The 53,636-nt window shown below is 72.3% G+C and carries 44 protein-coding genes (1 of these 44 running past the window's edge); 22 read left to right on the forward strand and 22 right to left on the reverse strand.

Annotation, left to right across the window (positions count from 1 at the left end; all coding sequences use genetic code 11):
- From CLV63_RS26330 to CLV63_RS26360, 7 genes are all read left to right on the forward strand, one after another.
- Positions 1-146, forward strand: partial view of an SWIM zinc finger family protein gene (locus tag CLV63_RS26330; RefSeq protein ID WP_106585912.1) — the 3' end only. 1,171 nt of this gene lie to the left of the window's left edge; only the last 146 of its 1,317 coding nucleotides appear in the window; its start codon lies beyond the left edge, outside the window; its stop codon occupies positions 144-146.
- A gap of 354 nt (positions 147-500) precedes the next feature.
- On the forward strand, positions 501-2,021 hold the full coding sequence (locus tag CLV63_RS26335; protein ID WP_106585913.1) for a DUF5691 domain-containing protein: 1,521 nt from the start codon (positions 501-503) through the stop codon (positions 2,019-2,021).
- The gene (locus tag CLV63_RS26340; RefSeq protein WP_106585914.1) at positions 2,018-3,133 is read left to right on the forward strand and encodes an ATP-binding protein; all 1,116 of its coding nucleotides are present in this window, start codon (positions 2,018-2,020) and stop codon (positions 3,131-3,133) included. Before CLV63_RS26335 ends, CLV63_RS26340 begins: the two co-directional genes overlap by 4 nt.
- On the forward strand, positions 3,130-5,382 hold the full coding sequence (locus CLV63_RS26345) for a DUF5682 family protein (RefSeq protein WP_106585915.1): 2,253 nt from the start codon (positions 3,130-3,132) through the stop codon (positions 5,380-5,382). Before CLV63_RS26340 ends, CLV63_RS26345 begins: the two co-directional genes overlap by 4 nt.
- Before the next feature lie 85 nt (positions 5,383-5,467).
- Positions 5,468-6,685 carry a VWA domain-containing protein gene (locus tag CLV63_RS26350; RefSeq protein WP_106585960.1) on the forward strand — a complete coding sequence of 406 codons (1,218 nt, stop codon included), beginning with the start codon at positions 5,468-5,470 and terminating at the stop codon, positions 6,683-6,685.
- Positions 6,686-6,778: 93 nt separating this feature from the next.
- Positions 6,779-7,399 carry a peptidylprolyl isomerase gene (locus CLV63_RS26355; RefSeq protein ID WP_106585916.1) on the forward strand — a complete coding sequence of 207 codons (621 nt, stop codon included), beginning with the start codon at positions 6,779-6,781 and terminating at the stop codon, positions 7,397-7,399.
- A gap of 36 nt (positions 7,400-7,435) precedes the next feature.
- The gene (locus tag CLV63_RS26360; RefSeq protein WP_106585917.1) at positions 7,436-8,221 is read left to right on the forward strand and encodes an SDR family oxidoreductase; all 786 of its coding nucleotides are present in this window, start codon (positions 7,436-7,438) and stop codon (positions 8,219-8,221) included.
- Positions 8,222-8,346: 125 nt separating this feature from the next.
- Here the strand turns inward: CLV63_RS26360 and CLV63_RS26365 are convergent, their stop codons facing one another.
- Positions 8,347-9,309 (reverse strand): hypothetical protein, encoded by a 963-nt coding sequence (locus CLV63_RS26365; RefSeq protein ID WP_106585918.1) that lies wholly within the window; start codon positions 9,307-9,309, stop codon positions 8,347-8,349.
- A gap of 154 nt (positions 9,310-9,463) precedes the next feature.
- Here CLV63_RS26365 and CLV63_RS26370 point away from each other — a divergent pair, with 154 nt between their 5' ends.
- On the forward strand, positions 9,464-10,129 hold the full coding sequence (locus CLV63_RS26370; RefSeq protein WP_106585919.1) for an AIM24 family protein: 666 nt from the start codon (positions 9,464-9,466) through the stop codon (positions 10,127-10,129).
- Positions 10,130-10,165: 36 nt separating this feature from the next.
- Here CLV63_RS26370 and CLV63_RS26375 read toward each other — a convergent pair whose 3' ends face one another.
- Positions 10,166-10,660, reverse strand: a complete 495-nt coding sequence (locus tag CLV63_RS26375; RefSeq protein WP_106585920.1) for an Lrp/AsnC family transcriptional regulator — start codon at positions 10,658-10,660, stop codon at positions 10,166-10,168.
- A 125-nt stretch (positions 10,661-10,785) separates the two neighbouring features.
- On the opposite strand from CLV63_RS26375, the gene CLV63_RS26380 reads away from it, so the two are divergent.
- On the forward strand, positions 10,786-11,454 hold the full coding sequence (locus CLV63_RS26380) for a LysE family translocator (RefSeq protein ID WP_106585921.1): 669 nt from the start codon (positions 10,786-10,788) through the stop codon (positions 11,452-11,454).
- Positions 11,455-11,514: 60 nt separating this feature from the next.
- Here the strand turns inward: CLV63_RS26380 and CLV63_RS26385 are convergent, their stop codons facing one another.
- From CLV63_RS26385 to CLV63_RS26410, 6 genes are all read right to left on the reverse strand, one after another.
- Positions 11,515-12,537, reverse strand: a complete 1,023-nt coding sequence (locus CLV63_RS26385; protein WP_281260765.1) for an alpha/beta hydrolase — start codon at positions 12,535-12,537, stop codon at positions 11,515-11,517.
- Between the two features lie 203 nt (positions 12,538-12,740).
- Positions 12,741-15,581 carry an AfsR/SARP family transcriptional regulator gene (locus tag CLV63_RS26390; RefSeq protein WP_170134324.1) on the reverse strand — a complete coding sequence of 947 codons (2,841 nt, stop codon included), beginning with the start codon at positions 15,579-15,581 and terminating at the stop codon, positions 12,741-12,743.
- 703 nt (positions 15,582-16,284) lie between these two features.
- Positions 16,285-17,529 (reverse strand): ABC transporter permease, encoded by a 1,245-nt coding sequence (locus CLV63_RS26395; protein WP_106585923.1) that lies wholly within the window; start codon positions 17,527-17,529, stop codon positions 16,285-16,287.
- The gene (locus CLV63_RS26400) at positions 17,526-18,272 is read right to left on the reverse strand and encodes an ABC transporter ATP-binding protein (protein ID WP_106585924.1); all 747 of its coding nucleotides are present in this window, start codon (positions 18,270-18,272) and stop codon (positions 17,526-17,528) included. Before CLV63_RS26400 ends, CLV63_RS26395 begins: the two co-directional genes overlap by 4 nt.
- Entirely contained in the window at positions 18,269-19,423 is a 1,155-nt protein-coding gene (locus CLV63_RS26405) for an efflux RND transporter periplasmic adaptor subunit (protein WP_245929068.1), read from the reverse strand. The genes CLV63_RS26400 and CLV63_RS26405 overlap by 4 nt, the downstream gene beginning before the upstream one ends.
- A complete protein-coding gene (locus CLV63_RS26410) occupies positions 19,420-19,950 on the reverse strand; it encodes a hypothetical protein (protein ID WP_106585925.1) in 531 nt (176 codons plus the stop codon). Before CLV63_RS26410 ends, CLV63_RS26405 begins: the two co-directional genes overlap by 4 nt.
- Before the next feature lie 208 nt (positions 19,951-20,158).
- Between CLV63_RS26410 and CLV63_RS26415 the strand changes: the two genes are divergently transcribed.
- Both CLV63_RS26415 and CLV63_RS26420 read left to right on the forward strand, forming a co-directional pair.
- Positions 20,159-20,815, forward strand: coding sequence for a response regulator transcription factor (locus CLV63_RS26415; RefSeq protein WP_106585926.1), 657 nt, complete (start codon positions 20,159-20,161; stop codon positions 20,813-20,815).
- A gap of 1 nt (position 20,816) precedes the next feature.
- Positions 20,817-22,079, forward strand: a complete 1,263-nt coding sequence (locus tag CLV63_RS26420) for a HAMP domain-containing sensor histidine kinase (RefSeq protein ID WP_106585927.1) — start codon at positions 20,817-20,819, stop codon at positions 22,077-22,079.
- Between the two features lie 51 nt (positions 22,080-22,130).
- On the opposite strand, the gene CLV63_RS26425 is transcribed toward CLV63_RS26420, so the two are convergent.
- The 3 genes from CLV63_RS26425 to CLV63_RS26435 all read right to left on the reverse strand — a co-directional run bounded on the left by CLV63_RS26425 (position 22,131) and on the right by CLV63_RS26435 (position 27,032).
- Positions 22,131-23,753 carry a hypothetical protein gene (locus tag CLV63_RS26425; protein WP_146165665.1) on the reverse strand — a complete coding sequence of 541 codons (1,623 nt, stop codon included), beginning with the start codon at positions 23,751-23,753 and terminating at the stop codon, positions 22,131-22,133.
- A gap of 204 nt (positions 23,754-23,957) precedes the next feature.
- Positions 23,958-25,613 carry a glycine/sarcosine N-methyltransferase gene (locus CLV63_RS26430; RefSeq protein ID WP_245929069.1) on the reverse strand — a complete coding sequence of 552 codons (1,656 nt, stop codon included), beginning with the start codon at positions 25,611-25,613 and terminating at the stop codon, positions 23,958-23,960.
- Positions 25,614-26,030: 417 nt separating this feature from the next.
- Positions 26,031-27,032 carry an LCP family protein gene (locus CLV63_RS26435; protein ID WP_106585930.1) on the reverse strand — a complete coding sequence of 334 codons (1,002 nt, stop codon included), beginning with the start codon at positions 27,030-27,032 and terminating at the stop codon, positions 26,031-26,033.
- A 489-nt stretch (positions 27,033-27,521) separates the two neighbouring features.
- Between CLV63_RS26435 and CLV63_RS26445 the strand changes: the two genes are divergently transcribed.
- The 3 genes from CLV63_RS26445 to CLV63_RS26455 all read left to right on the forward strand — a co-directional run bounded on the left by CLV63_RS26445 (position 27,522) and on the right by CLV63_RS26455 (position 35,514).
- Complete coding sequence (locus tag CLV63_RS26445; protein WP_106585931.1) at positions 27,522-28,151, forward strand: hypothetical protein; 630 nt, start codon at positions 27,522-27,524, stop codon at positions 28,149-28,151.
- A gap of 105 nt (positions 28,152-28,256) precedes the next feature.
- Entirely contained in the window at positions 28,257-30,359 is a 2,103-nt protein-coding gene (locus CLV63_RS26450) for an SPFH domain-containing protein (RefSeq protein ID WP_106585932.1), read from the forward strand.
- A gap of 7 nt (positions 30,360-30,366) precedes the next feature.
- A complete protein-coding gene (locus tag CLV63_RS26455; protein ID WP_106585933.1) occupies positions 30,367-35,514 on the forward strand; it encodes a DNA repair ATPase in 5,148 nt (1,715 codons plus the stop codon).
- A gap of 219 nt (positions 35,515-35,733) precedes the next feature.
- Here the strand turns inward: CLV63_RS26455 and CLV63_RS33760 are convergent, their stop codons facing one another.
- The 7 genes from CLV63_RS33760 to CLV63_RS26485 form a co-directional block, all read right to left on the reverse strand.
- Positions 35,734-35,880, reverse strand: coding sequence for a hypothetical protein (locus CLV63_RS33760; protein ID WP_170134325.1), 147 nt, complete (start codon positions 35,878-35,880; stop codon positions 35,734-35,736).
- The gene (locus tag CLV63_RS26460) at positions 35,877-36,227 is read right to left on the reverse strand and encodes a hypothetical protein (protein ID WP_106585934.1); all 351 of its coding nucleotides are present in this window, start codon (positions 36,225-36,227) and stop codon (positions 35,877-35,879) included. Before CLV63_RS26460 ends, CLV63_RS33760 begins: the two co-directional genes overlap by 4 nt.
- 185 nt (positions 36,228-36,412) lie before the next feature.
- Entirely contained in the window at positions 36,413-37,051 is a 639-nt protein-coding gene (locus CLV63_RS35070; protein WP_106585935.1) for an LPXTG cell wall anchor domain-containing protein, read from the reverse strand.
- Positions 37,052-37,077: 26 nt separating this feature from the next.
- Positions 37,078-38,472: a hypothetical protein gene (locus tag CLV63_RS26470; protein ID WP_106585936.1), complete on the reverse strand. Its 1,395-nt coding sequence runs from the start codon at positions 38,470-38,472 to the stop codon at positions 37,078-37,080.
- Positions 38,473-39,087: 615 nt separating this feature from the next.
- A complete protein-coding gene (locus CLV63_RS26475; protein ID WP_106585937.1) occupies positions 39,088-39,894 on the reverse strand; it encodes an SDR family NAD(P)-dependent oxidoreductase in 807 nt (268 codons plus the stop codon).
- 255 nt (positions 39,895-40,149) lie between these two features.
- Positions 40,150-42,303: a transglycosylase domain-containing protein gene (locus tag CLV63_RS26480; RefSeq protein WP_170134326.1), complete on the reverse strand. Its 2,154-nt coding sequence runs from the start codon at positions 42,301-42,303 to the stop codon at positions 40,150-40,152.
- Between the two features lie 390 nt (positions 42,304-42,693).
- On the reverse strand, positions 42,694-44,841 hold the full coding sequence (locus CLV63_RS26485) for a glycerophosphotransferase (protein ID WP_146165666.1): 2,148 nt from the start codon (positions 44,839-44,841) through the stop codon (positions 42,694-42,696).
- Between the two features lie 357 nt (positions 44,842-45,198).
- Here CLV63_RS26485 and CLV63_RS33770 point away from each other — a divergent pair, with 357 nt between their 5' ends.
- The 4 genes from CLV63_RS33770 (at position 45,199) to CLV63_RS26500 (ending at position 48,429) form a co-directional block, all read left to right on the forward strand.
- Positions 45,199-45,357: a hypothetical protein gene (locus CLV63_RS33770; RefSeq protein ID WP_170134327.1), complete on the forward strand. Its 159-nt coding sequence runs from the start codon at positions 45,199-45,201 to the stop codon at positions 45,355-45,357.
- A gap of 87 nt (positions 45,358-45,444) precedes the next feature.
- Positions 45,445-45,666 carry a hypothetical protein gene (locus tag CLV63_RS26490; RefSeq protein WP_106585940.1) on the forward strand — a complete coding sequence of 74 codons (222 nt, stop codon included), beginning with the start codon at positions 45,445-45,447 and terminating at the stop codon, positions 45,664-45,666.
- A gap of 23 nt (positions 45,667-45,689) precedes the next feature.
- The gene (locus CLV63_RS26495; protein ID WP_245929070.1) at positions 45,690-46,232 is read left to right on the forward strand and encodes a DUF6879 family protein; all 543 of its coding nucleotides are present in this window, start codon (positions 45,690-45,692) and stop codon (positions 46,230-46,232) included.
- A 19-nt stretch (positions 46,233-46,251) separates the two neighbouring features.
- The gene (locus CLV63_RS26500) at positions 46,252-48,429 is read left to right on the forward strand and encodes an ATP-binding protein (protein ID WP_106585942.1); all 2,178 of its coding nucleotides are present in this window, start codon (positions 46,252-46,254) and stop codon (positions 48,427-48,429) included.
- Between the two features lie 46 nt (positions 48,430-48,475).
- Here the strand turns inward: CLV63_RS26500 and CLV63_RS26505 are convergent, their stop codons facing one another.
- Positions 48,476-48,673 carry a ferredoxin gene (locus CLV63_RS26505; RefSeq protein ID WP_106585943.1) on the reverse strand — a complete coding sequence of 66 codons (198 nt, stop codon included), beginning with the start codon at positions 48,671-48,673 and terminating at the stop codon, positions 48,476-48,478.
- A gap of 7 nt (positions 48,674-48,680) precedes the next feature.
- Positions 48,681-49,889 carry a cytochrome P450 gene (locus CLV63_RS26510; RefSeq protein ID WP_106585944.1) on the reverse strand — a complete coding sequence of 403 codons (1,209 nt, stop codon included), beginning with the start codon at positions 49,887-49,889 and terminating at the stop codon, positions 48,681-48,683.
- Between the two features lie 104 nt (positions 49,890-49,993).
- On the opposite strand from CLV63_RS26510, the gene CLV63_RS34730 reads away from it, so the two are divergent.
- Both CLV63_RS34730 and CLV63_RS26520 read left to right on the forward strand, forming a co-directional pair.
- Positions 49,994-50,656 (forward strand): TetR/AcrR family transcriptional regulator, encoded by a 663-nt coding sequence (locus CLV63_RS34730; protein WP_106585945.1) that lies wholly within the window; start codon positions 49,994-49,996, stop codon positions 50,654-50,656.
- Between the two features lie 124 nt (positions 50,657-50,780).
- Positions 50,781-51,317, forward strand: coding sequence for a GNAT family N-acetyltransferase (locus CLV63_RS26520; protein WP_106585946.1), 537 nt, complete (start codon positions 50,781-50,783; stop codon positions 51,315-51,317).
- A 65-nt stretch (positions 51,318-51,382) separates the two neighbouring features.
- Here the strand turns inward: CLV63_RS26520 and CLV63_RS26525 are convergent, their stop codons facing one another.
- Both CLV63_RS26525 and CLV63_RS26530 read right to left on the reverse strand, forming a co-directional pair.
- Positions 51,383-51,571, reverse strand: coding sequence for a DUF397 domain-containing protein (locus CLV63_RS26525; RefSeq protein WP_106585947.1), 189 nt, complete (start codon positions 51,569-51,571; stop codon positions 51,383-51,385).
- Positions 51,558-52,379: a helix-turn-helix domain-containing protein gene (locus CLV63_RS26530; RefSeq protein ID WP_106585948.1), complete on the reverse strand. Its 822-nt coding sequence runs from the start codon at positions 52,377-52,379 to the stop codon at positions 51,558-51,560. The genes CLV63_RS26525 and CLV63_RS26530 overlap by 14 nt, the downstream gene beginning before the upstream one ends.
- 342 nt (positions 52,380-52,721) lie before the next feature.
- Here CLV63_RS26530 and CLV63_RS26535 point away from each other — a divergent pair, with 342 nt between their 5' ends.
- Both CLV63_RS26535 and CLV63_RS26540 read left to right on the forward strand, forming a co-directional pair.
- The gene (locus CLV63_RS26535) at positions 52,722-53,177 is read left to right on the forward strand and encodes an ATP-binding protein (RefSeq protein WP_170134328.1); all 456 of its coding nucleotides are present in this window, start codon (positions 52,722-52,724) and stop codon (positions 53,175-53,177) included.
- On the forward strand, positions 53,165-53,455 hold the full coding sequence (locus CLV63_RS26540; protein WP_106585950.1) for a hypothetical protein: 291 nt from the start codon (positions 53,165-53,167) through the stop codon (positions 53,453-53,455). The genes CLV63_RS26535 and CLV63_RS26540 overlap by 13 nt, the downstream gene beginning before the upstream one ends.
- The last annotated feature ends 181 nt before the right edge of the window (positions 53,456-53,636 follow it).

Here is a 53,636-nt window from a genome sequence, read left to right on the forward strand (position 1 = left end):
TCCCGCTGCTGCCCGACTCCGTTCCGCCGTGGCGCCTCGCCGCCGTCACCGGCGGGGCACAGTCCACCCTCGCCGCCGAGCTCACCCCCGACGGCCTTCGCCCTCTGACCGTGTGGGACTCCGAGGGCCGCGCGGCGACCCTGTGAACCCGCCGCGCCCGCCCGTCCCCGTTCCCCCGGGTCCGCCGCCGGGCCCGACCACCGATCTCCCTGGAGGGGCAATGCCCAGCGCCGTCCGCCCGCAGCAGCACGACCCGGCCGCGGCCCATGAACCCGGCACGCACCGCGCCGCCGACCCCGCGCACCGCCTCCGGTGCCGCCTCTGCCTGATCCCGGGCCGCCCCCGCCGCACCGCTCCGGTTCCCGCCGCGCAACCCGGTCGGCCCGCCACCCGCTGACCCCGGCCCCCGGCCTGCCCGCACACGCAGCGGCCCGTGCGGCGGCCGCACGCCTCCCGTCCCCGGATCACCAGCCCCGATCCAGCGAAGGGCCTCCTTCCCCATGAACCAGACCACCCCCGCTTCCGCATGGGCGGACCTCGTGTCCACGGCGCTCGTCGGCACCGCACGGCGGGCCGTACCCGAGCCCGCCGGGCTGCCCTCTGTACCGGGCGCCGATCCCGCCCGCACCCTGCTCGACCGCGCGGCGCAGGCGACCCTTCAGCGCCGGGCCGGCCTCGTCCCCCGCCGTGTCGCCCCGATCGACCCGGCGCCCGGCGAGTCGGCGCCCGTCGTGGGTGCCGCCGCGGCCCGGCGGCTGGCCACCATGCTCGGCGGCACCGGCGTCGATCTGCTGCCCGAGTGGCTGGCGCTGGCCGCCGACACCGGTCACCGGGTGCCGCCCGAGTCCCTGCCCGACCTGCTGGCGCGCGCCGAGCGCCACGCCGAACTCCGCGCGCCGCTGGCGCGGGTCGCCGGGGTCCGCGGCGCGTGGCTGGCCCGGCTGAACCCGGACTGGGCGTTCCTCCGCACCGGCTCCGCACCCTTCGACGCGGCGCGATGGGACCACGGCACCGCCGCGCAGCGCCGCGCGCACCTGGCGGTGCTGCGCGCACACGACCCCGCCGCCGCACGCGAACTCCTCGACGCGGCGTGGCCCACGGAGCGCGCCGGACAGCGCCGCCGACTGCTGGAGGTCATGACCGACGGCCTGTCCGCCGACGACGAACCGCTCCTCGCCCGCGCCGCGGGCGACCGCAGCGCGAACGTCCGCGCCGAGGCGCTCGGCCTGCTCGCCCGGCTCCCCGGTTCGCGGCACGGCGCCGCGGTGGCCGAGCAGGCGCGGCTGCTGGTCCGGCCCGGCGACGGCGCCCCGTTGGACGTCGGGCGGCCCGAACCGGCGCCCGAAACCGCGCCCCTTCTCGACATCACGGCGGGCGGCGACTCCTCCGGCTCCCCTGTGTCCGCGGACCGGCGGCGGCGCGACCTGTACTGGGCGGTCGTCGTGCAGACCCCGCTGCCGGTCTGGCCCGGCCACCTGGGGCTCGACCCCGGGGCCATCGGCGAAGCCGCGCGCACCGCCGGAATGGGGGACCTGCTCGACGCCCTGGCCGTCGCGGCGGTCCTCCAGCGCGACCCCGTCTGGGCCCGCGCCCTCATCGGCCCGGTCGCCCGGCGGCACGGTTTCGACGAGGACAACGGCATCGACCCCCGCGCCCTGCTCCGCAACGGCCGGGGCGGCAGCACCGACCTCGCCGCGGCGCTGCTGAACGTGCTCCCCGAGGGGGAGCGGTGCGCGGCGGTGCAACGGTGGGCCCTCGCCGCCGGTGCCGTGCCGCCGGGATGGCTGCTCCGCCGCCCGTGGACCGACGAGTTCAGCGTGTTCGTCGTCGACGCTCTCCGCGGCGCCCGCCCCCGCAACGGGACCACCGCCTGGTACACCGCCACCCTGCTCTGCGACGCCGCCGCCCGGTTCATGCCCCCCGAGTTCCACGATCGGCTGCCGTGCGACGAGGGCGAGCACTTCGCCGTCCTCGCCGACCGCCTCCGCCTCCGTTCCACCATGCACAAGGAGCTGCTGTGACCGCCACCGCCCCCGCACCCACTCCGGCCGCCGAGGCCCTGCGCCCGCACGCGGAGCAGAGCCACGCCGCCGAACTCGCTGCGCTCGCCGCCGCCGACGACCGCCCGCGCCCGCCCGGCTGGAAGCTGTCGCCGTGGGCGGTGACCGAGTACATCCAGGGCACCACCCTGCCCGACGGCACGGAGATCACCCCGAAGTACATCGGGGCCCGGTCGGTCGTGGAGGTCGCCGTGGCCACGCTCGCCACCGACCGCGCGCTGCTGCTGCTCGGCGTCCCCGGTACCGCGAAGACCTGGCTGTCGGAGCACCTGGCCGCCGCCATCTCCGGCGACTCCACGCTGCTCGTGCAGGGCACGGCCGGCACGGCGGAGGAGGCCATCCGGTACGGCTGGAACTACGCCCGGCTGCTCGCCGAGGGCCCGTCGGAGGCGGCGATGGTGCCGAGCCCGGTCATGACCGCCATGGCCGACGGCCGCCTGGCCCGCGTCGAGGAGCTCACCCGGATCCCCTCCGACGTCCAGGACGCCCTCATCACGGTGCTGTCGGAGAAGACCCTGCCGGTGCCCGAACTCGCCATGGAGGTGCAGGCGCAGCGCGGGTTCAACATCATCGCCACGGCGAACGACCGCGACCGCGGCGTCAACGACCTGTCCAGCGCGCTGCGCCGCCGCTTCAACACCGTGGTGCTCCCGGTCCCGCAGACCGCCGATGACGAGGTCGACATCGTCACCCGCAGGGTCGCCCAACTCGGCAGCTCCCTCGAACTACCCGAGGTGCCGACCGGCCTCGCCGAGATCCGCCGCATCGTCACCGTGTTCCGGGAGCTGCGCAGCGGCACCACCGAGGACGGCCGGACCAAGGTGAAGTCGCCGAGCGGGACCCTGAGCACCGCCGAGGCGATCTCGGTGGTGACCAACGGCATCGCGCTCGCAGCCTACTTCGGCGACGGCACGCTGCGGCCGTTCGACGTCGCCGCCGGCATCCGCGGCGCCGTCGTGCAGGACCCCGTGTCCGACGAGGTCGTCTGGCGCGAGTACCTGGAGACCGTCGTGCGCGAGCGCGACGGCTGGGACGACCTCTACCGCGCCTGCCGCGAAACGGAGCGCCGATGACCCTGGTCGACCCCGAACGCGTCCACGTCCTGGGGATACGGCACCACGGCCCCGGCTCGGCACGGGCGGTGCGCGCCGCTCTCGACACCATCCGGCCCGAAACCGTGCTCATCGAGGGCCCGCCCGAAGCCGACGCGCTCACCGGCCTCGCCCCCGACCTCGAACCCCCGGTCGCGCTGCTCGCCTACCGGGCCGACTCCCCGGCGCAGGCGGCGTTCTGGCCGTTCGCGGCGTTCTCCCCCGAGTGGCAGGCGCTGCGCTGGGCCGCCGACAACGGTGCCGAGGCCGACTTCTGCGACCTCCCCGCGGCGCACACCCTCGCCGAGGAGGAACCGGCTGACAGCGGCCCCACCACCGGCCCCGAGGACGAGGACGACCCCGAGCGGCGCACGCGCGTCGACCCGCTCGGCGTGCTCGCCGAGGCCGCCGGGTTCGACGACCCCGAGCGGTGGTGGGAGGACGTCGTGGAGCAGCGCGACGGCGCGGGCCCGTCGCCCTTCCCCGCCATCCTCGACGCCATGAGCGCGGTGCGCGGCGAACTGGCGCCCGAACCCTGGGACGACCGCGAGGCCAGGCGCGAGGCGCACATGCGCCAGACCCTGCGCCGCGCCATGCGCGCCGGGAGCGGCCGCATCGCCGTGGTGTGCGGCGCGTGGCACGCGCCCGCGCTGCGCGACCTCCCACCGGCCGGGCACGACACCGCCCTGCTCAAGGGCCTGCCCAAGGTCAAGACCGCCACCACGTGGATCCCGTGGAGCCACGGGCGGCTCGCCGCGGGCAGCGGGTACCGGGCGGGGGTGCGCTCGCCCGGCTGGTACCACCACCTGTTCACGGCGCCCGACCGGCCGGTCGAGCGCTGGCTCACCGAGGCGGCGCGCCGCTTGCGCGGCGAGGACCAGCCGGTTTCGTCGGCGCACGTCATCGAGGCGGTGCGGCTCACAACGAGCCTCGCCGTGCTGCGCGGCCGCCCGCTGGCGGGGCTCGCCGAGGTGGCCGAGGCGACCACCGCCGTCCTGTGCGAGGGCTCGGAGTCGCGCGCCGCCCTGGTCCACCGGTCCATGGCCATCGGTGAACGCCTGGGGGCGGTGCCCGAGAGCACGCCCATGGTCCCGTTGCAGCGCGACCTCACCGCGCAGCAGCGCTCCCTGCGGCTCAAACCCGAGGCGCTGCGCCGCGACCTCGTCCTCGACCTGCGCAAGGACCTCGACCGCCGGCGCAGCGTCCTGCTGCACCGGCTCGCGCTGCTCGGCGTCGACTGGGGGACGCCGGAAAGCGAGGACAACCGTTCGCGCGGCACCTTCCGCGAGACGTGGTCGCTGTGCTGGGAGCCCGGCCTCGACATCACCCTCATCGAGGCGAGCGCGTGGGGCACGACGGTCGACGGCGCCGCGACCGCCCGCGCCGCCGACCGCGCGGCGCACGCCCCTCTGCCCGGCCTGACCGCCCTCACCGAGCAGTGCCTGCTCGCTGAGCTCCACGACGCCGTCCCGGCGGTGCTCGACCGCGTCGCGGCGCGCGCCGCCGAAGGCGCCGACATCGCGCACCTCATGGCGGCGCTGCCGCCGCTCGCCCGCTCCTCCCGTTACGGCAGCGTGCGGCGGCTGGACTCCGACGCGCTGCGGCGGGTGGCGGTGGAGCTGCTGCGCAGGGTCTGCGCGGGGCTCGCGCCCGCGGTCGGCGCACTGGGCGACGACGCCGCGGCCGCCATGGTCGCCGCGGTCGACGGGGTGCACACCGCTGCCGTGCAGCTGGGCGGCGCGGCCGAGGCCGAATGGCTCGACACACTCGAACGGCTCGCCGAGCGCGGCTCCGTCCCCGGGAAACTGGCGGGCCGCGTCCACCGGCTGCTGCGCGACACCGGCCGCCTCTCGGCGCCGACCCTGGCGCTGCGCCTGAGCCGCGCGACGTCGGCGGCCGTGCCGCCCGGCCGGTCCGCGGCGTGGATCGAGGGGTTCCTGTCGGGCAGCGGCCTGCTGCTGGTCCACGACACCGACCTCCTCACCCTGATCGACCGCTGGCTGTCCGGGCTGGCCCCGCAGGCGTTCACCGACGTCCTTCCGCTGCTGCGCCGCTCCTTCGGCGCCTTCCCGCAGCCCGAGCGCCGCGCCATCGGCGAGCAGGCGGCCCGCCTCGGCGACGGTGCGGCGCCGGAGCGGCCCGCCGAGCCCATCGACGCCGAGCGCGCGGCACCGGCCCTCGCCGCGGCCGCCGCCCTGCTCGGAGTGGGCGGACCGGCGGCACCGGGGTGACCCGGCGCCCGGCCGGCCCGCGGCGCCCCGCCGCACCGGCCCCCTTCAGACGTCACCCGGCACCGCGCAGCAGGAGGAGCACACGATGACGACGGCGACGCACGACATCCCCGCAGCGGCGGCCCCCGAGGAGCGGCTGCGCCGGTGGCGGCTGGTCCTCGGCGCCGCCGCCGAGGCGGACTGCGCGGGCCTGGCCGGTGCCGACGCCGGCATGGACGCCGCCCTCGCCGCCCTCTACGACAACGGCGGGGGCGGGGGCGCCGACGACACCGGCGGGCCGCGCAGCGCCGGGCTGGGCGCGTCGGCGCCCAGGGTCGCCCGCTGGCTCGGCGACATCCGCACGTACTTCCCGTCGAGCGTGGTGCGGGTGATGCAGGCCGACGCGGTCGAGCGCCTCGGCCTGGACCGGCTGCTCCTCGAACCGGAGATGCTCGACGCCGTCGAACCCGACGTCCACCTCGTCGGCACCCTGCTGTCGCTGAACCAGGTCATGCCGCAGCGGGCCCGCGAGTCGGCGCGGGCCGTCGTCCGCGCGGTGGTCCGGGACCTGGAGCGGCGCCTCGCCCAGCGCACCCGCTCGGTGGTGCGCGGCGCGCTCGACCGGTCGGCGCGCACCCACCGCCCGCGCCGGGCCGCCGACATCGACTGGAACGGCACCATCCGCCGCAACCTCCAGCACTACCTGCCCGAGCACGGCACGATCGTGCCGCAGAACCTGGTCGGGTACGGGCGGCGCACGCACGGTGTGCAGCGGCACGTCACGCTCGCCATCGACCAGAGCGGGTCCATGGCCGAGTCGGTGGTGTACGCGAGCGTGTTCGGCGCCGTCCTCGGCTCGATGCGCACCCTGCGGACGTCGCTCGTCGTCTTCGACACCGCAGTCGTCGACCTCACCGAGGAGCTGAGCGACCCGGTGGAGGTGCTGTTCGGCACCCAACTGGGCGGCGGGACCGACATCAACCGCGCCATCGCCTACTGCCAGGGCCTCATCACCCGCCCGGCCGACTCCGTGTTCGTCCTGATCAGCGACTTGTACGAGGGCGGGATCCGCGACGAGATGCTGCAACGGGTCGCGGCCATGACAGCGGCCGGCGTGCAGGTGGTGGTGCTCCTGGCGCTGTCGGACGAGGGGGCGCCGTCCTACGACCGCGACAATGCAGCGGCGCTGGCCGCGATGGGCGTCCCGGCGTTCGCGTGCACGCCCGACGCGTTCCCCGAGCTGATGGCCGCGGCGATCCAGGGCCATTCGATGACCGCGTGGGCCGAGCGGCGGCAGGACCACGGCGCCGACGGCGACCGGTAGCGCCACCGTCGGGGACCCCCCGTGCGGCACCGCTACCCTGGCCCTTCAGGACGCCCGCCCCGACCGCGCGGCACAACACCAGGAGACGCCTCGATGAACCGCTTCACCACGACCGTGCTGTCAGGACTGCTCGGCGCCGCCCTGCTCACGGCGACATCGTGCGGTGGCGGGGCGTCCGACGACGCGGCGGCGGAGTCCGAAGGCGTCACCGGGGCCACCCTGAAGACCAGCGAGGGCGACATCAAGGTCACCCTGTTCCCGGACACGGCGCCCGAGACCGTTGCGAACTTCGCAGGGCTGGCAGAGGGTGGCAAGGCCGAGAACCCGAAGACCGGGGCGAAGCGGTTCTACGACGACACCCTGTTCCACCGCGTCATCCCCGGCTTCATGGTGCAGGGCGGCGACCCGCTCGGCAACGGGACGGGCGGCCCCGGCTACACCTTCGAGGACGAGATCGACCCCGACCTCTCCTTCGACGAGCCCGGCAAGCTGGCCATGGCCAACTCCGGCAAGCACACCAACGGCTCGCAGTTCTTCGTGACCACCGCCCCGGCGCCGCACATCGACGGGAAGCACACCATCTTCGGCGAGGTCGCCGACAAGAAGAGCCAGCAGGTCGCCGACGCCATCTCCAAGGTCGAGACCGGCCCGGACGACCGCCCGGCCGAGGACGTCGTCCTGGAGTCGATCACCATCAACCGAGCGGACGGCTGACGCCGCGCACTCCGCGCACCGCCGAGGAGGCCGAGAATGGGTTCGGACAACGGAACGGTCGCCGTCGTCACGGGCGGTGCGCGGGGGATCGGGCGCGGCATCGCCCTCGTCCTCGGTGCGACCGGGGCGACGGTCTACGTCACCGACCGCGAGAGCAGGGCGCACACGGTGCAGGACCTGCCCGGGACCGTTGAGGACACCGCCGAACAGGTCACGGACCGGGGCGGGCGCGGGATCGCCGTCCCGCTCGACCACACGGACGACCGCGCCGTCGCCGCGCTGTTCGCCCGGGTGCGCGCGGAGCACGGCGGCCTGGACCTCCTCGTCGCGAACGCCACCGCGGGGAACGCGCTGCCGTTCCACTCCGGCGCGTTCTGGACCCTGCCGCTCGCGCACTGGCACAACATGATCGACTGCGGTGTGCGCGGCCACCTGGTCGCGGCGCACTGCGCGGCGCCGCTGCTCATCGAGCACGGGCGCGGGCTCCTGGTCCTCACCGGGTACGACGACCCCGGGGCCGAGGTGATCGGCGGGCACGTCTTCTACGACCTGGCGATGACCGCCACCAGCCGGCTCGCGCGCACGCTCGCCCACGACCTGCGGCCGCACGGGGTCACGGCGCTCGCCGTCTCCCCCGGGATCACCCGCACGGAGGCGATCGCGGCGGCGGTCCCGGACATGCCGCCGGGCACCGACTCCGTGGAGTTCGCCGGCCGCGCCGTCAGGGCGCTGCTGGCCGACCCGGACGTCGCCCGCCACGCGGGCCGCACGATCGCGGTGGCCGACCTCGCCGCCGAGTACGGGTTCACCGACATCGAGTGACCGCCGTGCCCCGTCGGCGCCACGGGAGGGACCCGCCGCGGCGCCAGAGGTCCGGGGCCCCGGGGGCGGCCCCGCGGTACGGCGGCGGGCCCGGCGCGCTGGGGGAACGGCGGGTCGCAGGCGCCTCAGCGGTAGGCGGCGGCGACCGTGTGGAACGCCTCCTTCGGCGTCCGCCGTTCCGGGTCGTCCGACGGCACCTTGACGATCCCGAACCCGGCCATGTCGAGGTCGTGGGCCGGGATCTCGTGATGCGGGAAGTCCGGCATGGCGTAGGTGAAGACGAAGCAGCCGTGTACGCCGCTCGACTCGTACAGGTCGATCAGCTCGCCCACGTACCGCGCCTGGGTGCGCTCGTCGCGCACATGCCCCGGTGTGACCCGGGGCGGATCGGCGAACCAGTTCACGATGCGGAAGGCGCCGGGGCCCGCCTTCTCGGCGCCGAAGTAGGAGCCGCAGCCGAACTCGGTGACCGCAACGGGCTTGCCCGCGCCGCGCACCAGCGCCCGCACGCGGCCCGCGTACTCGGCCGTGTCGGTGCCGAGGCGGTACAGGTTGACGCCGACGATGTCGAAGCCGGACCAGTCGACGTCCTCCCAGAACGCCGCGCCGTAGGTGACGGGGCCGCGGAAGGACGCGCGGGCCGTGGCACAGGCGGCGGCGAGCAGGGCGTTGAGCCTGCGGGTGATCCGCCGGTCGAAGAGGCGCCGCCAGCGCAGGATGACCTGGAGCCGGAGGAAGGTGGCCGGCCCGGGGACGATGCCCGGTGCGAAGAGCGAGAACTCGCAGCCGACGACGAGCGTGACCCGCCCCGGGTACACGACCCGCAGCTCCTCCGCTGCGGCGGCCATAGCGCCGATGTGGGCCAGCGTCTCCTTGTGCGGCCGATCGTCCGTGTGCGACTGGAGCCAGACGTCGAGCCCGATCTCCAGGGCGTGGCGCGCGGCCCCGATCAGCCCCTCCTCCGCCGTGCCCCTCAGCATCACGGTGGTGCAGTGCAGGTCGTCGCGGATGGTGCGCAGATCGCGCCGCACGGCGTCGGCCGGGATCCCCTCGGTGGTGTAGGAGACACCCTTGATCGCCAGGGCCATGGCGCCGTCCTCTCCGCGTCCGCCGCAACCGTCCGAACTGCGGACAACGTACCGGAAATGACCTGAACCGGCCGATGACGCCCGTCCGCGGCGGGTGCCGGCGGTGTGCGGCACCCGCTACTAATGGAGGACCACAGCCGTAGAGAGGGCGGACATGCGCAGTCAACTATTCGAGCAGGCGCAGGAGAACAAGCAGCCGGGGATGAGTCTGCAAAACACGAAGATGCTCCGGATGAGCTTCAACGGGGAGTTCTTCGCGCGCCAGGGCTCGATGGTGGCCTACCAGGGCGACGTTGACTTCGCCTACCAGGGCGCGGGCGGGCTCGGGAAGCTGTTCAAGAAGGCCGTGACCGGCGAGGGCCTGCCGCTGATGAAGGTCACCGGCCGCGGCGACGTCTTCCTCGCGCGCGACGCCTGGGACGTGCACGTCGTCGACCTCGAAGGCGACTCCGTCACCGTCAACGGCGAGAACGTCCTCGCGTTCGAGTCGGGCCTGGAGTGGGACATCAAGCGCGTCGAGGGCGCCGGGATGGCCTCGGGCGGGCTGTTCAACACCGTGTTCACCGGGACGGGGCGGCTCGCGATCGCCTGCCACGGCACGCCCGTCGTCCTCAACGTCGACCAGCCGACCTTCGTCGACACCGACTCCGCGGTCGCATGGTCGTCCTCCCTGCGCACCGGCGTGCGCCGCACGGTAAAGGCCGGCGCGCTCATCGGCAGGGGCAGCGGCGAAGCCGCCCAGTTGGCGTTCGAGGGCCAGGGCTTCGTACTGGTCCAGGCTTCGGAAGGCCCCCAGATCCCGGTCCAGTCCAACTCCTAGCCCCTCCCGGCCGTGATGCCGTTACGGCGGCGGCACTCACGGCACGGGTTGGCCGGCCGGGGCGGGCGGTAGCAGCGGGCCGCCGTCCCAGCCTTGGAAGACCAGCATGGTCTGCACCCGGGTCACCTCCGAGCGGGCCGTGAGCTCGTCCAGCACGAGGCGCTGCAACGCGGCCACGCCCTCGGCCGCCACCAGCGCGAGGAAGTCGTCCGGCCCGCTCAGGTGGTACACGGCGCGGGTCTCGGGCTGGGCGAGGATGTGCGCGACCAGCGGCTCGACCAGCGGGCGCCGGTGCGGCTGCACCTGGATGGCCAGGAACGCCTGGATGGGTCGGCCGAGCATCGCGGGGTCGACGCGCAGGGTGTGCCCGAGGATCGCACCAGCCTCGCGCATGCGGTTCACCCGGTCCAGGCAGGTGGACGGCGCGATGCCGACGCCCGCGGCGAGTTCCCTGTTCGTGGTCCGCGCATCGTTCTGCAAACGGCGCAGAATCTCCAGGTCGACCGGATCAAGACGCAGATTCTGAGGCATGTGCCGAATTATAACCGATATTGCAGATAGAAATCCGGCAATCGTACAGAATTGGAGGCATTCCACCGGTGCCCGCCCTTGCGTGCGCCCACCGGTACCCGCCGCCCCGCGCCCAGGAGGGACCCATGCCCGAGAACCTGCCGGTCTTCTTCCTGACCACCATCGTCGTGCTGGTCGTCCCCGGCCCCGACTTCGTGGTGGTCACCCGGACCACGGTGGCGCGCGGGCGGGCCGCGGGCCTGGCGGCCGCCGCCGGTATCGCCACCGGGCTGGCCGGGTACACCGCGCTCGCCGCCGCCGGGGTGACCGTGCTGATCGCCGCGAACCCCGCCGCGCTCTCGGTGCTGCGCTTCGCCGGGGCGCTCTACCTCATCGCCCTCGGCGCCGGGGCGCTCATCACCCTGTGGCGGGGTCGCCACGACGGCACCCCGGACGACCCCGCCGCTGCGCACCGCGCACCGGACGCCCCGGCCGGCCCGCGCCCGGCGCGCTCCACCGCGGGGCTGCGGGCCGCGTTCGCCCAAGGGCTGCTGAACAACAGCCTCAACCCGAAGGCCCTGGTGTTCTTCCTCGGCTTTCTGCCGCAGTTCATCGCGCCGGGAAGCCCTGCCGCCCCGCAGACCCTGTTCCTCGGCGCCTGCGTCGTCACCCTCGCCGTCGCGTGGTGGGCCGGCTACGTCGCGGCGATCACCCGGATCACCGCCGTCCTGCGCCGCCGCCGCGCCCGCCGGGGCATCGACCTCGCCGGCGGCCTCGCCCTCACCACCTTCGGCCTGGCCCTCGCCGCCGGCTGAGCCGCGCAAGACGGGCGGGGGCCGGACCCCGGCCGGGGTCCGGCCCCCGCCCGTGCGGCGTCACGCCTTGCGCAGCCGCTCGATGATCCCGTCGAGGTCGCGGGTGAACATCTCCTTGCGGAAGACGTGGCCGCCCTCCGCCTCGTGCGCCTCGTGCTCGATACCGGCCTTGTCGAGGAGGCCGCGGAACTCCCGCTGGCCGGCCAGAACCTGGGTCTCATTCGCACGGTCGAACAGGTTGACCGGGTCGGGGCTGGTCCCGGCCACCATGAAGACGCGCTTGCCGCGGTAGTCCTCGACGTTCTCGACCGGGTTGTCGGCGGTGACCCGCTTCTCGTCCCAGCGCGGCGCCCCGTAGACGGTGCCTCCGGCCAGCTCCACCGCTCCCGAGGAGACGTTGGCCCAGTGCGTGACCAGGCCGGCGTCGCGCCGCATGCTGGCGGGGCCGGAGTGCGAGCTGATCGAGGCGAAGTGGTCGGGGTACTTCGCGCCGTACTTGAGCGCGCCGAAGCCGCCCATGGAGAAGCCCGCGACCGCCCGGCCCTCGGCCTCGTCGTAGGTCCGGAAGTTGGCGTCGACCCAGGGGATCAGCTGCTTGATGTGGAAGGTCTCCCAATTGCGCGGGCCCGCCTCGGACTTCACCGGGTCGGAGTACCAGCCGGCGTGTCCGCCGTCCGGCATCACGGTGATGACGTCCCGGTCGCCGGACACGACGTCGCGGATGCCCATCTCATCGAAGGACCGGAAGTCCTCGCTGGTCCCGCCCCCGTGGAGGAGGTAGACGACGGGGTAGGTGCGGCCGCTGGTCTCGTAGTCGTCGGGGAGCATGACGTTGACCCCGGGGTTCCAGCCGACGGCCTCGGTCTCGAACCGGAAGAACTTCATGCGGGGATCGCTCTCCTCGCGCTCCACGACACGGAGCCCCGCGGCGTCCTGCACCGCGTTGGCGGCAGGCTCTGCTGCGGTGAAGGGAGTGCTCTCGGTCGAGATCACGGCGGTGATCCCGCCGATCATCGCCACTGCTGTGGCGACTCCGGCCGCGGTCTTCAGGACGCCCCTGCGGGTGGGACGGAACGTGCTCACGTGACCTCCAGGTCGGGAAAAGGGGGCGGCGGCAGAGAGGGGCCCGCGAGTGCGGGGCGCCGCCGACGCGGCCACGCTAGGGAAGGCCGATGAAGTCTCGTTGAAATGCCGCTCGACGTGCGCGTTCATTGGCGGTCGGCGGCACGTGCGCGCCGCGGCCCGCGCCGATCGGGCGGGGACTCTTTCGGCGGCGGAACCGCCTGCTACTCCGCCGCCACGCACTTCCCCGTCAACGGGATCCGCTGGATGCGGTCGTCATCGGCGGCGGTCATCGCGCCGAGCGACCGGAGCGCCTCGAACTGCTCCTGCGCATCCGCGCGGCGACCCATCGCGAGGTAGCACGTGCCCAAGCGGTCCCGAAGCTCCAGTTCCAGCCGGACGGCGGTCTGGTCGGAGATGACGGCAAGAGCCTGATGGAAGAGCGCGATCGCGGTGTGCGGTTCGCCCAGTTCCTGCATCGCGGCGGCCAGCCGGGTCAGACTGCCGACGCGCAGCGTGACGTCCGCGACCTGATCGGCCAGGTCGACCGCCTGCCGCAGCGCGGGCGCGGCCTCGGCCGGGCGACCGAGCTGGAGCAGAATGCTGCCGACGCTGCACAGCGCCCGCCCCACCATCGACGGGCTGCCGATCGCCTCTCCGAGCGCGCGGGAGCGGGTGAAGCAGTCGAGGGCCTCCTCGGGGCGGCCCTGGAGCAGCAGGATGTAGCCGCGGCCGGACGTCGCCCGCTCGACGAGCCAGTCGTCGCCGAGCTCCTCGGCCAGTTCGATCACCGCGGCCAAGTCGTCCAGCACGCCGCCGTGCCGCCCTGAGGCCGCTCCGGAGATCACCAGGCCGCCGCGGGCACGGGCCTCGACCCGCCGGTCGCCCGCCGACCGGCCGCCTTCGAGGGCTGCGCTGAACCACGTGCGGGCCTGGTCGTACCGGCCCTGCATGCCATAGGCGAAGCCCAGGCAGAAGTACAGCGAAGGGGCCATCCGGGGGTCGGCGGCATCGCCGACCCGCGACAGTGCGATCTCGACAGCGGCACGGGACTCGTGGATCCTGCCCCTGCGCACGAGGAAGTCGACCACGGCCTCGGCGATCCAGCACGCGTGGCCCACCTGCCCGATGGCTGCGGCGTGGCCGACCACATCGGCGAAGTCGCCGGCCTTGTCGAGCCAGGCCGAGGCGTCCTCCCAACCGCGGAACGGCGCATCCCCCGGCTCCGGCCCGGTCGGGAAGCTCGCGGCGCCCCACTCGCTCGCGATCCGGCCGGCCGCGATGTAGAGCCGGAACACCCGTGCGGTGACCATTGCGCCCGCCTCCGCGGGCTCCTCGGCGGCCAGCCGGCGCGCGAACACCGCGACAAGGTCGTGCAGCCGGTACCGGTCGGCGGCCGGTTGCTGCACGAGGCTCGCGTCCACCAGTCGCTCCAAGGAGCGGTCGGCGTCGCGCGGCGGGCAGTCGAGCATCGCCGCCATCGTGAGCCGGTCGAGCTCCGGCGTGGGCGACAGGCCCAGCACGCGAAACGCCCGCTGATCGGCGTCGGGAAGCTGGTCGTAGGAGGCCCGGAACGCGGCCTCGACGCTGCGGTCCCCCGCGGTCAGGCCGCCGAGCCGTCCCTCGTCGTCGGCGAGCCGCGCCACCAGGTCCTCGAACGTCCATGCCGGACGGGTCTGGAGGCGCGCTCCGGCGATGCACAGTGCGAGCGGCAGCCGCCCGCACAGCCGGGCCAGCGCACGCACCGCGCCCGGCTCGCCGCCCGCCCGCGACGCACCGGCGATGCGGTTCAGCAGCGCCGCGGCAGCCTCGATGTGGAGCGGTTCCAACGAGACCCGGCGCTCCGCGTCCAGACCCGCCAGCCGCCGGCGGCTGGTCACCAGGACGCTGCTGCCCGCCCCGGCCGGCAGCAGCGGGCGCACCTGCTCGGCGCTCCACGCGTCGTCGAGCACCAGCACCAGGCGGAGCGAGGCGGTGGCGGCGCGCCACGACGCCGCGAGTTCGTCGAGGTCGTCCGGGGTACCGCTGTCGTCCACGCCGACCGCCCGCAGCAGCCGACGCAGCACGCGCTCCACGGCGGGTGCCCTGCGCCCGCTGTGCCCGTGCAGATCCACGAACAGGCATCCGTCCGGGCAGTCGGCACGGAGTGTTCGCGCGGCGTTCACCGCCAGCGCGGTCTTCCCGGCTCCCGCCACCCCGTCGACCGCCGCGGTGGTCACCGCGTCGGCGGCGATCGGCGCTGCGAGCAGCGCCAGTTCCCGTTCCCGGCCGATCAGCTCGCCGATGCCGACCGGCAACTCGTCGCGCGGCCGGTCGGCCGGAACGGGGGCCGGGGGCGCACCGGCCGCCTGACTCCTGTCGGCGAGACCGAGCGACGCGTCGTCCCCGCGCAGCACCGCCTGGTGGACGCTCTGCATCTCCGCGCCGGGCTCCACCCCCAGGTCCTCGACGAGGCGGTCGCGCAGCCGGGGGAACACCCGCAGCGCGTCGGCCTGCTGCCCGCCGCCGTAACGGGCACGCACCAGGAGGGCGGCGAGCCCTTCGGCGTGCGGGTACGCCTCGATCCACTCGGGCAGCTCGTCAACCACCTCGTCGTAGCGTCCCAGGCGGACCTGCGCGTCGAGCTTGTCCTGGAGCAGCGCGACCCGCCGCTCCGCCAGCCGGCGCCGCTCCCCTTCCGCGAACGGCCCCGGGAGTCCCGCCAGCGGCTCGCCGTCGAACAGCGCGAGCGCGCGGGTGTACGCGCCCACCGCCGCGGCCAGGTCACCGCTCTGCCGAGCACCGCCGGCCTCGGCCGCGAGCTCGTTCAGGCGCACCGTGTCGAGCAGGGCGCCGCTGCCGACGAAGCGGTACCCGCTCCGGTCGCTGACGATCACCGACTTCGCGTCCACGCCGTTGGCCTGCAAGCACCGCCGCAGGCGGAACACGTAGCCCGGCATGTTCCGGACACCGGTGCTCGGCGGGTCCTGGCCCCACACCCGGTCGAGCAGCTGCTCCTGGCTGACGGTGACATCGGAGCGCAGCACCAGGGCCGCCAACACGGCCTGCTGGCGGACGGGGCCCACATCCAGCTCCTCGGCACCACACCAGACCCGCATCGGGCCGAGCACGGCGAACCGAATATGCGTGGGAGAAACCGGTGTAATCCGTTCGGACACCGGCGCACCTTATCAAAGCGAGGCGACCGCGAATCAGCCGCGAATCAGCCGCAAATCCGGCGTATGCGGCGATTCGCGGCGGACGCGCGGCACAATCGGGGCCCCGGTGGTCCGGTACGCCACCGGGGCGGCTTCAGCGACCGCCCCGCGCCCGGACGAGCGCCTGGGGCACAGCGAGGAGCGAAGGCCGTGGCGACGGCGATGCCGGGATGATCGGGTCGGCCAGGGGGCAGCCGTTGTCGGGCGCGCGTCCGCTCATGGCTCGCTTTCGGTCGTGCAGGGGGCGCGGATGCCCGCGTTCGAGAAGGTGGCGCGGCGGGGGCGGCGCGACCGCACACCCGGCGGCGGGACGCCGAGTCGACCCGCGTGCGCCGCGGGGCCGATCCACCGGCGACGCTACGCCGCACCGATGAAATCTCGATGAAACCCCGCACGACGCATTCGCTCCCGCACCGTTCGCGCCGGCCGACACGGTGACGGGGCTGAACCGCCCCGGGGCGGCGGGGCCGCCGGCGCACTGGGAGGGCCGCACCGCCCGGCCCGGCCCCCTGCCGCCCCGCCGGTGCCGGCTCCCGCGGACGGCTCGCGGGGACCGGCACCCGGAAAACGGTCAGCCTGCGCCGAGGGCCTGGGTGGGCGGGGTGCGGGCCGCGCGCATCGCGGGGAGCAACCCGGCGACCGCGCCGATGAGGACGGGGACGGCGGCCCCGCCCGCGAGCGCCCACAGCGGCACGTCGACCAGCCACCCCTGCCACAGCGCGTAGCACGCGGTGACCAGGCCGCCGAGTACCGCACCGGCCACGCCGCCCAGCGCCGACAGCACCATCGCCTCCACCAGGAACTGCCCCCGGATCTGGCCGCGCGTCGCGCCGAGCGCCCGGCGCAGGCCGATCTCGCCGCGGCGCTCCAGCACCGAGATGACCATCGTGTTCGCGACACCCACGCCGCCCACCAGCAGCGCCACACCGCCCAACCCCAGCAGCAGGCCGGTGAACGCCGCGTCCACGGCCTCCTTCGCCTGGAGCGCGTCGGACGGCCGGGACATCGTGATCTCGTTGGGGTTCTCCGGGTCGAGTGTGCGGCCGAGCAGCTCCCTGACCTCGTCCACCCGCTCGGGGTCGGCGCGGGCGTAGACGGTGGTGGGGTGGCCGTCCATACCGAGGCGGTCGCCCGCGACGCCCCAGCCCACCAGCGCGGCGCGGTCGAGCTCCGGGGCCAGCTCCACCGGGTCGAGCACCCCGACGACGCTGTAGTACTCGGCCCCGATGAGCACCAGGGTGCCGGGGCCGGCCTCGGTGATGCCGAGCTGCGCCGCCGCCTTCGCGCCGAGGACCACGGCCGGGTACCGCGACGTCGCCTCGTTCAACCACGCGCCCTGCGCCATCTCGACCTCCAGCGTGTCGAGCAGGCCGAGGTCCGCGGCGTAGGTGGTGATCCCGCCCGATTCCCCCTTGGGGATGCGGTCGCTCCGGTACACCGAGGCGTCGTCCAGCTGGGCGACCTCCGATATCCGCCGGACGCCCCCGACCCGTTCGCCGTGGGCCGCGGCGCCCTTCGGCAGCTTCGCGGTCTCCCCGGTGAACATCGAGTCGCCAGGGGTCGCCGTGAGGAGGTTGGTCCCGAGCCGGTCGATGCGCGCGTCCAGCTCCGCGCGGCTCGAGGCGGAGATGCCGACGACGGCCACCATCGCGGCGATGCCGATGGCGATCCCCAGCGCCGACAGCACCACGCGCAGCGGCCTGGCCCGCAGCCCGCTCGCCCCCGTGCGGAGCAGGTCGACCGGCGACAGCCGGGCCGGGACAGGGGCGCGGGGCGCACCGCGGCGCCGCCCGCCCACGGGCCGCCGCCCCCTCACGGCCGCACCCCGCCGACCGCCGCCGATCGCGCCCCGTCGGTCCGCTCGTCGGCGGCGATCCGGCCGTCCCTGACCTGGATCCGCCGGGGCAGCCCGGCGGCGACCTCGCGGTCGTGCGTGATGACGACGACCGCCGCCCCCTCCGCGTTCAGCTCGCGGAGCAGGCCGATGACCACCTCGCCCGTCGCGGTGTCGAGCGCGCCGGTGGGCTCGTCGGCGAGGATCAGCGCCGGGTCGCCCGCCACCGCCCTGGCGATCGCGGTCCGCTGCTGCTGCCCGCCCGAGAGCTCGTGCGGGCGGTGCCCGGCCCGGTCGGCCATCCCCACCCGGCGCAGCGCGGCCGCCGCCTTCTCCCGCCGCCGCCGCATCGGCAGCCCGGTGTAGAGCAGCCCGTCGGCGACGTTGTCGAGCGCGGTGATGTTCGCCGCCAGGTGGAACTGCTGGAACACGAACCCGATCCCGGTCGCCCGCAGCGCGGAGCGGGCGTCGTCGCCGAGCGCGCCGACGTCGTGGCCGCCGATCCGGATCGCGCCGGCGGTGGGGGTGTCGAGCGTCCCGAGGAGGTTGAGCAGGGTGGACTTGCCCGACCCGGACGGGCCGACGATGCCGACCAGCTCACCGGCCTCGATGCGCACGCTCACACCGTCCAGCGCGCGCACGCCGCCGGGGTAGTGGCGCGCCACGTCCTCCAGTTCGGCGGCCGGCGCCGCCGGCCCGGGGGCGGTACCGGTTGCGGCGCTCATTCGGGCACCGCCACCGTCGTGCCCTCGGCGATCCCGTCGCCGCTGATCTCGACGCGGTCGCCGGCGAACATGCCCGTCTCGACCGGGACGTCGCGCACATCGTTCCCGTCGACAACGGACACGCCGTGGCCGCCGCCCGGCAGCGCGATCAGTGCGCTGACGGGCACGACGAGCACGTTCTCCTTGCGCGCGCTGCGGAACCCGACCTCCACGGGGGCCTGGTCGAAGGACTCGGCCTCCTCCCCGGCGCCGTCGTCCAGCGTGACCACGACCGCGAAGGTGGGCTCGCCGTCCCCTTGGCCGCCCTCCTCCGCCGCGGGTTCCTCGGCCACCGAACCCACCGAGGACACCTCGCCCTTCGCGGTCCCGCCGCCGGGGAGCGTCACCTCGACCTTGTCGCCCTCGCGCACCAGGTCGCGGTCCGACACCTTCACGTCCACGCGGACGATCTGCTCGGTGGAGCCGGTCTTCAGGACGGGGCCCGAGGGCGCGGCGCGCTGGCCGACCTTCGCCTCCAGCCCCGAGATCCGCACCTCGCCCTTTGCGAACCACACGTCGGCGGGGTCGACGCGGCCGGTCTCCGGCACGCCGAGGTCCTCCTGCCACCGCTCCACGGCCGCGGCCGTGAGGTGCGAGAACTCGTCGTCCACGGTGAACCCGGTGTAACCGAGTTCGCTGAGCGCCTGCTCGAACCGGCGCACGTCGGACCCTGTGACGCCCGACTTGAGGACGCGGTAGGCCGGGCGGTCGCCGCGCAGCAGCACCACCGGCCGGTCGTCCAGCTCGTAGAGCGACTGCCCGGGGCGCACGGTGTCGCCCTCCTTCGGCAGGTCGGTGATGACGCCGTCGGCGCCGGCGAAGACGGTCGCCCCGCCGCCGAAGCCGAGCGTGCCGTCCATCGTCTTCCGCTCCTCCAGTGCCGTGCGCTCGACATCGGTGGTCGCATCCGGCCGGGTCGAGGCGTCCGCCGGCTTCTCGCGCTGCCCGGACCAGCCGACGGTCCACGCCGCGGCGGCCAACGCGGCGATCACCGTGACGGCCAGCGCAGCGGCCGCGGCCCGGCGCCACGGGCGGCGCGGCGCGGGCGGCACATCGGCAGGGACGTCGTCGGCGGCGTCGGGCCGCGGCCCGACGCCGTCCAGGACACTCACTGCCCCTTCTGAATGGTGACGCCCGCGCCGCCGGGGCCGCCCTTCTCCGCGCACTTGCGCATCGGTTCCCGCATCTTCTCGGCGTCGTCGATCGGGAGGCCGAGGCCCTCCCCCATCTTCGGGTCCTCGACGTCGATCCCCTCGCTCCGGAGGCACTCGGCCACCTTGAGGTTGGACTCGTGCATCTCCTCGTCGGACGGCGGGTTCTCGTCAACGGGCAGGTGCTTCTCGCACTTGTCCATGGCCTCCTTGTCCTTGCCGGAGGACTTGAGCGGGACGGCCGGCATCATGCCCTCGCCCCCCTTGGGGTCGGGCATGTCCACCCCGTTGTCGCGCATGCACTCGGTGAACTTCAGCATGGCGTCCTGGGTCTCCGATCCGGCGTCCCGCCCGCCGACCGCGCCGCCGCCCTTTCCGCTGTCGCCGCCGCTGTCCGCCCCGCCGATGCCCAGGGTGGCGCACCCCGTCATCAGCAGTCCCGCCAATGCGGCGGCCGCCGCGTATCCGGTGATCGTTCGCATGGTCATGTCGCTCTCCGCCTCGCAGCGTCGTGGGAAGACCCCGGAGTGCACCGGGGCGGTCCCCATGCCACCGCTCCCCCGGTTACGCGGTGGTTAGCGCGCCGAACCGCCGCCTCGCACCGGGTTCTCGCCGACCCCTAACCTCCCGCTAACCGGGGACCGGTAATCGTTGGAGCCGCCGCGCGCGGGCGCGGTGGGACGACAGGGGGCCGTAGTGCGGGTGCTGATCGTCGAGGACGAGCCGTCGCTCGCCGCGACCGTCGCGGAAGGGCTGCGCGGCGAGGGCATGGCCGTCGACGTCGCCGCCGACGGCGACGCCGGGTTGGAGATGGCGACCGTGCACGGCTACGACGTCATCGTGCTCGACCGCGACCTGCCCGTCATCCACGGCGACGAGATCTGCGCCCGTGTCGCGGACGACCCCTCGATCGACGCCCGCGTCCTGATGCTCACGGCGATGGGCCAGGTCAGCGACCGGGTCGACGGGTTGAGCCGCGGCGCCGACGACTACCTCGCGAAACCGTTCGCCTACGCCGAACTCGTCGCGCGGGTCCGCGCCCTGGGCCGCCGCACCCGGCCGGCGGCACCACCGGTGCTGCACCGGGCCGGCGTCAGCCTCGACGGCAGGCTGCGCACCGCCAGCCGCGACGGCCGGGCGCTCGCCCTGTCGCCGAAGGAGTTCGGCGTGCTGGAGGAGCTGCTGAAGGCCGACGGCGCGCCCGTGACGACCGCCCACCTGATCGAGAAGGTGTGGGACGCCCACCTCGACCCGTTCAGCGGGGTCCTCAAGGTCGTCGTGCACGGGCTGCGCCGCAAGATCGGCGACCCGCCCCTGATCTCGACCGTCCCCGGCCACGGCTACCGGATCTGACGTGGCGGCCACCGAGCCCCGGCGCGCATGGCGGCACGCGCGCACCCGCCTCGCCCGCGCGCCCTTCACCGTGCGCGGCAAGCTGGCGCTCATCTACACCGGGGTGTTCCTCGTGGGCGGTGTGCTACTGCTCGCGCTCAACTACTCGATCGTCTCGGCGAGCCTGGCCGAGCGGGGCGTGGAACTCGCCAAGACCACGACGGTGTCGGGGCCGGTCGACGGGTCGTCGGAGACCGTCTCGGGCGAGCCCTTCTCCCGCACCGACCCGGGGCCCGGCCTGCGCGCGCGGGCCATCCCCACGGAGGTGATCGAGGACTACCAGACCGGGGTGCTGTCCGACCTGCTGCTGCGTTCCGGTCTCGGGCTCGCCGCCGTCACCCTGCTGGCGGCTCTCGCCGGCTGGATCATCGCCGGACGCCCGCTGCGGCGGCTGCACCAGGTCACCGAGACCGCGCGGCGGCTGTCGGAACGCGACCTCGGCAGCCGCCTGGCCCTCGAAGGGCCGCCGGACGAGTTCAAGGAGCTCGGCGACACGTTCGACGGGATGCTCCAGCGCCTCCAGGCCGCGTTCGAGGCGCAGCGGCGGTTCGTCGCCAACGCGTCGCACGAGCTGCGGACCCCGCTCGCCGTGCAACGGGCCGCCGCCGAGGTGCCCCTGGCCCAGGGCCGGGTCCCCGAGGAACTGCGCCCCGCACTGGACCGGGTGGTCGAGTCGACCGCGCGCAGCGAGCGCCTCATCGCCGGGCTGCTCCTGCTGGCACGGTCCGACCAGGGGATCGCCGAACCGGAGCCGGTCGACCTCGCCGACGCGGCGCGCCACGCGGTGCGCTCCTGCACCGAGGACGCCGCGGCGGCCGGTGTCACGCTGCGGTCCGATCTCGGCCCCGCCGTCGTCTCGGGCGACCGGCTGCTCCTGGAGCAGCTCGTCGGCAACCTCGTCGACAACGCCGTCCGCTACAACCGGCCCGGCGGCGAGGTGACCATCGCGGCCGGGGTCCGGGGCGGCGACGCCGTCCTGCGGGTGCGCAACACCGGCCAGGCGGTGGCCGAGGCCGAGCGGCTGTTCGAACCGTTCCACCGCGGCGGCGACGCCCGGCTGCACCGCGCCAAGGCGGGCACCGGGCTGGGCCTCTCGATCGCCCGGTCGATCGCGACCGCCCACAGCGGCAGGATCACGGCCGCGGCGCGCGAGGGCGGCGGCCTGTCCGTCACCCTGCGGCTCCCCCCGCACACCGCAGCGGAGCCGGCCACCGGGACACCGTGACCGCCGTCCCGCGACCAGGGCGGAGGGCGCCCTGGTCGCGGGACGGCTCAGTCAGTCCTTCTTCGTGGGGCAGCCCGGCGGCGGGGGTGGCGGGGGCGGGGGCTTGCCGTCGTCGCCGCCGTCCTTGTGGACGCACTCGGGGAAGTCGACCCAGTCGCGCGGGTTCTTGCCGTCGGGCGCGCCGAGGAAGTCGGCGGCGATGGACTCGCGGCCCTCGCGGCCCCACTCCGCGGCGACGCCGAACTCCATCCCGAGGAAGCTGACGCCCCAGCCGACGCTCTCCGACTCGAACTCGGTGTCGTAGAGCACCTTGCTGACCTTGCCGTGGTCGTAGAACTCCTTCTTGACCTTGTCCCAGTCGGTGCTGTCCTTGTTGATATCGACGGGCTCGCCGACCTCGTCGGCGAGGTCGCCGGCGCCGGACTTCTGGCCGGTCAGCCAGTCCTCGACGACCGAGCGGTTCTTGTCGGTCACCTCCAACTGGGCGGTCCGCACGTCGTAGCGGCCCTTGCGCTCGGTCTTGCCGTAGCTGCCGTTGACCGGACCGACCTGGCCGGCGACGTCGAGGTTGAACCCCTCGCCCCTGGGCGACTCCACGGCCTCGGACATGACGATGCCGACGAGCTTGCCGTCCTTGTCGTGGGTGACCTTCAGGGAGACGTTCTTGCTGCCCTTGCCGTGCAGCAGGCCCGCCGTACCCTCGCCCGAGACGGTGAAGGAGTAGATCTTGGAGGTCTTGGGGTTCTTCGGGTCGCGGTTGTCCTTCTCCTCGATGGTCTCGCCGGCCATCTTGCCCTCGCCGCCGAGGAGGTTGAGGCTGAGCGAATCGCCGCCCTCGTCGTCCTTGTCGTCCTTCTTGCCCTTGTCGCCCTTCTTGTCCTTCTTGTCGGTGATGTTGCCGAGCTTGAGCCCGCCGGAGCCCTCGCCGCCGACGGACTTGGTGGTGATCTGCGGATCGTCCATGTCGGGCGGGTCGGACACCTTGCACGACGACATGATCGGGTTGTCGGCGCAGAACTTGGTCTGCGCCCGGCCCTGCTCCTGCCGCACCTTGTTGTAGTAGGACTTGATCTCGCCGATCTTGTCGTCGGCTTCGCCCTTGTTCTTGAAGACGTAGGTGTCGCCGACCGCCATGTTCAGTCCGCCGCCGATCTTGCCGCCGACCTCGACCCCGCCGCTCTTGAAGACGTTCAGGCCCGACTCGACCTCGACCCCGAGGTGGCCGGTCGACAGGGCGGTGAGACGCACGGTCCCGTCGGAGTACTCCTGGCGGATGAACGCGAACTCATCGGTGATCTTGATGAACAGCATCTTGTACGTGGACTTCGAGTACTCCTTCTCGTACAGCTTCTCGCAGAGGGGCGGCTTGAACGCGTCGTCCTTCTTGGTCCCGGGCCGCCCGTCGCTGCACGGGCCCGCAGTGGGGCTCGGGTGGGGTGGCTTCGGGCCGGCGTCGCCGCCCCCGCCCTCGCCGTCGCAGTCCGCCTGGCCGGCGCTGAGGAGGACGCACAGCGCGGGCGGTACGTGCTTGGCCACACGGTCGCCCAGCAGGTAGAGGCCTGCTCCACCCATGATGACGCCGGCCAGCACGATCATCGCCGCGTACTCGATGACGGACACGCCCGACTCGGAGCGCCGCGCCCGCGACCGGAACCTTGCATTGACGGAAGCCATAACGGCCCTCTCGATGCCCGCACCACGAGTTGGCATCATGTTGTTTATGGTGTCATTTTTAGTGGCTTTTCCTAGAGTTTAGGTTTGTTTACTGTCAGCGAACAGGGACCACAGCCTCAATCCGGGTCCCGTTCCCGCCCAGTACGCGACGCGCGCCCCTGCCCCGATCGGGGCAGGGGCGCGCGTCGCGGCCCGAAAAAGCGGCTACTTGCGGAAGTGGAAGATGCCCCACGCGAGGTCGCCGGAGTCGCCTCCGTTGACCCAGTTGCGCAGGCCGACCTTCATCCGCTCCAGATACTCGGTGCTGATCTGCCCGGTGAGCTCGGCCTCCCGGGCCTCGGTCTCGGCGAGGACCCGGCCGTAGTGCCGGGGCAGCTGCGGGCTGAGGTCGTCGAACTCGACCTTGGTCAGCCCGAGCCGGCGGGCCTCCGCCTCGTAGAAGCCGGGGGTCGCCATGGTGTCGAGGTGCAGGCGCTCCAGGATCGGGCGCAGCGCCTCGCTCGCGGCGCCGTCGGCCGCCATGGGGTCGGTGAAGACCAGCCGGCCGCCGGGGCGCAGCACCCGGACCGCCTCCTCCACCACGCGGGCGCGGTCGCCGCTGTGCAGCAGCGCGTCCTGCGACCACACGACGTCGAAGCCGTTGTCCTGGAGCGGGATCTCCTCGAACGACCCGTCGACCACGTCGATGAGGTGGTCGAGGCCCGCCGCCCGGTTCATGGCCCGGTTCCGGTCGTTCTCGACCTCACTGAGGTTGAGGCAGGTCACCCGGCACCCGTAGGTGCGGGCGAGGAACCGCGCCGAGCCCCCGTAGCCGGAGCCCAGGTCGACCACCGCGGTGTCGGGGGTGAGTTCCAGCTTGTCCGCCATGCGCTCGACCGTGCGGCGGCTCGCGTCGGCGATGTCGTCGTCGGCGGCGGTGTAGAGGCCGACGTGGATGTCGGTGCCGCCCCAGACCGAGTGGTAGAACGCGTCGGCGTCGCTGGAGTTGTAGTACTCCCGCGCGGTCTGCACCGCGGTGGAGTAGTTCTCGGCGGCGTCCTCGTCGGAGTGGTACGCCTTCTCCGCGATGTGCACGAAGAAGTCGGGCTCCTCGCCCTGGTAGGTCTCCTGGAAGTCACCGTAGGTGTTGATCCGCTGGAACCCGACCTCGCGCATGAGCCGCCGCACGTAGTTCTTGCGCAGCGGGAACATGTTGAGGTGGTACTCGGACTGGTCGGGGAACCGGTAGCGGAACCGGGCCAGGCCCTCGTCGACGTGCGCCGGCTCGGCCGACACCTCTTCACCGCAGTAGTAGTAGGTGTGCGAGTTGCCGTAGGTGCCGTCGAGCAGGGCGTCGTAGTTGCGCTGGTCGATGATCAGCACGCCGTCGTGCTTGAGCATCGCGTAGAACTCGGCGAGGGCCTTGCGGCGGTCGCGCTCGGAGAACAGGTGGGTGAACGAGTTGCCGAGGCAGATGATGGCGTCGTAGGTGCCGTGCACGTCACGGTTGAGCCATCTCCAGTCGGCCTGGACGACGCGGAGGATGTGCCCGCCGTACGTGAGGCCGTTGGAGAACGCTTGAGCCAGCATCTCGGGGCTGCCGTCGGCGCTGACGGTGTCGAAGCCCTCTTCAAGCAGACGCACCGAGTGGAACCCGGTGCCGGTCGCGACGTCGAGCACCTCGCGCACACCGCGTGCCTTGAGCTGCTCGATGAAGAAGCCGCCCTCGCTCGCGTAGCGCCGCTTCCAGTCGATCAGCTCGTCCCACTTCTCGACGAAGCCCGTGACATATTCGGCTTTGTAGTGGTCGGTTTCGCGAACAGCGAGCGGGTCGGTGCCAAAACCCTGCGTGTCCTGCCCTTTGATAGGTCGACTCCTCACACTCGAAATGACCCCGGCCGCAGCCCGAACACGGCGGACAGGGGTGGGATTTCGCCTTTTTCATTGAAATGCACTTGACGAATCGTTTCAAGTGCACCGCCTCCACCCTGCGTTAAAACAGCAGGTCAGAAGCGCGAAATTCGTCAATCTGGCGGCCGACACCAGTCGGATCTCGAAAATTTTCCAACCGGATTGAAGCGCCATACGCAACTCATTGCGCAACACGCACCAGAAGAATGTGACGGCGTCCTATTCGTGAAAATCACCGGAAATTCGGGAGCCGCGCACGCGCCCGCACGCGCACGCGTGCGGGCCCGTGAGAGGCGGCGGGTGTGCTCTCCCGGGAGAAGGTGGGTGGGCGGTCATGGCGGCGGCCCACCCCCTCGTGTCCACGCGGCGTCATTCGAGTGACGAGGGTCAGTTGACCTTGTCGACGTCGTTCGCGAGCTCGTGCTCCTCGATGTACTCGTCAAGGCGGTCCTCGCGCAGCGCGGCGGAGAAGTCCTTGACGGCGGACGTGTCGAGCCGTACGACGTTCTGGCTGCCCTCGTAGCCGGTTTCGGCCGCGGGGAGACTGATGAACTCGATGCCCTCCGGACCGCCGCGCGCCATGCGCGCCGCCAGGGACCGCATCGTGCCCATGGTGGTGCCGGAGTCGACGGCGACCGCCCCGCTCGCCGCCTCGAGGAACGCGTCGAGCCGGGCCGGGTCGGTGAGCACTCCGGTGCTCGCCGCCTTCTCCGCCATGGCCTTGATGAACGCCTGCTGGCGCTTCACACGGTCGAAGTCGCTGCCGGGCAGCCCCTTGCGCTCGCGGACAAACCGCAGCGCCTCGTCGCCGTCCATGTGGTTCTTCCCCGCCTCCCACGACCACTCGTTGCTGGGGTCGTAGACGTCCTCGGCGAGGTGCACGTCGACCCCGCCGAGAGCGTCGGTCATCGTCTTGAACCCCTGGAAGTCGACCGCGGCGAAATGGTCGATCCGCACGTCGGTGAGCTTCTCGACGGTCTCGACCAGCAGCCGCGGGCCGCCCCGCTCGAAGGACGCGTTGATCTTCGCGCGGCCGTGGCCGGGGATCTCCACCCAGGAGTCGCGCGGGATCGAGACGACGTAGGAGTCGTCGCGGCCCTTGGGCGCGTGCAGCAGCATGATGGTGTCGGACCGGGCCTCACCCTTGCGCCACGTGGTCTCGGTGAAATCGCCGCGCATGTCGGAGCCGACCAGCAGCCAGTTCTCGCCGGCGTCGGGCAGCGGCCGCTTCGAGGACGCGGTCGGCAGCGCGTCGGCGATGCGCTGGATGTTGCGGTCGTAGCCGTCCTGCCGCGACAGGACCCAGCCCGTACCGCAGGCCGCGAGTACCGCGAGCGCGAGGAGGACGGACAGGATGATCCGGCGGCGCCTGCGCTTCGGTTTCCCCATGTGCGGTATCCCCGTTTTATCAGCGATCTTGCCTGGCCAACGAACTGCATACCACAGCTGGTTCCCCGGATCCGGGCACGACTGGCGGCACCGGCCGATGTGCCGCGCCAGCGCGCGCACGGCGCGGCACGAGCGGTCCGGAACGCGCGCCGATTCCCATCCGAAAACCCCGGCATTCCGCTGCCGCGCGGGAACCCCGCCCGGCACCGCTGCGTCGGAGGAATGCAGTGCACAGACGGGGCCCCGCCCCGTAGGGCGGCGGTACCGCGCGACAGCCGGCACCACCGCCCGAACCGTCCCGATTCTCAGCGTCTTCCAAGGTGAATGGCCGATGACGGACAAAACGTGGCAGACAATGGGGGAGCACCGTAACGTTTCCCGCCAGCACGGTGGTCGTCCCCCGAAGCCTGCGCGCCGTGTCCCATCGCGGCGGCCGCACGGCCGCGCGACCGCACCGTTCACCCGCGGGTGGAGAGGACCTCACCGCCGATGGGCGCGTTCGTTCAGGCAGCGCTGGGTTTCCCGACCGTATTGTTCACGTTCTCACTGGTGGTGGTCGTTGCTTACTGGGTTCTCGTGCTGGTCGGCGGCGCCGAGGTCGACATGCTCGACGGCGACGTCCCCGACTCGGGGGGCGCCATCGGACTGCTGGGCGGCATCGGCCTCGGCGGTGTTCCCGGCACGGTCTCGGTGTCGCTGGTGATCGCGGTCGCCTGGTTCCTCAGCCTCTCCGGCGCGTCGCTCGCCACGGGGTGGGGCCTGTCGCCCACCTGGCTCATCGTGATCCTGGTCGGCGTCCTCGCCCTGGCGCTCATGGGCGCCTGGCTGGTCACGGCCTTCATCGTCATGGGACTGCGCAAGGCCCTGCCCGACGCCCGCGAGTCCTCCCTGCACGACTTCGTCGGCCGCACCTGCACCATCCGCACCGGCAAGGTGACCATGGACTTCGGGCAGGCCGAAGCCGCGTCGGAGGACGGATCCACCTCGGTGATCCAGGTCCGCCAGCACGGCGACGACCCGCTCACCGCCGGCAGTACCGCACTCGTCTACGCCTACGACGACGCCGGAGAGTTCTTCTGGGTGTCGGCGTTCGACCCCGCGCTCGACCCGAACCGCTGACAGCGGACCCCGCACCACACCGGCCCCGCGCACAGCCGCGGCGCCGGCGAGCACCGCACGTCCCCGCCTGCCGCCGCAGGCACCCCCCGACCTAAGGACTTATCGATGGATGTGATCTCCGCGGGCTTCGGCATTCTGATCGCCGTCGTCCTCGTCATCGTTCTGGGGCTGGTGATCGTCGTCAGCCGGCTCTTCCGCAAGGTCGAGCAGGGCAAGGCCCTGATCGTCTCCAAGACGAACCGGGTCGACGTCACCTTCACCGGCATGGTCGTCCTGCCGGTGCTGCACCGCGCCGAGATCATGGACATCTCGGTGAAGACGATCGAGATCGAGCGGACCGGCAAGGAGGGGCTGATCTGCTCCGACAACATCCGCGCCGACATCCGCATCTCGTTCTTCGTGCGGGTGAACAACCAGCGCGAGTCCGTCATCAAGGTGGCCCAGTCCATCGGCACCGAGCGCGCCAGCAACCAGGACACCCTCCAGGAGCTGTTCAACGCCAAGTTCTCCGAGGCGCTGAAGACCGTCGGCAAGCAGCTCCAGTTCGAGGACCTGTACACCCAGCGCGACGAGTTCCGCGACCGCATCATCCAGATGATCGGCGTGGACCTCAACGGCTACCAGCTCGAAGACGCGGCGATCGACTTCCTGGAGCAGACCCCGCTGCACAGCCTGGACGAGAACAACATCCTCGACGCCCAGGGCATCCGCAAGATCACCGAGCTCACCGCCGTGCAGAGCATCCACACCAACGAGCACGCGCGCAACAAGGAGAAGGAGATCGAGCGGCAGAACGTCGAGGCGCGCGAGGCGATCCTCGAACTGGAGCGGCGCCGCGAGGAGGCCGAGGCCAAGCAGCAGCGCGAGGTCGAGACCCTGCGGGCGCGCGAGGAGGCCGAGACCGCACGGGTGCGCTCCGAGGAGCTGCTGAAGTCCGAGACCGCACGCGTGCGCACCGATGAGCAGGTCGGCGTGCAGCAGCAGAACCGCGACCGGGAGATCGCGGTGGCGCAGAAGAACCGCGAGCGGGTCATCGCCATCGAGACCGAGCGCATCGAGAAGGACCGGATGCTGGAGGTCATCGGCCGCGAGCGCGAGACCGAGCTGTCCCGCATCTCCAAGGACAAGGAGCTGGAGGGCGAGCGGCGCGAGATCGCCGAGTCCATCCGCGAGCGCATCGCCGTCGACAAGACCGTCGCCGAGCAGGAAGAGGCCATCAAGAAGCTGCGGACGGTCGAGGAGGCCGAGCGCACCCGCCAGGCCATCATCATCCAGGCCGAGGCCGAGGCGCAGGAGGCCCTGGTCAAGGACATCAAGGCCGCCGAGGCCGCCGAGCAGGCGTCCGCGCACAAGGCCCGCGAGGAGCTGCGGCTCGCCGAGACCCGGCAGCAGACCGCCGAGCTCGACACCCAGGCCGCCATCCGCCTCGCCGAGGGCAAGCAGGCCGACGCCGCCGCCGAAGGGCTCGCGAAGGCCCAGGTGCTGGAGCGCGAGGCCGCGGCGCTGGAGAAGCAGGGCCGCGCCGAAGCGGTCGTGGAACGCGAGAAGGGCGTCGCGACCGCCGAGGCGCTCGACAAGCACGGCCGCGCCGAGGCCGCGGTGAGCCGCGAGAAGGCGCTCGCCGACGCCGAGGGCATCCGCGAGAAGCTCAAGGCCGAGGCCGAGGGCATCAACGACAAGGCCGAGGCCATCGCGGCGCTCGACGAGGCGGGACGCGGGCACGAGGAGTACCGCCTGCGGCTCGACGCCGAGAAGGAGATCCGGCTCGCCGGCATCACCGTGCAGAAGGACGTCGCCGAGGCGCAGGCCGCCGTGCTGTCCACCGGCCTCCAGTCCGCCGACATCGACATCGTGGGCGGCGACGGCGCGTTCTTCGAGCGGCTCACCGGCTCCATCGGCATGGGCAAGGCCGTCGACGGGTTCATGCAGAACTCCCAGGTCGCGCAGACCCTCGCCGGGCCGTGGCTGGACGGTTCCGCCGACTTCACCAACGACCTGTCCCGGCTGGTCGGCTCGGTGCGCACCGAGGACGTCAAGAACGTCACCCTGTCGGCGCTGCTCATGAAGCTGATCAACAATGGCGGCGCCGAAGAGGGCAAGCTCCGCGAGCTGCTGAGCACCGCGAACCGGCTCGGTGTGGCCGACTCGCCCGTGTCGGCCCTCACCGGCCCCCGCCTGAACTCCGCCGAGACGACCGCGAAGGCGTGACGCAGACGTGACCGACACCGTCGAAACTGCCGCCTCGGCACCTGCCGAGCCGAACGGGGCCGCACCCGGTCCGGACGCGCCCGGGCCCGACGGTCCCGCCGCCCGCGCCGGGTCGGCCCCCGAAGGGCTCGACCAGGGGACCTACGAGGTCCTGCGGACCCGGTTGGCGGGGCAGGCCGCCGATCTCGCCCGCCGGGCCGAATCGCTCAACGCCCGGCGGCTGGCGGTCTTCGGCGGTGCCGAGCTGCGTCTCACCGGGACCGAGCGGATCCGCACGGGGCACAACTGCGTGCCCCGCGACATCGTGCCCGTCGGCGACCTCATGCTCTTCGGGTACAACGTCTTCATCGGGCTGAAGCAGGAGACGACCGTCGCCGACGTCTTCTCGCTGCACCGCTTCACCCCGCCGGACCCCGCAGCGGAGCCCGGCGGGCAGCCCCCGTTCACCGAGGCCGGGCCGGGCGAACTGCCCGGCCTCCTGGACGACGCCCAGTTCCGGCGCGACTTCGCCGAGCTGTACCGCTACTACCGCGACACCCGCCTGCTGCAACTGCGCCGGGTCGGCCCGAAGCTCCTCGCCGTGTTCCAGACCGGCGAACGCACCGAGGACATCCGGGTCCTCCGCTGGCAGGTCGAGAACGACGGCGGCGTTCGCTACCTCGACGGCCGCGGCGAACGCGACCACGTGTTCCCGGCGCAGCAGGACTTCGAATGGGTCGAGACGACCCGGGAGCAGCACGTCCTGGGCCGCCACCCGCACATCTCCATCCTCGACCAGGTGTTCGTGGAGACGGTCGGCGGCGACCTCACCATCAAGGTCGAGAACAACACCGAGTCCGGCGCGGGCATCTACAGCGAACCCGTCGACGAACCGCTCCAGAGCCTCGCCGACGCCGAGGTCCACTACGCCGAGGTCGGCGCGCTCGTCCTGCTGCGGGTGCTGCCGTACAAGGAGACGGAGTGGCGGCACCTGGTGTTCAACACCAGGACCAGGGACGTCGTCCGCCTCGACGGCATCGGCCGGGCGTGCCGGCGGCTGCCCGAGGACCAGGGGCTGATCTTCCCCGGCGGCACCTACCTCGCCACCGGCATCGCCCGGACCTTCGACACCGACGTCACCGACCTGGAGTTCGAGCGGTTCGTCCGGTCGCCCAACGGCGAGGACGTCCTCTACGTCTTCCATTCGCGCGGCGAAGGGCGGTCGCTGCTGCTGCCCTACAACGTGATCCGCAAGGAGGTCGCCGCCCCGATCGTCTGCCACGGGTTCAGCGTGTTCGACGACGGCACGCTCGTGGTGTTCCGCGCCGACTCCGACGAGCCGACGCGGGTGCACCCCATGCAGGTGTGGCAGACCCCGTTCTGCACCGACGACCACGCCGCCGCGCAGCCCGTCGGAACCGGGCCGCTGGAGCGCATCGGCAACGCCGAGCTGGTCCGCGGCGTCTCCGAGTGCCTTTCGGTCGCGCGGATGATCGAGGAGATGGCGCCGTCGGCCGAGGTGTTCGAGGCGCTCATCGCCGCCGCCAAGCGCACGGCCGACACCTACCACTGGCTGGGCGAGGACGAACTCGACCGGCCCGGCGAACCCCTCGCGGGCGTCCGGGGCACCGCCGAGCAGGTCCTGGACGAGTTCGAGAAGGTCCAGGCCCTCACCGCCCAGGCGGCCGACGCGCTCGCCGAGGCCGAGGCGGCGGCGCTGACCCTCATCCGGCGCACCCGCGGCGAGGCGCCCCAGGGCGCCGACGGCTGGGTCGGCAGGCTCGCGGAGCTGCGCCGATCCCAGGGCCACCTCGTCACCCTGCGCGAGATGCGCTACGTCGACACCGCGCGCATCGACGCGCTCGACCGCAAGCTCGCGGAGCAGCTCGACTCCGCCGGGCGGCGCGCCGTGGAGTTCCTGCGCGGCGACGACGCCTTCGCGGGGTACCACGGCGACGTCGCCGCGCTGGTCGCCGAGGCCGAGTCGATCGCGAGCGTCGCCGACGCCGGACCCGTCACCGACCGGTTGGCCGAGCGCTCCGACGCACTGGAGATCGTCACCGAGGTGGTGGGCTCCCTCGACATCGGCGACGCAACGGTGCGCACCACCATCCTGGAGCGCATCGGCGAGGTGCTGGGCGGCGTGAACCGCGCCCGCGCGACCCTCGCCGCGCGCCGCACGGAGCTGCTCGCCACCGAGGGGCGCGCGGAGTTCGCCGCGGAGTTCGCCCTGTTCGGGCAGGCCGTCACCGGCGCGCTCGCCGTCGCCGACACCCCCGAGCGCTGCGACGACCAGCTCGGCCGGCTGCTGCTGCAACTGGAGAACCTGGAGTCGCGGTTCGGCGAGTTCGACGACTTCCTCACCGAGCTGGGCGACAAGCGCGAGGAGGTCTACGAGGCGTTCTCGGCGCGCAAGCAGGCCCTGCTGGACGAGCGGAGCCGCCGCGCCGACCGGCTCGTGGAGTCCGCCGAGCGCATCCTGGCGAGCGTGCAGCGGCGGGTGGCCGCGCTCGGCTCCATCGACGAGGTGAACACCTACTTCGCGTCCGACCCCATGATCGCCCGGCTGCGCTCCACGGCCGAGGAGCTGCGCTCCCTCGGCGACCAGGTGCGCGCGGAGGAGGTCGACGGCCGGGTGAAGGCCGCCCGGCAGGAGGCCGGGCGGTCGCTGCGCGACCGGCTCGACCTGTACGCCGACGGCGGCGAGACCATCAAGCTGGGGCACCACCGGTTCGCCGTCAACACCCAGCCCGTGGACCTGACCCTCGTCCCCAACGGCGAGACCATGGCGTTCGCCATCACCGGCACCGACTTCCGGGCGCCCGTCCAGGACCCGGAGTTCGACGCGACCCGCCCGTTCTGGCAGCAGCTGCTGCCGTCGGAGACCCCTGACGTCTACCGGGCGGAGCACCTGGCCGCGGCGATCCTCTCCGGCGCCGAGTCCGACGGCACCGGGCCCTCGCTGGCGGAGCTGCACGCCGCGGCGGAGCGCGACACAGCGGCGGCGGAGACCGGCGGCACCGGGCAGGACCTGCTCGGCCTGGTGCGCGGCGTCGCCGAGGCCCGCTACGACGAGGGCTACGAGCGCGGCGTCCACGACCACGACGCCGCGGCGATCCTCGCGGCCCTGCTGCGCCTGCACTCCGCCGCGGGGCTGCTGCGCTACCCGTCGGCCGCGCGTGCGGCCGCCCTGCTGTTCTGGACGTTCGGCACCGGTGCCGACGCCGGTAGCGGTACCGGCGCCGAGCGGACCGGGTGGACCGCGCGCGCCCGCTCGCTGGCGCGCGCCCGCGCGGCGTTCGGACGCTCCCCCGCCATCGGCGCGTTCACCGCCGAACTCGCCGACGCGATCGGCGGCTTCCTCGACGCGGAACTGCCCGGCACCGGACTCGCGGACGACGCACCCGTCCGGCGGCTCGCGGGCGAGTACCTGTTCGAGGAGCTCGCCACCGCCGCACCCGGGGCGCCGGTGGAGTTCGTCGTCAGCGGACGGGCGCGGGACCTCCTCCAGCGCTTCGGCCGGGCCCTCGACGGCTCGCGGTCGGCGTCGCGCGGCGACTTCGACGCCGACCTCGCCGGGCTCGGCGACCGCGTCCTCGACCGGCACCAGCTCGTGTCGGCGTGGATCGGGTCGTTCCTGGAGTCGTCCGCCGACGACGACGCGGCGGCGTTCGCGGCCGACGTCCCCGAGGCGGTCGCCGTGGAGCTGTGCGGCGGCGACCTCGCCGCCCGCGACTCCTCGGCCGAGCTCACCGCGACCGTCACGGGGCTGCTCGGCGCCCACCCGCGCCTCGACGGGCGCGGCCTGCACGTGCGCCTGGACGAGCTGCTCACCCGTACCCGCCGGTTCCGCGACGAGCGGGTGCCCGGCTTCCGCGCGTTCCAGAAGCGCCGCAACGCCCTTGTCGCCGCCGAACGCGACCGGCTGCGGCTCGCCGAGTACACGCCGAAGGTCATGAGCGGGTTCGTGCGCAACCAGTTGCTGGACGACGTGTACCTGCCGCTCATCGGTGACAACCTCGCCAAGCAGCTCGGGGCGGCCGGCGACGCCAAGCGCACCGACCAGATGGGCCTGCTGCTGCTGATCTCGCCGCCCGGGTACGGCAAGACCACACTCATGGAGTACGTCGCGAGCCGGTTGGGCCTGGTGTTCGTCAAGGTCAACGGCCCATCGCTGGGGCACGACGTCACATCGGTCGACCCGGCCGACGCGCCCAACGCCACTGCGCGGCAGGAGGTCGAGAAGATCTCGTTCGCCCTGGAGGCCGGCAACAACGTCCTGCTGTACCTGGACGACATCCAGCACACCTCGCCGGAACTGCTCCAGAAGTTCATCTCGCTGTGCGACGCCCAGCGCCGCATGGAGGGTGTGTGGAACGGGCGGACCCGCACCTACGACATGCGCGGCAAGCGGTTCGCCATGTGCATGGCCGGCAACCCCTACACCGAGTCGGGGCAGCGCTTCCGCGTCCCCGACATGCTCGCCAACCGCGCCGACGTGTGGAACCTGGGCGACGTCCTGTCGGGCCGCGAGGAGCAGTTCGCACTCAGCTACATCGAGAACGCGCTCACGTCCAACCCCGTGCTTGCGCCGCTGTCGTCCCGCGACCGGGACGACGTGCGGCTGCTGGTCCGCCTGGCGCGCGGCGACTCCGGCGTGCGCGCCGACCAGCTGGCGCACCCTTACTCTTCGGTGGAGCTCGACCAGGTCCTCGCTGTGCTCCGCAAGCTGCTGCGCGCCCAAGAGGTGGTGCTCGCCAACAACCAGGCGTACATCGCCTCGGCCGCGCAGGCGGACGCCTCGCGCACCGAGCCCCCGTTCCAGTTGCAGGGCTCCTACCGGAACATGAACAAGCTCGCGGAGCGGATCGTGCCGGTCATGAACGACGCCGAACTCGAAGCGGTCATCGACGACCACTACGTGGGCGAGGCGCAGACCCTCACGACGGGGGCAGAGTCCAACCTGCTGAAACTCGCGGAACTGCGCGGCGTGCTGACCCCCGAGCAGCGGCAGCGGTGGGACGACGTGAAGGCGGGCCACCTCCGGGCGCGGGCGCTCGGCGGCAGCGAGGGCGACCCGATGAGCCGGGCCGTCGGCGCGGTCGGCCTCCTCGCCGACCGCGTGGCCGCAGTGGAGACAGCCATCGACCGAGCCTCGACCCGCCGGGAGAAGTAACCCACCCGTGCGCGGCACGGAGCGGCCCCGCAGCAATGTGCCGCGCACGCCTCAACGGCGGTCACGCGCGATCGTGGTCACTCGTCACGCTCGACGGGCCAGTACTGCACACGCAGGACGAAAACAATGCCGAAGCGTCGCTGCTCCATGAACCAGACGATGAGGCGTCCCTCCGCGTGGTCGAGCACCGGCGATAGGCCCGCTTCTGCAACGGGTGGCTCACCTATGTACTTGACCGATGTACTTGACCGACGCGGCGTCAGCGAGGCTCTGTGCCAGACGCTCGACATCGACCTTCACCTGAGGTTCGAGCCCGCCCACGACGTTCTCCGCGTCGGGCAGGAACTCCCAGGTCCAGTCGTTCATGCGACGGCCTCGCGCATTGCTTCGTCGAGCAGTGCGGCGATCTCCTCCGACTTGGCGCGGGCGGTGGCGACGTCCGCTGCCTGAGCCGCGGCGTGTTCGAGTTCGCGGAGCCGACGGGCCCGAACCGGGTGGCGGCGCAGCGCGACGAACACGGCCCACCGATCCAGGAATGTGTGCATGGGCACCGTGCTGTCGGTCTGTACCGCTTCTTGCCATGCGGCGTGGAACTCCGTCTCGAAACGGACCGCCGCAGTCAAGTCCAGACGCTTCACGGCCACCCGGAGCGCCTGTTCGGTCACCGGTGGCATAGGGAACAGCGGCTCGTCGTGGTCGACCGGCTGAGACATGCGGCCCCCTCGGCTCTCCCGTCCAATGAGCACGACGATAGTCGTTGACTGCGTCAGTTTGACACAGCCCAACCGGCGCCTCCGTGGGCCGCGGAACGACAACGGCCGCCGTCCGCCCTCGTCAGGGCGGGCGGCGGCCGGTTCGTGCGGTGCGCGGCCGCTGGGTGCGGCCGGGCGGGTGCGTCCTACGCCGACTGGCGGCGGCGGGATGCGTAGATCGTCACCGCGCCGACTCCGGTCGCGATGGCGCCGGCGAGCATGAAGCCGGTGAGCTCGGAGCCGGTGACCGGCAGCTCCTCGTCCTCGCCGTCCGCCGAGGGCTGGGTGCCGGAGCTGGCCTCGCCGACCTGGCTGGTCTGCGCCTGGTTGCTGCCTGCGTCCTTGCCCGGGGGCGGGTTCTCGTCGTCGGGGCCGTCCGGCGGGTCACTCGGGTCGGGCGGCGGGTCGCTCGGGTCCGGCGGGTCCGTGGGCGGATCCGTCGGGGGATCCGTCGGCGGGTCCGGGGGGTCCGGCGGGTCGGGCGGATCCGGGGGGTCCGGCGGGTCCGGCGGGTCCGGGGGGTCCGGCGGGTCAGGCGGGTCCGGCGGATCCGGGTCCGGTGGGGCGGGCGGTGCCGGCGGAGGCGGCGGGTCCGGCAGAATCGGGTCGAGGACGGGGTCGAGGTTCACACCTGCGTCCACGTCAACGGGAGATTCGCCGCCCACGGACACGCCCACGTCCAGCAGCGACTCGGGCTGCTCTTCGGCGAACGCGGTCGCCGAGGAGAATCCGAACGCCAGCAGCGCGGTGGTCGCGATGCCGGCGAAACGTGCTGTGTTGGACATCCTGCTCCTTTCCTTCACTTGGGGGTTCATGCGGGGGTCAGGGCGTACAGGTCGTCGTCGGCCATGACGATGGCATGGCCGTCGAGCAGGCCCCAGGGACGGGCGGCGCCCGTCTCCAGGTTCTCGGGCGAACCGTCGCGGCCGACAGCCACCGCGACGCCCTTCCGTTCGCCGTACAGTGTGGGACCGGCCGCGCTCGTGGGGCGGAAGCCGCCGAGGAGGCGCCCTTCGCCCGCTTCGAGGTCGACCAGCAGCGGGCCGTAGGCTCCGACGCCGTCGCCCACCACCCAGCGGGCGTCCACGAGGGCCTGTTCGGCGACCGCGGTGGAACTCGCGACCGAACCGTCCTGCGAGTCGTGGACGGCGAGGATGGTGCGGCCGCCGCCCGCCGCGGCCCAGCGGACGATGACGTAGTCGTCGGAGGCCGCGAGTACGCGTTCGAGGCGGGTGGCCTGGTCCGGGGGTACCGGCTCGACCTCGCGGGCCTTGCCCGCAGGCCGGACCCACGACCACGGCCCGTTGGCGGACGCGGCGAGCACGGAATCGCCTTTGGCGAGCAGGCCGGCGGTCCCCTGCGGGGTGTCGACCTCGACGAGCTCGCCGTCGGACGGCACGAACGCCGCCCCCTCGGTGAGGACCATGGGGGCCGAGCCGCCGTAGCTCACCTGCCCGCCGCTGGGCAGCTCGAAGCGCTCGGGGTCGCCGCCGCCGGACGCCCACACCCACAGCGACTCGGAGTCGGACAGGGAGACGCTGAAGTCGTCGGCCCCGCCGTTGATGCGCAGGCCGCTCTTGACCTCGGCCGGCGGGAGGGGCGACTCCTCGGACCACTTGCGCACGCCGTCGGGACCGATGGCGGCGATCTTGCCGTCGGCGCCGACGATCGCCGCGACGCTGCCGTCCTCGGCGACGGACGGCCGCGACCCGGGCGCCAGCGGGATCTTCCAGAGGGCGTCCTCCGTGAACCCGGGAGGCGCCGGACGCGAGTTGAACGAGGCGGACTCGGGCGTGGTCGCGGCGTCGGCGGACTCGGGCCAGCCCGGCGGCAGCATCCGGTAGGCGAGGGTGCCGGTACCGGCGAGGCCGCCGATGACGAGGACGGCGACCGCGGCGACCAGCAGCCCGCTGCGGCGCCCGCCGCCGGAGGTCCCGGCCTCGGCGGCGCGGACCACCCCGGTGGGCGTGGCGGTGAGCTGCCATTCGCTGGAGGCGTCGGCGGCGTGGATGCGCACGGGGCGGCCGAGTCGTACGGCGTGCTCGACGGCGACGTCGAGCGCCGCGCGGCGGGTCTCCTTGGGACCGGCGCCGCCGACCCAGCGGTGGTCGTCCTTGAAGGTGATCTCGGCATGCCGCTCGTCGGGGGCGATGACGAGCGTGACCGGCGACTTGTGGGGCTTCTGCTGCTTGGCACCGCGCCTCATGCGGGCTCCGGCGCCGACACGGCCGGCCCTCCGGGCACGCCTCGACCGCGGCGCGGCGGAAGGGCTGTGCGCATCGGCGGGGGAATCCTGTCCGTGGGCGGGTCGTGGCGGTGCGGGCGTGGGTGGGCCGGGCCGTTCTCTGGTATATCGACGCTCAACGGCCAGGGACGGTTGCGGTACATGAGGCGCAAAGCAACGGGGGACAGCAGCGATCATACTAATTCGCGCCGTTGCCGCATCGTCGCGATGCGTCCATTCCGGTTACGGACGACCGCGCGATGCGCTTCGACCGCGCCGAAACAGGGAGACTCCTCACCGCGACCTGCGGCGACGCCGTCGGCCATAGTGCCGGGCGCCGTATCGCCCCGATACGGGCACCCAGCCGCACACCACGCTCCCACCGCCCTGGCCACATCCGGCCGGATCGGGCCCGCGCAGCGTTCGACGCGCCCGCCTCCCACCCGCGCCCAGCGCCCGTGCACCGTTCGGCGGACCCGGGACCCCGCCCGCACACCCCGCACCACACCCAGGGCCCCGCGCACGCACAGCGGCCCCGCTGCCCTCCCGCTTCCGCGGGACGGGCGGCGGGGCCGCGGGGTGCGGCGCCGGTGCGCCTCAGACCTCCTTGAGCATCCCGGCGTCCACGACGACATCGGCGCCCGTCGTGCCCGCAGAGCGCGGGGAGGCGAGCTGGACGATCGCGTCGGCGACCTCCCGCGGGTCGAGGAGGCGGCCGATCGTCAGCCGCATCATCTCCGGCCCGGCGGTGTCCATGACGGTGTCGCGATCGGTGCCGACCGCCGCCGCGAAGACGTCGGCCGCGCCGCCCTCCTCGGTCCACCACGGCGTCCGGACCGGGCCCGGCGTCACCGTGTTGACCCGGATCCCCTGCGGGCCGAACTCCTCGGAGAGCGACTTGGTGAGGGCGCTCAGCCCCGCCTTCGCCGCGCCGTAGTCGACGTTCACGCCGCTCGGCTGCCGGGCGTGCGCGGACGACACGTTGACGATCGCGCCGCCGCCGCGCGCCAGCATCGCCGGCACCGCCGCGCGGACGGCCCGGACAGCGGAGAACAGGTTGAACTCGAACATCGCGCGCCAGTCGTCGTCACCGGGTTCCATGAACCCGAACTGCGGCATCGTCGTGCCGGGCGGCGGCCCGCCCGCGTTGTTCACCAGGATGTCCAGGCCGCCGAACTCCTCGACCGCACGGGCGACGGCCTGAGCGGGCGCATCCGGGTCCATGAGGTCCGCCGATACGTGGACCAGTGCCGGACCCGCCAGCGCGTCGAGGCCCGGTGTGGACTTCCGGGAGACGGCGACCACCCGCGCCCCTTCGTCCAGCAGCAAGCGGGTGGTGGCGAGTCCGATGCCCTTCGAGGCTCCGGTGACGACGGCGACCCGGTCGGTGAGTCGGAGATCCATGGGTGGGCCCTTCGGTTCGAGGGCCGCGGCGCGCCGCGGCCATGTCGTTCCCGGCCCTGTCGCGGTCCCGGGAGCGCCGTGCCTTCCGCACCGGCGCACCCCGTAAACGCCACGGACGTCAGATGTGTGAGGTCCCGGACGTCGAACGTGCCGAAGCGTGTCTCGCAACCGCGGGTGGGCTTTCGCCCTATCGGGGTCGGCCCGCCTGCGGCCCACAAACACCGAAACTCCACCCGCGGCCAAGGGAACCGAGTACTACGGGCGGCCCACGAAGACGCGGACGACCGAGCCCTTGGGGAGGGTCGAACCCGGGTTCGGGTTGACCGCGGCGACGGTTCCCGCGCCGCCCGGGGAGCGGACGGTGCGCGGGGACACGCGCACCGTGTAGCCGGCGTCCTTCAGCGCGCGCACCGCGTCGTCCTTGGGACGGCCCAGCACGTCGGGGATTGCCGCACCGTCGCCCCGCCGCCCGGCGGGGCCGTTCTTGCGGTCGTCGCCCGCGCCGCCGTTGTGCACGCCGTCGGTGAAGTCGCTCGCCGGCAGCCCGGCCGACGCCTCGCTCATGGTCGCGCGCCAGATGGGGCCGGGGATGTCGGCGCCGTACACGATGCGGAAGTAGCGGCCGCCGAGGCTCACGTGGCGCAACGGGTGGCTCTCACCGCCCCGCGGGTCGCCCACCGCGACCGCGCTCGACAGGTGCGGCGTGTACCCGGCGAACCACGAGTACGCGGCGCCGTCGGTGGTCCCGCTCTTCGCCGCGGCCGGCCGGCCGATCCCCAGCCCGTCGGCGGTGCCGCCGTCGAAGGTCTGCGCGAGGACGTGGCTGACGCCGTTCGCCACCTCCTCGGACAGCACTTCGCGGCATTCGGGCTGGATGTCCATGCGCTCGCCGGTGGACTCGATGTCGATGGACGCGATCGGCTCGGGACGGCAGTAGGTCCCCCCTGAGGCGAAGACGGCGTAGGCGCCGGCCATCGTGAGGGGCGACACCTCCTGGTCGCCGAGGGTGAAGGACGCCCATTGCCCGAGCGGCGCGCCGTCGGCACGGTGCACACCGAGCCGCTTCGCCGTCTTGACCGTGTCGCACAGCCCGACGGCGGCCTGCAACTGGGCGAAGTAGGTGTTCACGGACCCCTTGGTGCCCTCGATCATGTCGAGCCGCCCGGAGTCGCTCTCCGCGGAGTTCTTGACGTCCCACGGCGACAGCCGGTCGCCGCCGCAGGTGCGCAGCCCGCTGACCGTGGTGCTGCCCGGCGAACTGAAGGTGGTGCCGTAGCCCATGCCCTGGTCGAGGGCCGCTGCGAGGGTGAACGCCTTGAAGGTCGACCCGGCCTGGAAGCCCGTGCCGCCGCCGTACTCGGCGTCCACGGCGAAGTTGATGGCGGTCTGGCCGCGGACGTTCTCGTCGTAGCCGAAGTCGCGGCTCTGCGCGATCGCCCGCACGGCTCCGGTGCCGGGCTCGACCAGCGCCTGCGCCGCCACCTTGCCGGACTCATTGCGGCGCGGCACGTACCGGTCCACGGCGTCCTGGGCGGCCTCCTGGGCGCGGGGGACGAGGGTGGTGCGGATGCGCAGGCCGGCGGTGCGCAGCCAGCGGGCGCGCTGCTCCTTGGTCTTGCCGTAGCGGGGGTTCCGCTCGATCTCGTTCACCACGTAGGTGCAGAAGAACGGCGCGTCGCTGTACATGCAGCCGTTCTCGAAGTTGTTGACGTCCAGGACCAGGTCGGCGTCCTGGGCCGCCGCGGCCTCGCGCTTGCCGAGCATGTCGGAGACGACCATGCGGTCGAGGACGATGTTGCGGCGGTCGATCGCCTTCTCGGGGTGGAGCAGGGGGTTGTAGCCGGATGGGGAGCGGACGAGCGCGGCGAGCATCGACGCCTGGCCAAGTTCGAGGTCCGCGGCCGCGACGCCGAAGTAGTGGCGGGCCGCTGACTCGATGCCGTAGGCGCCGTCGCCGAAGTAGGCGACGTTGAGGTAGCCGGCGAGGATCTCGTCCTTCGCCATCCGCTTCTCGATGCCGATCGCGTACCGCAGTTCCTTGACCTTGCGGGCGATGGTGACCTCGGTGGCGTCCTGCTTCTCCTCCTCTGTGCCCGCGCCTTCCAGCAGCACGTTCTTCACGTACTGCTGGGTGAGGCTCGAACCGCCCTGGGTCTCACCGCGGAGGGTCGCCAGCACGGCGCGGAAGGTGCCCTGGAAGTCGACCCCGTTGTGCTCGTAGAAGCGCCGGTCCTCGCTCGCCATGATCGCGTCGCGCATGACCGGCGCGATCGCGCCGATGCGGACGGGCTGCCGGTTCTTGTCGTAGATCTGGGCGAGTTCGGAGCCGTCGGCGGCGTGGATGACGGACCGCTGCGGTGGCGGCGGGGCGTCGAGTTCCGATGGCAGGTCGAGGAATCCGACGGCCATGTTCCGGACCGCGAACGCCGTCCCTCCCACAAAAGGGAGAACCATCCCCGTAACGAGCAGACCGGCGACAACGCCCAATGCGCCGATCCGGCCGATTTGCCGGAGCAATTCCACGTTAGCCACGGATTGATACTAGGACGAAGCGCCCTGAATTCCCGGTAGCGGAATGCCCGGTATTGGAACCGGATATTAAATTCTCGCCATATGCATGTCTTTGCCGATCCCCCGATCCCCCTCGCGCGCCGGGCCGCCGGGCCGCCGGGCCGCCGGGCCGCCGCGACGAGGAATACCGGCCGCCCCCAGCGGGCGGCGGCCGCCACGGCCCCCGCTGCGCGACGATCCGCGGATCGGGCGCGGCAGGGGACCGCGAAGCACCCGGCGGCGCACGCCTCAGGGGCGGGCGACCGGGTCGGGTGCCCTCCCGTTCCCGGCGCGCGCCGCTGCCGCGCCGCGGGCGTGCCGCGGCGGGGCCGACCGCCCGTTGGCGCCGCGGACCACGGGCGCAGCCTCGTCGCCACCGTCCCCGCCACCGTCGGCGCCGTGCCGCATCGCGGGCTCCCGTTGCGGGATCTCGGCCGCCGCCGTGCGGTAGAGCGCGTCGACCGCGTCGGCGAACCGCTCCTGCGCGGTCGGCTCCTCCGGCCCGAGCAGGTAGCTCGCCAGCTTGGCGCGCGGGCCGGCGTACACGTCTGCCTCGGTGTCGGCGACCGCTCGCAGCGCCTCCTTGAGGCCGCGCCCGTCGGGGCGCAGCAGGTAGGCGGCCGCAGCCGTCGGGTGGGCGGTCCGGAATTCCATGTCGGGCACCCCGGCGCAGTTGGCGACCGCGTAGGGCTTGCCCGTGGCGATGAAGTCGGTGATCACCCCGGAGATGTCGCTGATGAGCAGGTCGGCGTGGTCGAAGCAGGAGTAGAGGTCGGGCCTGCCGTCCAGCACGGCGAGGTGCTCGCCGGGGGCGCGGCCCAGCCAGTACAGCCGGTTCCACTCCCGTTCGAGGCGCTGGAGCTCCTCCACCTCGCCCGAGCCGACCGCGCCGTCGTCGCGCGAGCCGCGGGCCTCGTCCCGCTTGCGGTGGTACTCCGCCGAGCCGCGGATGCGCTCCTCGATCGCCGCGAGGCGGCGGGCGCCCGGCGCCGTCCCGCTGACGGGCGCGGCGCGTCCGGCGTCCTCGATCATGGCGACGATGGCGCGGTGCGCCGCTGCGGCGCGCGGGTCGCGCGTCCCCGTTGCGGGGTGCGGGCGGTACAGCACCCGCACCGGCGGTTCGGCGCCGAGGAGCAGTTCGACCAGCGCCTCCCCCGCGTCGACCAGTGACGTGCCGCGGGGCGCGGCGGCCGTGCCCTCCCAGGTCGGGGCGTACAGAACGGTCGGGACGGGGCCTGCCGTCGCATGCACCGACATCCGCGCGACGGCGTCGAGCTGCGGCCGTCCGATCTCCACGAACGCGTCGTCGCGCAGGACCGAGCGGGCCGACGCGTAGCGGTCGCGGCCGCCCTTGCCCGCGGTCCACACCTGGTCGTAGGCGCGGCAGACCGGGTCGGGCACCGCGTCGCCGTCGCGGTCGCCGTGGCCGACGAGCACGTGCCGCAGCCGCTGGTTGCGGAGCAGGTCGGTGTTCGCGGCATTGCTGTCGGGGTAGAGCGCGACCCGCGCCCGCCCGAAGTCGAGCGCCGCCAGGTCCTCTGCGTCCGGGACGCACAGCACCGGCAGCGGGGTCGGCGCCAGGTGGGCCGCAGCGGAGCGGTCGCGCAGCACGACGAGCGGCCTGCGGCGGTCGCCTTGGCGCACGAGCGGCTCCAGCCACATGTCGGCGCGGTGGATTCCGGTGTCGGTCCCGGCGTAGTAGAGCAGCACCTCGGGCCCGTAACCGTCGATCCAGGTCTGCATGTAGGCGACGACCTCCTCGCCGACCGCCATGCGCCGGGCCGCGACGGCGTAGGGGACGAGCGCGGCGAGCGCCGCCGTCCCCGCGACGACGGCGAGCGCGGGCCCCGCGAGCGCCGGAATCTCACTCTGTGTGATCAGTCCGGCGAGGACCCCGGCGAGGACCGCCGCGTCCAGCAGCAGGAGGCGGCGCAGCGCACCGGTCACCAGGAACGCGGGCGGCCCGTCGGGGATGTCGAGCGGGTCCAGGTCGATGTTCCTGGTGACGACGGGGAGGCTGCGGTACCGGCGCAGCCGCCGCAGGACGACGTCGTAGCCGAACTGGAGGCAGAACAGCGCCATCATGGCGCCGATGGCGGCCCACAGCGGGATTCCGGCCGCTGCGCCGGTCGTGCCCAGCAGGGCGAGCAGCAGGCCCTGGCGCAGCAGCGCCTGAGTGGTCGAGCCGAGGCGGTACCTGGACAGCTCCCGCAGCGCGCGCGGCGCTCGGAGCTGCACGAACACGGTCGCCGCGTAGACCAGGGCGGCACCGGCTGCGAAGGTCCACACCGATGCGGCGAGCACCGCCGCGGCGAGCAGGGCGAACCCCGAGGCGAGCACGCCCAGGGCGACTACGGCGGGGACTCCGAGGATGCGGGGGGCCTCAGCCGGAGTCACCGCTCCCCCTCGTTCAGCGGGGCTCTGCCCCGGGCGGCGGTCGTCCTGAGAACAAGCCGGGGCGCCTCCGGCGCCGGCACTGCGTCGTCGCGCAATGTCCCTCCCCACGTGTGGGTCGGCACGATTGCGTACACCCTGCTCGGCCGACCGTCGAAAACAGCTCTACCAGGTAATTTCACAGACAGTAGCCGGTCAATTGCGGGCATGGGAACCACCATGGCGGGCATGTCGGACGTCGGACCCACGTCCCGCTAACAGCACCCCTGCCCGGACGGCGAAAACCCGCCGAACAGAAGGCGCCACGGGTTACCTTCGAGACCCCGGCGCGACGGCTCTCTCTACCGGCGAGGAGGACGGATGCCAGCGAACGATCACACGGAACACGAAGAAACGGACCGATTGGCCGAGGAGGTGCAATCCGTCCTTTTCGCCTATGACCTGAAGAGGCTGGTCAGGGCGTCGAAGGAGAACGACGCCGAGGCCGTCGCCGAGATCAGGAACGGTCACGAATCTTAGCAAAAACCTGAACGGCAGTTGCTGTGTTATATAATCCAGTGTTAGGGTGACTACCCATTTGTCCCGTGTTCTATCAACAGGGGAATCATGAAACTCACCATGCTCGCCAAGGACGACAAGTCCCAAAAAGGTGATTGTCCTTCCGTTTACATGTCCGATACCGGCGAACTCGTCGTACAGGGCTTCCAGCTTGACGCTTCCGATCTGCGTGAACTGCACAACCCGCTGCCCGGCGAGGCCGCCGTTCGGATCTCCCCCGAGGTCGTCCTGAAGGCGATTCGGATCTACGAACAGAACAGGCCACTATGACGACAGATAAGTCCGAACGACCCGTGAGCAGGGAGGTGTTCGGGCGCTATTTCCACGATTTCAATCACACCGCGTTCAGGCTGGAGACGCTGCAAGAGTACGCGGCGCCGGATGAGCGCCGACCGTTCGAACGGTTCATGTCCGAGGGCCACCTCGAATTCGCTCCGGATCTCATCGAATGGGGCGATGAAATTCGGGAGAAGGCATCCAGAGGACTTCTCCACAGCCGGGTCCACGTGGTCACCGAACCGTTGTCGGATTACCTGAGGTTCGAGTGCGCGGCCGGTTACCGGCACAACGTCACCGCAGGCGAGGACATCCGCATCCTGCCTGTCAAGGAGGGCGACTGGCCCGAGGGGATTCCCCACCTCGACTACTGGCTTTTCGATTCGCACCGGCTGGTGCGCATGGACTACAACCCCGACGGCTCCCTTCATGCGCCCGTGCTGGTCGACGACCCGAACGAGATCGTCGCCGCCAACGTCTGGCGCGACCGCGCCAAGCACCTGTCGATCCCCTACACCGAGTACGAATCCCGCTTCGACGCCTACATGCGTCCCCGTTGAGCGCGAAGGGACCGTCGCGTTGACAGAAGGCCGCACCGGCGCCGGAACGCCCGAGCCGCCCGGTCCTCGGAACGAGGTCACCGGCGACACCGGCGCCGTTGTGCAGACCGGATCCGTTCACGGCGATGTGCACATCACCTCGTCGGCCGCGTCCCCGGCAGCGGCCACACCCCGACAGCTCCCGCTGTCCGTCACCGGGTTCGTCAACCGGAGCGACGAGATCGCCCTGCTCGACGCGCTGATCTCCGACGAGGACGGCGCTGCCGCCGGTCAGGCAGGCGGCGCGGTCGTCATCTCCGCCATCGGCGGCACACCCGGAATCGGCAAGACCGCACTCGCCGTGCACTGGGCACACCGCGTCCGCTCCCGCTACGCCGACGGCGATCTCTACGTCAACCTGCACGGCCACGGCCCCGGGCCCCGGCTCGACACCGCCCAGGCACTCGGCTCACTGCTGCGCGCCCTCGGGGCCCCGCCCGACCAGATCCCCCTCGACCTCGACGGCCGGGCTGCGCTGTACCGGTCGCATCTCGCCCACAAGCGCATGCTCATCGTCATCGACGACGCCGTGTCCGCCGACCAGGTCCGCCCGCTGCTGCCCGCCGCACCCGGCTGCCTGGTCCTGGTCACCAGCCGCAGCACCCTGTCCGGCCTCGTGGCACGGGAGGGGGCGCGCCGGATGACCCTCGACGCGCTTTCGACCGGGGAAGCCCTCACGCTGTTCCGCGAAGTCGCCGGAGCGGAGCGCATCGACGCCGAGCCCGAAGCCGCACACACCCTCGTCGCCCACTGCGACCACCTCCCGTTGGCGCTGCGGATCCTGGCCGCCCGGATCATCGGCAGCCCCCATTCACCGTTGAGCGCCTTCGCCGCCGACCTCGCCACCGAGGACCGGCGGCTCGACATCCTCGGTACCGGCGACGACGAACTCAGCGACGTCCGAGCGGTATTCGCCGACTCCTACTCGGCGCTGCCGGCCGATGCCGCCCGCCTGTTCCGCCGCATCGGCACGCACCCCGGCGGCGAGATCAGTGCGCACGCCTGTGCCGTGTCCATCGAATGCGCCGTAGCCGACGTGCGCCCCGTTCTCGGACGGCTCATCGGGGCGAGCCTCGTCCAGCAGGTGGGCCGCGACCGCTACCGGCTCCACGACCTCCTCCGGCTCTACGCCGTCGAGCGCTTCCACGCCGATGAACCCGCCGACAGCCGGACGGTGGTGATCAGCCGCTTCGCCGCCTGGTACCTGCGGTCCGCGGGCAATGCCGTCCGGTGGGTACTGCCCAACTTCCCCCTTGCGGACGTCACCGGACCGGTCCCGGAGCCGCCGACACCGCCACCGGCGTTCGAGTCGACCGATGCCGCACTCGCCTGGTTCGACCAGGAGCGGACCAACCTCGTCGGCACCGCCCACACCGCGCGTGCCCTCCGCGCGGACGACCTCGCGTGGCGGATGGCGGTCACGGTCGCCCCCCTGCTGGACTTCCACAACCACAGGGACGAGTGGCGCGATATCGCCGAGTCCGGCCTGGCCGCCGCCCGCGCGATCGACCACCGGTACGGGGCGGCTCGCGCCCGCATCTCCCTCGCTGACTTCGAGAAGAATTCCGGCGACACCGACGCCGCCATCGCGCACTACGAGGCACTGATCGAGGCGGATGCCGACGACTGGATCACCGGTTTCGCACTCCGCACGCTGGGGTCCATCCGGTGGAACCGGCACGACGGCGACGAAGCCCGCGCGCTGCTGCGGCGCTCGATCGACACCTTCCGCCGGTCCGGCGAACGGCGCGGCGAGGGTATGGCGCTGCTCAGCCTCGCCGAGTGCGAGCGCTCGACCGGCCGATTCTCGGCAGGGCTGAAGTACTGCGCCGCCGCGACCGCCATCTTCACCGAGACCACCGACACCTGGACCATCGCGTGGTCCCGGTGCTTCACCGGCCGCACCCTCATCTCGGCGGGACGGCACACCGACGCCGTCGCGGAGTACACGACGGCGCTCCAGGTCTTCCGGGACCTCGGCGACAGCGAATCCGAGTCCATCGCCCTCGTCGGGCTGGGCGACGCCTACGCCGCTCTCGGGGACACCGAATCGGCCCGCTCCCACCTCGGCGCGGCACTGGACCTCCGCACCGCCGCCGACGTCCCCGGCACCGAAGAGATCAAGGCAACCCTCGCCCGGATCCCCCGCCCCGCCTGACCCTCCTCCCCGCTCGGCGAAAAGTCCCGGACATCAGGTCCTATGCCTACTCCCGGCTGATGGCGATCGCGCGGCTGGGGCAGAGGCGGACGGCCTGCGCAACGGCCCCGTGCAGGTCCTTCGGGGGGTCCGGGAGGAGCACCGTGACCAGTCCGTCGTCGTCGGACTGGTCGAAGACCTCCGGCACGGTGAGTACGCACATTCCGGCGCTGATGCAGACGCTGGTGTCCGCGGTGATCCGCATGATTCGCCTACCAGGTGACGGGGAGTTCGTGGACGCCGTACAGGAGGGTGCCGTGCTTGTAGGGCAGCTCGTCCGCCGACGCCGCGAGCCGCAGCGTGGGGATGCGCTCGAACAGGGAGGAGAACGCGATCTCCAGCTCCATCCGGGCGAGGTTCTGCCCGATGCACTGGTGGACGCCGTAGCCGAAGGCGACGTGGTGCCGTTTGCCGCGGTGGACGTCGAACCGCTCGGGCTCGGGGAACGCCCCGGGGTCCCAGTCGGCCGCGGCCAGTAGGGCGATGACCCCGTCGCCCGCGCGGATCGCCGCACCGCCGAGTTCGGTGTCCTCGGCCGCGATCCGGGCGGTGACGAAGTCGGCGATGCTGAGGTAGCGCAGCAGCTCCTCGACGGTGCCCGGGAGCAGCTCGGGGTCGGACCGGAGCGCGGCGAGCTGGTCGGGGTGCTCCAGCAGCGCCATGGTGCCGAGCGAGATCATGTTCACGGTGGTCTCGTGCCCCGCGTTGAGCAGCATCAGGCACATCATCACCAGTTCGTCCCGGCCGAGCTCGCCGACGGGCTCCAGGTGATCGGTGACCAGCCTGCTCATCAGGTCGTCGCCGGGGTCCTGCTGCTTTCGGGTGATCAGCCCGTCCATGTAGGCGCGGAGCTCGCCCAACGCGGTCGCGAACTGCTCCGCTGTGCTCGCCCGTGTCAGGGCGGCCCTGCTCCTGCTCTGGAAGAACTCGTGGTCGTCGTAGGGCACACCGAGCAGCTCGCAGATCACCAGTGACGGGACGGGGAGTGCGAACGCCTCGACCAGGTCCACCGGCCGGGGCCCGGCGAGCAGGTCGTCCAGCAGCCGGTCCACAGCGGCCTGGATGGCGGGCCGCATCGTCTTGATGCGCTTGTGGGTGAACTCCTGGATGATCATGCGCCGGTAGAAGCCGTGCTGCGGCGGGTCCATCCGGATGAAGGGCGGGCGCTCCAGGATCTGCGCCTGCCCCGGGAGGATCCTGGGAAAGCCGGGGCGGGTGCCGTCGGCACTGAACGCCGGGCTGCTCAGCACGGTCCGGACGTCTTCGTACCGGGTCACCAGCCAGGCGCTGCCACCGAGGGCCATCGGCACCTTGGCGACGGGTTCCCCGGCACGCAGCCGGTCGTACTCCGGCGGCGGTGCGAACGGGCACTGCCGCTGGAAGGGGAAGGTCATGGATTCGGGAGACGTGGTCGGGGGCATCGGACACTCCTTCGCAAGTGGAGGGAAATCCTTCGCTTTTCTTGTGCGGGTAAGCTAGCACAATCGAAGGGGTTCCCTCCACATCTTGAGGAGACAGGTTCCGGTTGACCGAGAACACGGCGCAGCTGCGGGCGGACGCCCGCCGCAACCGCGAGCAGATCATCAGCACGGCCCGCGAGGTCTTCCTAGAGCAGGGCACCCACGCGTCGCTGGAGGAGATCGCCCGGCGCGCCGGCGTCGGCATCGCCACCCTCTACCGGCGGTTCCCCGACCGCCACACGCTCGTCCGGCAGGTCGCCCTGGAGAACATGGCCCTGGTCCGCGCGGAGATGGACCGCGCCACCGCCGAGCACCCCGACGCCTGGGGCGCGCTGGCGCAGCTCATCCGCCGCATGGTGGACCTGCGGCTCGGTGTCTTCATGCCGGTGCTCGCGCAGAGCCTGGAGGGCGACCTGCGCGGCGAGGGGGGCACGCTGAAGGTGCGGCGCAACGAGCTCTTGGAGCGGATGGGCGCGCTCATCCGCGCCGCCCAGCAGGACGGGCAGCTGCGCGAGGGCGTCACCCCCATCGACATCATGCTCGGCACCATCAAGCTGTCCCGCCCGCTGCCCGTCATCGGTGCCGAGCTGAACGAGCTGCTGATCGCCCAGCAACTGGAGCTGTTCCTCGGCGGCCTGCACGCGGTGGCGCTGGACGCGGCCGAGCCGCTGGACCGGCAGCGGCTCACGCTCGACGACCTGGACCGCTATCTCAAGGCGGCGGAGTAGCCGGCGCCGTTCCGCGGCGATGCCGCCGTGGGCGCCCGACACGGTGGTGCCGGACCGTTCGTACGGTGCGACCAGCCCTTTTGACGACTTGCCACCCGTTGTCCCGGTCCGGTATGAAACGTGCATGCTAAAGGGCGCAAAGGTCGGGCTCAGGGCCCGCTACGAGGACGACATCGAGGTTCTGCGGACCGAGCTCTACGACGACGTGGTCAACGGTTCGCGGGCCGAGGGACGGCCGTGGCGACCCATGACACCGGATTCGAAGGACCCGCGGCTCGTTGTGGACGACAAGGCGCAGGGGCTCGTCCAGTTCTCCGCGGTGGAGCTGGACGGCGAGACGCTGATCGGCATGGCGACCCTGTACGACATCGACACCCACCACCGGTCCGCGCACATCGGGCTGGGGCTGCTGCCGTCCTGCCGCGGCATGGGCTACGGCACCGACGTGGTCGCGGTGCTGACCCACTACGGTTTCGTCGTGCGCGGCCTGCACCGGCTCCAGATCGAGACGCTCGCCGACAACGCCGCGATGCTGCGCGCCGCCGAACGCAACGGCTTCGTCCGCGAGGGCGTACTGCGCTCCTCGTCGTGGGTGATGGGCGAGTTCCTGGACGAGGTGGTCCTCGGCCTCCTCGCCGAGGACTGGAACCCGAACCACTGAACCGCCGGTACCGTTGAACGTCCGCGACCGAGTCGAGAAACTCAAGGATTTTTTGAGGCGGTCGACTACAGGTCACCCGACCGAACACCGCGTAGCAGCGCCGTCCACTCCGCCGAGGAGACCAACAGGTGCCCGGAATCCCGGTTCTGCGTATCGCGGACATCAATCTCTTGCGATGGGAGCGACCGAACCTCAACACAGTTTGTGTCGCCACCCTGCGAGTAGCTTGACTTCTGCCAGTTACTTGTAATCATCGAAGTCACTCCTAGCTTTCTTCATCAGCTCACGCGAGGCATCGGGAGGCAACGCCAAGCCACGTAGGTCCGAGAACAATCCAGTGAACCTCTCCACGGACTCCGCATCGCTCAGCGGAAATCCTGAAGCAGAAGTTTCGAGGTAGACCACGTGGCCCAAGTCGGGAACGTCAATTATCTGAAATCCACCATCTAGCCCCGGATGAAACCCGTGGTTAGCAGTGATTATTTGGATAGTGACGCGTTGCTTATTCGAGAGAGCGATTAGCTGGTCAACTTGAGCAGCCATTGTCTCATGCCCTCCAAACGGACGACGCACAACCTCCTCGTTGAGGACAACCATGAGCTTTGGGGGACGGTCAGTTTTTAGTATGGACTGGCGTTCGATCCGCGTGCCCACCAGGTCACCGATCTCAGCATCCGTCGCATCCTCGTTGCCGAGTCGGAGTTGAGTCCGCGCGTAGTCGGGCGCCTGCAACAATCCCGGCACCAGCAGCGGTTGGAAGATCCTCAAGGCCGATGCGTCGCGCTGTAGCTGTGCCACGCCTTCAAACCACTCAGGTACACCCGAGGACGTGTTCAGACTCTCCCACGCACGGAGCAACGCTCCCTGAGCGGTAAGGGCTTGGTCAAGCAGGACGATAGTGGACCGTTTGGTCGCTTTGGTCCCCCGTTCCAGATCACTAAGCATCGTCTGCGAAAGCAGCGCCGCAGAGGCGGTTTCCGTCTGCGTAAGCCCAGCCTGCTCACGTAGACGACGGAGGTCCAGGCCGAAGCGACGTCGTGCGTGCTTCATGTTCACCACCATGAGACAGCTTTTTACCACCAGAGTACCGCCACTTATCGCAGTTACCAATCTATTTTCTCTGTCTGGCGGTAGCTATGGGCAGTGGTACGCAGGTGATGGCACGGTGAGCTCAGGGCATAGTTCTAGACGATCCAGATCGGAGTGGGACAGCCCGAGGCAGCGCAGAAGTACGGCCCTGCTCGGTGTTGCACGCACCGGGCAGGGCCTTGCTCCCCACCCTGAACCAGACCAGGAATGAGGAACCATGAAGAACGCTACCGGCCACCGCCGTCCGCCCCCGCGACACGGTGCGGCGTCGCGGATCCGCCCCTACGTGATCCGGCGGACCGGGGTGATCGCGCGATGACCGCCGTCCTGGACCGGGCGTGCACCTGGCTGCCCGGGGCCGAGAGCAGCATCCGCACCGCCCGCGGCTGGGCCGCCGCCACCCTCGCCGCGGTCACCCCGCCCCTGCCGGCCCCGGTCATCGACGACGCGGTCCTGATCATCAGCGAGTTGGCCACCAACGCGGTCCGCCACACCCGCAGCGGGCGCGGCGGGACCTACGCCCTCACCCTGGAAACCGACCCCGACCACGTCCGCATCTGGGTGATGGACGAAGGAGCCGCCGCGATCCCCTTCCCCCGCTGCGCCGACCGCGACCACGATGAGGAAGGCGGCCGAGGGCTGGCCATCATCCAGGCATGCGCCGACGAGAGCGGCCCCGTCGTCACCGCGACCGCCACGGGCTACACGGCCGCCATCCACCTCACGACACCCGGGACCCGTTCGGGCGGAGGACGGTCGTGTCGGCGCTGACCCGGGCCCGGCTCTCGCGGGAGTGGGGCCATGCGTGGCTGATCACCGGCCCCCACCCGGGACGGATGTACACCGCGACCCGGCTGCGCCCCCGCACCGGCGGCCCGAACACCGTCACCGTCCATACCTTGCGCGGGCTGCGCACCCGCCTGGAGCAGATCGACACCGACGAACGCGACGCCGTCCTGCCCCGGCTGCGCCCAGCACTGCCCCGGCGCGACCGCACGAAGCGCTACTTCCGCATGCCGCCACCCCCAGCCGAGCGCACGACCGGCTGACCGCAGACCACGCCCGGCCCTGCCACCGGCGGACCCCGGCCGGACACCCCGGCTGACCGCAGACCGCGCCCGGCCCCGCCTCCACCCCTCCCACGCGGGGCCGGGCGCCCACACCCGTACCAACCACGCCCCGACCACCCACAGGTCCGGGCGCCCCCACCCCTGACCACGCCCGCCTCCA

It is taken from the genome of Murinocardiopsis flavida (assembly GCF_003014485.1).
GTDB lineage: Bacteria > Actinomycetota > Actinomycetes > Streptosporangiales > Streptosporangiaceae > Murinocardiopsis > Murinocardiopsis flavida.

Bases quoted from the DNA above. Each gene is read 5' to 3' on its own strand.
- CLV63_RS26335 (WP_106585913.1), top strand. From the start codon at position 501: ATGAACCAGACCACCCCCGCTTCCGCATGGGCGGACCTCGTGTCCACG.
- CLV63_RS26345 (WP_106585915.1), top strand. From the start codon at position 3,130: ATGACCCTGGTCGACCCCGAACGCGTCCACGTCCTGGGGATACGGCAC.
- CLV63_RS26350 (WP_106585960.1), top strand. From the start codon at position 5,468: ATGACGACGGCGACGCACGACATCCCCGCAGCGGCGGCCCCCGAGGAG.
- CLV63_RS26355 (WP_106585916.1), top strand. From the start codon at position 6,779: ATGAACCGCTTCACCACGACCGTGCTGTCAGGACTGCTCGGCGCCGCC.
- CLV63_RS26360 (WP_106585917.1), top strand. From the start codon at position 7,436: ATGGGTTCGGACAACGGAACGGTCGCCGTCGTCACGGGCGGTGCGCGG.
- CLV63_RS26365 (WP_106585918.1), bottom strand. From the start codon at position 9,309: ATGGCCCTGGCGATCAAGGGTGTCTCCTACACCACCGAGGGGATCCCG.
- CLV63_RS26370 (WP_106585919.1), top strand. From the start codon at position 9,464: ATGCGCAGTCAACTATTCGAGCAGGCGCAGGAGAACAAGCAGCCGGGG.
- CLV63_RS26375 (WP_106585920.1), bottom strand. From the start codon at position 10,660: ATGCCTCAGAATCTGCGTCTTGATCCGGTCGACCTGGAGATTCTGCGC.
- CLV63_RS26380 (WP_106585921.1), top strand. From the start codon at position 10,786: ATGCCCGAGAACCTGCCGGTCTTCTTCCTGACCACCATCGTCGTGCTG.
- CLV63_RS26400 (WP_106585924.1), bottom strand. From the start codon at position 18,272: ATGAGCGCCGCAACCGGTACCGCCCCCGGGCCGGCGGCGCCGGCCGCC.
- CLV63_RS26410 (WP_106585925.1), bottom strand. From the start codon at position 19,950: ATGACCATGCGAACGATCACCGGATACGCGGCGGCCGCCGCATTGGCG.
- CLV63_RS26425 (WP_146165665.1), bottom strand. From the start codon at position 23,753: ATGGCTTCCGTCAATGCAAGGTTCCGGTCGCGGGCGCGGCGCTCCGAG.
- CLV63_RS26435 (WP_106585930.1), bottom strand. From the start codon at position 27,032: ATGGGGAAACCGAAGCGCAGGCGCCGCCGGATCATCCTGTCCGTCCTC.
- CLV63_RS26445 (WP_106585931.1), top strand. From the start codon at position 27,522: ATGGGCGCGTTCGTTCAGGCAGCGCTGGGTTTCCCGACCGTATTGTTC.
- CLV63_RS26450 (WP_106585932.1), top strand. From the start codon at position 28,257: ATGGATGTGATCTCCGCGGGCTTCGGCATTCTGATCGCCGTCGTCCTC.
- CLV63_RS33760 (WP_170134325.1), bottom strand. From the start codon at position 35,880: ATGAACGACTGGACCTGGGAGTTCCTGCCCGACGCGGAGAACGTCGTG.
- CLV63_RS26460 (WP_106585934.1), bottom strand. From the start codon at position 36,227: ATGTCTCAGCCGGTCGACCACGACGAGCCGCTGTTCCCTATGCCACCG.
- CLV63_RS35070 (WP_106585935.1), bottom strand. From the start codon at position 37,051: ATGTCCAACACAGCACGTTTCGCCGGCATCGCGACCACCGCGCTGCTG.
- CLV63_RS26470 (WP_106585936.1), bottom strand. From the start codon at position 38,472: ATGAGGCGCGGTGCCAAGCAGCAGAAGCCCCACAAGTCGCCGGTCACG.
- CLV63_RS26475 (WP_106585937.1), bottom strand. From the start codon at position 39,894: ATGGATCTCCGACTCACCGACCGGGTCGCCGTCGTCACCGGAGCCTCG.
- CLV63_RS26480 (WP_170134326.1), bottom strand. From the start codon at position 42,303: ATGGCCGTCGGATTCCTCGACCTGCCATCGGAACTCGACGCCCCGCCG.
- CLV63_RS33770 (WP_170134327.1), top strand. From the start codon at position 45,199: ATGCCAGCGAACGATCACACGGAACACGAAGAAACGGACCGATTGGCC.
- CLV63_RS26490 (WP_106585940.1), top strand. From the start codon at position 45,445: ATGAAACTCACCATGCTCGCCAAGGACGACAAGTCCCAAAAAGGTGAT.
- CLV63_RS26505 (WP_106585943.1), bottom strand. From the start codon at position 48,673: ATGCGGATCACCGCGGACACCAGCGTCTGCATCAGCGCCGGAATGTGC.
- CLV63_RS26510 (WP_106585944.1), bottom strand. From the start codon at position 49,889: ATGCCCCCGACCACGTCTCCCGAATCCATGACCTTCCCCTTCCAGCGG.
- CLV63_RS26520 (WP_106585946.1), top strand. From the start codon at position 50,781: ATGCTAAAGGGCGCAAAGGTCGGGCTCAGGGCCCGCTACGAGGACGAC.
- CLV63_RS26525 (WP_106585947.1), bottom strand. From the start codon at position 51,571: ATGATTACAAGTAACTGGCAGAAGTCAAGCTACTCGCAGGGTGGCGAC.
- CLV63_RS26530 (WP_106585948.1), bottom strand. From the start codon at position 52,379: ATGGTGGTGAACATGAAGCACGCACGACGTCGCTTCGGCCTGGACCTC.
- CLV63_RS26535 (WP_170134328.1), top strand. From the start codon at position 52,722: ATGACCGCCGTCCTGGACCGGGCGTGCACCTGGCTGCCCGGGGCCGAG.